This is a genomic window from Isoptericola sp. NPDC019482, from assembly GCF_040632295.1.
GTDB lineage: Bacteria > Actinomycetota > Actinomycetes > Actinomycetales > Cellulomonadaceae > Isoptericola.
In genome coordinates, this window is the sequence record NZ_JBEYBQ010000025.1 from 1 (window position 1) to 56408 (window position 56408).

The following is a 56408-nucleotide window of genomic DNA, read 5'->3' on the forward strand; positions in this document are numbered from 1 at the left end:
TTTTTTGCGTTCCGTCTTCGGTCGACTCCCCCCCATACTATTCCCCCCCCACACCCCCCACACAACATCCGGGCCGGGTCAGATCCAGGACTCCAGCCGCATGACGTTCTGCCAGTAGGAGTACGGCACCTGCATGCCCGTCCACAGCGGGTAGAAGATCGCCGATACGACGAGGATCACGGCGAGGACGGCGACGATCACCGCGACGGCGAGGGCACGCTCGCGGCGCCGCCCCTCCGTGCGCTCGAGGGCCACCATCATGGGATACACGAGCGTCAGCACCACGAACGGGGTGAAGACGATCGAGTAGAACGTGAAGATCGTCCGCTCGTGGAACCAGGGCAGCAGCGTGAACGGCGCCGCGAACGGCAGCCACGGCAGCCAGCCGGCGACGGTGCCGCTGAGGACGGCGAGGGCGCGCCAGTCGCGCAGCCGGACGCCCAGCCAGATCGTCACGACGATGGCGATCGCGCCGAGCAGCCACAGCAGCGGGTTGCCGAGGGACGTGACCGCGCGGGCGCACGCCTCCGCGGCGTCGGACGGGCAGGTGCCCTGGCCGGGGCTCTCCTTCTCCCAGAAGAACGACGTCGGCCGCCACTGCACGATCCAGCCCAGCGGGTTCGACGCGTACGGGTGCTCGGAGGCGAGGCCGGTGTGGAAGTCCCACATCTGCTGGTGGTAGTGGAGCAGGCTGCGCAGCGGCTCGGGCAGCCAGGTGACGCCCTCGCCGGGATGCTCCGCCGCCCACTGCCGCAGGTAGGCGCCCTGGTTGACGAACCACGACCACCACGACGCCACGTAGACGACGAACGCGGTGGGCACGATGGTGAGGAACGCGGGAACGGCGTCGACGACGAGGGAGTCCTCCCACCAGCGGCCGACGCCGGCGGCGCGGCGGGCCGCCAGGTCCCACAGCACGGTGAGGATGCCGAAGACGGCGACGAACCACAGCCCCGACCACTTGGTGCCGCAGGCCAGGCCGAGGCTGACGCCCGCGGCGAGGCGCCACCAGCGGAAGCCGAGCCGGGGCCCGTAGCGGGCCACCGTGCCGCCGGCGTCGAGGATCTCCGAGACCCGGCCCGCGAGCCGCCGTCGTGCCTGCTCGCGGTCCATGACCAGGCAACCGAACGCGACCAGCACCCAGAACATGAGGAACTGGTCCAGCAGGGCGGTGCGCGAGTGCACGATGGCCTCGCCGTCGACGGCGAGCAGCAGGCCCGCGACGATCCCCATCGTGGACGACGCGAACAGCCGCCGCGCGATCCGCACCAGCAGGAGCACGGCGAGGATCCCGATCACCGCGCTGGACAACCGCCACGCGAACGAGCTGGTCGCGCCGCCGCCCGCCTCCATGCCGAGCCAGATCATCCACTTGCCGATCGGCGGGTGGACCACGTACGCGGCCTTGTCGAGGTAGGTGAGGACGTCGCCGGCCTCGAACGCCGGGTTCGGCTCGTCGGGCCACTGCGCCTCGAAGCCGAGGCGTCCGAGCGTGAACGCGTCCTTGACGTAGTAGGTCTCGTCGAACACCAGCGTGTGCGGCTGGCCGAGCTGCCACAACCGGGTGGCCGCCGCCAGCAGCGTGACGACGATCGTGCCGAACCAGCCCCAGAACCGGTCGCGCCGGCGCAGGTCGAGGCGCATGCGCCGCGCGCCGAGCAGCCGGTCCAGGAGCCTTGCCTGCGTGGTGCGCCCGTCGCCGTCGGACGGCGTGGGCGACGGTGCCGGGGTGCCGGGGAACGGCGGCGGCGACCCCTCGCCCCCGTCCGTCGAGGCACCGGTCGAGGAGCCGGTCGAGGCGTCGCCCGCGCGATGGCGGGCCTGGCCGGGCGGCGTGCCCGCGGGCGCGGGATCGCCGGTGAGGGTGGCGTCGGCGTCGGGGGCGGTCACCGGGTCATCGTAGGGGCCGTGGGACGCTGGTCACCATGACCCCCGAGCCCTCCGCCGCGCCGTCCGACGCCCCCCGTCCCGCCCCGCACGCCGAGGCCGGCGCGGTCGTGCTCGCGGCGACGCCCATCGGGAACGCGGAGGACGCGTCGCCGCGGCTGCGCCGGCTGCTCGCGGAGGCCGACGTCGTCGCCGCCGAGGACACGCGCCGCCTGCACGCCCTCGCCCAGCGGCTGGGCGTCACCGTGGCCGGGCGCGTGACGTCGTACCACGAGCACAACGAGGAGGCGCGCGCCGACGAGCTGCTCGACGTCGTCGCGGACGGCGGCACCGTGCTCGTCGTGTCCGACGCCGGCATGCCCGCCGTGTCCGACCCGGGCTACCGCGTCGTGGCCCGCGCCGTGGAGCGGGAGCTGCGCGTGACGGCCGCCCCCGGGCCGTCGGCCGTGCTCACCGCGCTCGCCCTGTCGGGGCTGCCCACCGACCGGTTCACCTTCGAGGGGTTCGTGCCGCGCAAGGCGGGGGAGCGCTCGCGCTGGCTCGGCGCTCTCGCCGGGGAGGCGCGCACGATGGTCTTCTTCGAGGCGCCGCACCGGATCACCGACACCCTGCACGCCATGGCGGACGCGTTCGGCGCCGACCGGCCCGCCGCCGTCTGCCGCGAGCTGACCAAGACGTACGAGGAGGTGCTCCGCGGCCCCCTCGCCGACGTCGTCGCCGAGGCCGACGCCCGCGCCGCGGACGGCGACGGGCTGCGCGGCGAGATCTGCGTCGTCGTCGGCGGCGCGCCCGCGGGCGCGGCACCTAGCGTCGAGGACCTCGTGCCCGAGGTCCTGGCCCGCGTCGGCGCGGGGGAGCGGCTCAAGGCCGCGGTCGCCGACGTCGCCACCGCCGCCGGCGTGCCCAAGCGCGACCTCTACGCCGCGGCCCTCGCCGCCAAGTAGCCGCCGACCGTGCATCTGTGCACGTTCTGACCCGTCACAACGTGCACAGGTGCATGGTCGGCGCTCAGGCGACGGTCGAGACGGCGAGCTCCACGCCGGCGGCGGCGAGCTCGGCGCGGGCCTGCTCGCCCTGCTCGGGGCTCACCGGGATGGTGAGGTCGGTGAGCACGCGGGTCTGCAGACCCAGCCCGACGGCGTCCAGCGCGGTGCGCTTCACGCAGTGCGACTCGACCAGCCCGACGACGTCGACCGCCTCGACGCGGGCGTCGCGCAGAGCCTGCTCCAGCGTGCGCCCGTCGGCGTCGGTGCCCTCGAAGCCGGAGTAGCCGTGGGCGTACTGGCCCTTCCGCACGGACACGTCGGGGCCCAGGTCGGCGAGCGCCGGGTGCAGCTCGGCGTTCGGGGTGCCGGCGATGCCGTGCGGCGGCCAGGAGTCGACGAAGTCGGGGTGGTCGCTGAAGTGGTCGCCGGGGTCGATGTGCCAGTCCTGCGTCGTCACGACGATCTCGTACCGGTCGCGGTGCGCAGCCGCGTAGACCGCGACGTCCTCCGCGACGCGGTTGCCACCCTCGACGGCGAGCTCGCCGCCCTCGCAGAACGTGGGCTGGACGTCGACGACGATCAGGGCGCGCACGGACGGCGTGGCGCTCGCGGCATCACTCATGGTGCCAGCCTGCCACGACGGACCGTGGCTCAGGGGCCGTCGCCGCCCCCGCCGCCCCCGCCGCCGTCACCGAACATGCCGCCACCGCCGCTGTCGCCGAACATGTAGCCACCGCCGTCGGCGTAGCCCATGCCGAAGGCGTCCGCGGAACGGCGGTTGCGCATGTCCTCGCGGTCGGGCTCGAGCCGCGGGTCCGCGGCCCAGGAGGGCGGACGGCGTTCGGCCGCGGTGAGCGGCGGCGGCTTCTCCCGACGGTGGAAGGTGGACCGCAGTCTCGCGCTGATCTTCATGACGACTCCTTCGTCGGAACCGCGGCGAGAAAACTCTGCGTCAAGGGTAGGTCGGGCGCGGGCGGCTGTCGATGACGGTCACCCGGGGCATCGGGGTGGTGCGCGGTGTCAGCAGTAGCCGCCACCGGCGGAGTCGGGGCAGTAGAGCGGCTGGACGGCCATGGTGCCGGCAGCGGGTCGGCCGCGTTCCACCGGCACGGACAGCGGCGGCAGGTCCCGTGGCCGGGCGAGCGGCGCCTCGTCGTCCTGTCGGAACAGGCGCCGCAGGCGTTCGGTGATCGACATCGCAGTCCCCCTTGACCAGTTCTTGGGGGAGAGCATGCCAGCCTGGCAGCGCGGTGTCGACGGCGGCGGCGCCGCACAGCAGGATGGGGGCATGTCCCGCCGTGCGTTGGCCGCCGCCCCTGCCGTGGGCCTCCTGCTGGTGCTCGGGGCCTGCGCCGGCCCCGAGGGAGACCCCGCGCCCGAGGTCCCCGGCACGTCCGCGTCGCCCGGCACGACCGGCAGCCCCGCGATCCCGACCCCGGCGGACCCGGTCGCCGCGCCCGAGGTCTCGGTCGAGACGGTGGTCGACGGACTCGACGTGCCGTGGGGGCTCGCCCCGCTGCCGGGCGGCACGCTGCTGATCAGCCTGCGCGACGAGGCGCGGCTGGTGGTCGTGGACCCCGACGCCGGCACGACGACGGACGTCACGGGCCCCGGCGCGGACGCGCTCGCCGCGCAGACCACGCCCGACGGCGAGGGCGGGCTGCTCGGCGTCGCGCGGGACCCGGGCTCGGGCGACGTGTTCGCCTACCGCACCGGCGCCGACGACAACGCCGTGCTGCGCGGCACGCTGGACGGGGCGGTGCTCGGCGAGCTCACGACCGTCCTCGACGGCATCCCGCGCGCCGGCCACCACGACGGCGGCGGCCTGGCCTTCGGCCCCGACGGGTTCCTCTACGTCGGCACCGGCGACGCCGGCGACGGCGCGGCGTCGCAGGACCCGGCGTCGCTGGGCGGCAAGATCCTGCGCGTCACGACCGACGGTGACCCGGCGCCCGGCAACCCGGACGCCGGATCGCCGGTCTGGACCTTCGGCCACCGCAACGTGCAGGGCCTGGGCTGGGACGCGTCGGGTCGGATGTTCGCGAGCGAGTTCGGCCAGAACACGTGGGACGAGCTCAACGTCATCGAGCCGGGCGGCGACTACGGCTGGCCCGAGGTCGAGGGACCGGGTCTCGAGGGGCAGCCGCAGGCGGGCGACGGCACGGTCGCCCCGGTGGCGTGGTGGCCCACGTCCGACGCGTCGCCGTCGGGCCTGGCGGTGACCGACGACGCCGTGTACCTCGCCGGCCTGCGCGGGGAGCGGCTGTGGCGGGTGCCGTTCGGCGGCACCTCGTCCGGCGCGGTGGAGGACGACGAGGGCGACGGGTCCGGTCCGACGTCGAGCAAGGACGCCGTGGACGCGGACGGGAGCGTCCGGCCGCTGGGGGAGCCGCAAGCGCTCCTCGCGGGCGAGCTGGGCCGGCTGCGCAACGTCGCGCCCGTCGAGCCGGGCGGCGGTGACGCGGGCGGCCTGTGGGTGCTGACCAACAACACGGACGGGCGCGGCTCCCCGCGCGACGGCGACGACCGGCTGGTGCGCGTCACGTTCGGGTGACCGGCGGACCGGGCCGGGTGGCGGACGGCTCGGACGTCGCGCAGGCCGGGCCCTAGAATCGCCGGCATGACCCACATCCTCTCGGCCGTGGCGTGGCCCTACGCCAACGGCCCGCGGCACATCGGCCACGTCGCCGGCTTCGGCGTTCCCTCCGACGTCTTCAGCCGGCACATGCGGATGGCGGGTCACGACGTGCTGATGGTCTCCGGCACCGACGAGCACGGGACGCCGATCCTCGTGCAGGCGGAGCAGGAGGGCGTGACGCCGCAGCAGCTCGCGGACCGCTACAACCGCGTCATCGTCGAGGACCTCACGTCGCTCGGTCTGTCCTACGACCTGTTCACCCGCACGACGACGCGCAACCACTACGCCGTCGTGCAGGAGATGTTCCGCACGGTGCACAAGAACGGCTACATGGTCGAGAAGACCACGATGGGCGCGATCTCCCCGTCCACGGGGCGCACGCTGCCCGACCGGTTCATCGAGGGCACCTGCCCCATCTGCGGGTACGACGGCGCGCGCGGCGACCAGTGCGACAACTGCGGCAACCAGCTCGACCCGATCGACCTGATCAACCCGCGCAGCCGCATCAACGGCGAGACGCCCAAGTTCGTCGAGTCGAACCACTTCTTCCTCGACCTGCCGGCGCTCGCCGACGCGCTGGGCGACTGGCTGCGCACCCGCACCGGGTGGCGCCCCAACGTGCTGAACTTCAGCCTCAACCTGCTCGACGACATCCGGCCGCGCGCCATGACGCGCGACATCGACTGGGGCATCCCGGTGCCGCTGGAGGGCTGGGAGGAGAACCCGACCAAGCGCCTCTACGTGTGGTTCGACGCCGTCATCGGGTACCTCTCGGCGTCGATCGAGTGGGCCCGCCGCACGGGCGACCCGGAGGCGTGGCGCGCGTTCTGGAACGAGGAGACGGCCCGCTCCTTCTACTTCATGGGCAAGGACAACATCACGTTCCACTCCCAGATCTGGCCGGCCGAGCTGCTGGCCTACGACGGGAAGGGTTCGCGCGGCGGCGCGCCGGGTCCGTACGGGACGCTGCAGCTGCCCACCGAGGTGGTCAGCTCGGAGTTCCTCAACGTCGAGGGGCAGAAGTTCTCCAGCTCGCGCGGCGTCGTCATCTACGTGCGCGACATGCTGGCGCGCTACCAGCCGGACGCGTTCCGCTACTACGTGGCGGCGGCCGGCCCGGAGAGCCAGGACGTCGACTTCACGTGGGACAGCTTCCTGCGCCGCACCAACGACGAGCTCGTCGCGGGCTGGGGCAACCTCGTGAACCGCACCGCGAGCATGGTGCACAAGAACTTCGGGCAGATCCCCACGCCGGGCGAGCTGGCCGACGTCGACCGCGGCGTCCTCGAGGCGACGGGCAAGGCGTTCGCCACGGTGGGCGGGCTCATCGAGTCCAACCGGCAGCGGGCGGCCGTCGCGGAGGCCATGCGAGTCGTCGGCGACGTCAACCGGTACGTGTCGGAGACCGAGCCCTGGAAGCTCAAGACGGACCCGGACCGCCTCGCGACCGTGCTGCACACGGTCACGCAGGCCGTGAGCGACTGCAACACGCTTCTCAGCCCGTTCCTGCCGCACTCGGCGCAGCAGGTGCACGAGACCATGGGCGGCACGGGCACCTTCGCGCCCCAGCCGCGCATCGACGAGGTCACCGACCTCGACGACGACTCGCGGCAGTACCCGGTCATCACGGGCGACTACGACTTCCCGTCGTGGGAGTCGCGCCCGGTCACGCCCGGCACCGAGATCGCCAAGCCGAGCCCCGTGTTCACCAAGCTCGACGACTCGATCGTCGACGAGGAGCTCGAGCGGCTGCGCGAGAAGGCCTGAGGGTGGCGCGCAAGCGCGAGCGCGGGTTCCCGGCGGAACCCGCGCCCCTGCCCGTCCCGGTCGCCGACAACCACACGCACCTCGACGCGATCGTGGGCGTGCTGCCGGAGGACGTACCGACTCCCACCAGCGCGGAGCACCTCGTGCGCGCCGCGGCGGCGGGCGTGGACCGGGTCGTGCAGGTGGGCTGCGACCTGCCCGGCATCGACTGGACGGTCGACCTGCTGGGCGCGGGGCACCCGGGCGTGCTCGCCGCCGTCGCGATCCACCCGAACGAGGCCGTGCTGCACGCCGGCGTCCGCGAGGTGGGCCCGGACGGCCTGGAGCCGGACCCGGCGCCGCACCACGCCGTCGGGCTCGACGACGCGCTGGCCCGCGTCGCGGAGGTCGCCCGGGCGCACGACCGCGTGCGGGCGATCGGCGAGACGGGCATGGACCTGTTCCGCACCGGGCCGCAGGGTGAGGCGGTGCAGCGGGACGCGTTCCGCGCGCACGTCGCGCTGGCCAAGGAGCTCGGCCTGGCGCTGCAGATCCACGACCGGGACGCGCACGCGCAGGTGATCGACGTCCTGCTCGCCGACGGCGCCCCCGAGCGCACCGTCTTCCACTGCTACTCGGGCGACGAGGAGATGGCCGCCCTGGCGGCCGAGCACGGCTGGTTCCTCTCGTTCGCCGGCCCGGTGACCTACCCGAAGAACGACCATCTGCGCGGCGCGCTGCGCGCCGTCCCGCTCGAGCTGGTGCTGGTCGAGACCGACGCGCCGTACCTGCCGCCGCACCCGTATCGCGGCCAGCCGAACGCCCCGTACGTCGCGGCGCACACGGTGCGCGCGATGGCGGACGTCCTCGAGCGCCCGCTGGACGACGTGTGCCGGGCGCTCTCGGCGACGTCCGAGCGCGTCTACGGCGCGTGGTGACGGGTCGGTGAGCGGTCGAGGGCTTCCCCCCTGGTCACGGTTCCGTTACGGTCTGGTGCTCGTGCGGAGGTCGAGGGCGAAGCGGGCATCGGGTGGGGCGACGGTTCCGTCGTCGACTCCCGCGGACGCCCGGTCGACCGCGCCGCGGCGCGGGCCGCTGGCCGGGCCCGCGCGGCACGTCGTGCACGGCGCGGTGGTGCTCGCGCTGGTGGGCGGTACGGCCGCCGTCACGCAGGTGCACAAGACGGTGACGATCGACTACGACGGGCACGTCGCGACCGTCGACTCGTACGGCGCGTCGGTGGCCGACGTGCTGCGCTACCACCACATCCCGCTCGGCCCGGACGATCTCGTGCAGCCGGCGGCGTCGGCCGCGGCCGCGGACGGCGGCCAGGTCGTGGTCCGCTCGAGCCGCGACGTGACGGTCGAGATCGACGGCGAGGTCACGACGTTCCCGACGACGGCGCACACGGTGGGCGAGCTGCTGGCGGCGCTCGGGCCGCGCGGGGCGGACGCCGTCACGTCGGCGTCGCGCACGGCGCCGCTGGACCGCGCGCCGGTGCGCGTCTCGACCACGAAGACCGTGCAGGTGGCCGTCGACGGCCTCGTGCTGCCGATCCGCACCGCGCAGTCGACCGTGCGCGACGTGCTGGCCACGGCGGGCATCACGCTCGGCGAGCACGACCGCACGTCGGTCCCCCTCGGCGCGGCCGCCGTGGACGGGATGGTCGTGATGGTGAGCCGCGGCGAGACCGACGCGGACCGCAAGACCGAGGTGATCCCGTTCGAGACCGAGAAGGTCGAGTCCGACGAGCTCCCCAAGGGCTACGAGGTGGTGCGCACGGCCGGCGTGCCGGGGGAGCGCGTCACGACCTACGAGGTGCGCACCCTGGACGGCGCCGAGGTGGAGCGCACGGTGGTCGACCGCGAGGTCACGCGGGAGCCGGTCACCGAGGTCGTCGTGGTGGGCACCCTCGAGGTCTCGACGGCGAACCCCGACCCGGGCTCCGCGAAGGCTATCGGCAAGGCGATGGCCGCCGAGCGCGGCTGGGGCGCCGACCAGTACGCCTGCCTCGAGAAGCTGTGGGACAAGGAGTCGGGCTGGCGCTGGAACGCCGAGAACCCGTCGAGCGGGGCGTACGGCATCCCGCAGGCCCTGCCCGGCACCAAGATGGCGACCGCCGGCTCGGACTGGCGCACCAACCCCTCGACGCAGATCGAGTGGGGCCTGGGCTACATCTCCGGGCGCTACGGCACCCCGTGCGGGGCGTGGAGCCACTCCATGTCGGTGGGCTGGTACTGACCGCCGCGAGGTGTGAGTCAGGCCACTCCATCCGTCCAGACTTATCGGACGGCAGGGGACAGACGCGGGCATCCTTACCATAACCAGGCTTGGCCGATGATCACGATCCGGTTACGGTCTTCGGAGCCACCGGATCGACCTCGGACCCGACACCCAGCCGGGACCCGCCGTCGTGACCGGACCTCACGACGACTGGACCTGTGTGAACCCCTCGAACGAGACTCCCCAGCCCTCGGCCGAGTCGATGCCCGACGGGCCCGACGCAGCCGCCGCCACGACGACGACCGCCACGCGCCGTCGCCGTCGGCTCCCGCTCATCGCGGGTCTCGCCGCCGGCGCGCTCGTCGTCGCGGGTGGCGCGGCCACCGCCTACGAGAGCGCGCGCAAGAGCGTGACGCTCGACATCGACGGCGAGACGCGCACCGTTCAGACCTTCTCCGGCTCCGTCGCCGGCCTGCTGGACGCCCAGGGCGTCGAGGTGGGCGAGCGTGACGCCGTCACCCCCTCCGCGGACGCCGCCCTGCGCGACGGCTCGCAGGTCGTGGTCCGCTCCGGGCACGAGCTCACGGTGGACGTGGACGGCGAGCAGGACGACGTGTGGGTCACCGCGCTGGACGCCGAGGAGGCCCTGCGCGGCCTCGACGCGCGCGGCTCCGACGTCTCCCTCGTCGCCTCCCGGTCCGGCGACCGCGCCTCGCTGCCGCTCCAGCTCGACGCCGACCAGCCGGTCGCTGTCGTCGCGGACGGCACCACGTCGGTCGTCGACGACGGCTCCGTCGGCCTCGAGGCGATCCTCCAGGGCCTGGGCCTCACGGTGGACGCGGACGACCACGTCTTCGTCGAGCGCCAGGCCCCGAAGACGGACGGCGACCCCGCGGTGCGCATCGTCATCGAGCGCGTCGAGACCAAGAAGGTCAGCAAGAAGGTCGCGGTGGACCACAAGTCGCGCACCGAGCAGGACGCCGACCGGTACGCCGACCTGGGCAGCAAGGTCACCCAGGAGGGCAAGGACGGCGAGCGCACGCTCACCTACCGCGTGACCACGGTCGACGGCGACGTCGTCGCCAAGAAGAAGCTCTCGGACAAGGTGACGACCAAGCCGGTCACGGAGGTCGTCGTCGAGGGCACCAAGGAGCGCCCGGAGCCCGAGCCCGAGCCGGAGCCGAAGGAGACCTCGTCGTCGTCCGGTTCCAGCGGCTCGTCGTCGAGCTCCTCGTCCGGCTCGACGTCGAAGGCCACCGGCTCGGCGCCCGCCGGCGTGTGGGCCGACCTCGCCCAGTGCGAGTCGGGCGGCAACCCGGCGACGAACACCGGGAACGGCTACTACGGCCTGTACCAGTTCTCGCTGCAGACGTGGCAGGCGATGGGCGGCTCCGGCCTCCCGTCGGAGAACTCGGCCGCCGAGCAGACGCGCATCGCGCAGAAGCTGCAGGCGCAGTCCGGCTGGGGCCAGTGGCCCGGGTGCGCGGCCAAGCTCGGCCTGCTCTGACCTGACACGGAGGCCCGCCGGGCCGGTCCCGCCGCTCGACGGTGGCGGGGCCGGACCGGCGGGCCTTCGTGCGCCCGCGCGGGGTGTGGACGCCGCGTGCACGTTCCGTGGGACTCGTCACGTGAGGCCCTCAGGATTAGGTGCCAAATAACGAATCGGTTACGGTCGGGTGTCCCGCGTGCGAGGCGTACCCATCAGGTGTATGCGACGCGGGCCCTGGACCGCCGGATCGGCGGGTCGGAACTCGGCGCCCTCGGGCGCGGAGGCCGGGAGCGAGGCGCGACGCGCCGCCCCGGCGCGCGACGGGCCGCCAGGCCCGCCCCCGGCCCCCGTGCCCGGACAGCACGACGACTGGACTCTCGTGACCCGCTCCCCGCAGACCTCTCCCGTGCCCGCCGTGCCGGGTGCCGACAGCACCGCCACCGCCACGCCGCGCGCCCGCCGCCGCTGGCCGTTCGTGGCCGCCGCGACCGCAGCCGCGGTCGCCGTCGCCGGCGGGGCCGTCGCCTACGCCGACGCCCGCAAGACCGTCACGCTCGACGTGGACGGCGACGTGAAGACCGTGACCTCCTACTCCGGCTCCGTCGACGACCTGCTCACCGCCCAGGGCGTCGTCGTCGGCGACCGCGACCTCGTGACCCCGGCGGCCGACGCCACGCTCGAGGACGGCTCCGACATCGTCGTGCGCTCCGGCAAGGAGCTCACCCTGCAGGTCGACGGCAAGGACACCGACGCCTGGGTCACCGCGCTCGACGCCGACGAGGCGCTCGACACCCTCACCGCCCGCGGCGGCGACGTCCGCATCGTCGCCTCCCGCGACGGCGAGCGCGCCTCGCTGCCCGTGGACATCGACACCGACGGCCCCGTGGCCGTGATCCACGACGGCACGACCGACGTCGTCGAGGACGCGGCCGACGTCGAGGCCGTGCTGGCCGGGGCGGACGTGGAGCTCGGGAAGAAGGACCGGGTGCACGTCACCGCCGCCGCCAACGGCGCGGTGAAGAAGCGCGTCGCCGCCGCCGTCGCCGACCAGGAGAAGCAGGCCGAGAAGCAGGCTGAGAAGGACGGCGCGCAGACCGAGCAGGTCGCCGCCGAGCCCGCCGCGGCCGAGACGTCCGCGGCCGAGCCTGCCACGCCGCAGGTGGCCGTCGTCGTGCAGCGCGTCGAGACCAAGAAGGTCACCACGACCAAGGCCGTCGACCACAAGACCACGACCAAGAAGTCCGCCGACCGGTACTCCGACCTCGACGCGAAGGTCGCGAAGAAGGGCAAGGACGGCGAGCGCACGATCGTCCAGGAGGTCACGACGATCGACGGCAAGGTCGTGAAGAAGACCAAGGTCTCGGACGAGGTCACCACCAAGCCGGTGACCCGCGTGCTGGTGAAGGGCACCAAGGAGCGCCCGGAGCCCGAGCCGAAGACGCCGACCTACTCCGGTTCCACCCGGTCGATCGGCAAGCAGATGGCGGCCGCGCGCGGCTGGTCCGGCTCGCAGTGGACGTGCCTGGAGTCGCTGTGGACCAAGGAGTCGGGCTGGAACGCGTCGGCGGCGAACCCGTCGTCGGGCGCGTACGGCATCCCGCAGTCGCTGCCCGGCTCGAAGATGGCGTCCGCCGGCTCCGACTGGCAGACCAACCCCGCCACGCAGATCGAGTGGGGCCTCGGCTACATCGCCGACGTGTACGGCACGCCGTGCGGCGCGTGGGGCCACTCGCAGTCGGTGGGCTGGTACTGAGCCGCATAAACTCCCCCACATGACGAACACCCCTGGCGCCCTGCTCGGCCCTGCGGAGATCCGCGAGCTGGCAGGGCGCCTCGGCGTCCGCCCCACCAAGACGCTCGGGCAGAACTTCGTGCACGACGGCGGCACGGTGCGCAAGATCGTCCGCGCCGCCGGGCTGCGGCCGGGGGAGCGGGTCGTCGAGATCGGCCCCGGGCTGGGGTCGCTGACCCTCGGCCTGCTGGAGGCCGGGGCGTCGGTCGTCGCGGTCGAGATCGACCCGGTGCTGGCGGGCCAGATCGCCGAGACGGTGCGGGCGCACGCGCCCGAGGCCGACTTCGAGGTGGTGCCCGCCGACGCCCTCGAGGTCACGGAGCTGCCGGGCGAGCCGCCGACCGCGCTCGTCGCGAACCTGCCCTACAACGTGGCCGTCCCGGTGCTGCTCACCTTCCTGCAGCGCTTCCCCACGCTGGAGCGCGTGCTCGTCATGGTGCAGGCCGAGGTGGCCGACCGGCTGGCGGCCGGGCCCGGGTCGCGCACCTACGGCGTGCCGTCCGTCAAGGCCGCCTGGTACGCCGAGGCGCGCCGCTCGCTGAACGTCAGCCGGCACGTGTTCTGGCCGGAGCCCAACGTGGACTCGGCGCTCGTGTGGCTGGAGAAGCGCGAGCCGCCCGTCACGACCGCGACGCGCGAGCAGGTGTTCGCCGTCGTCGACGCGGCCTTCGCCCAGCGCCGCAAGACGCTGCGCGCCGCGCTGTCCGGCACGTTCGGCTCCGGCGCGGCCGCCGAGGAAGCCCTGCGGGCCGCCGGCGTCGACCCCGGGCTGCGTGGCGAGCGGCTCGACGTCACCGACTTCGCGCGGATCGCCGAGCAGCTTCCGGTCGCGGCGGGCACGGTGGACGCGTGACGCACCTCGCCGCCGCCCCCTCGCCGTCGGTCCGGGTCCGCGCGCCCGGCAAGGTCAACCTGTCGTTGCGCGTCGGGGCCCTGCAGGACGACGGCCACCACCCGCTGTCGACGATCTTCCAGGCCGTGGCGCTCTACGAGGAGGTGACCGCGACGCAGGTGCCGGAGGGCGCCGGCGTGACGATCACCGTGGACGGGCCGCAGGCCGACCTCGTCCCCCTCGACCGCACGAACCTCGCCTGGCGCGCGGCCGAGGCGCTCGCGACCCAGGTCGGCGTGGCGCCGGACGTCGCGCTGCACCTGGCCAAGGGCGTGCCCGTGGCCGGCGGCATGGCGGGCGGCTCGGCGGACGCCGCCGCCGCCCTGGTCGCCTGCGACGCGCTGTGGCAGACCGGCCTGAGCCGCGACGACCTCGCGACGCTCGCGGCGGACCTCGGCTCCGACGTCCCCTTCGCCCTGCTGGGCCACACGGCCGTCGGGACGGGCCGCGGCCACCTGCTGACCCCCGCGATGACGCGCGGCGAGTTCCACTGGGTGTTCGCGGCGCAGGCCGAGGGGCTGTCGACGCCGGTCGTGTTCGACCGCTTCGACGAGCTCACCGGCCCCGCGGGGGCCGTCGAGGAGCCTGGCCTCGAGGAGGACACCGCGCTCATGCAGGCGCTGCGTGCCGGGGACCCCACCGCCCTCGGCCAGGCCCTGCACAACGACCTCCAGGCCGCGGCGCTCTCGCTGCGCCCTGAGCTGGAGCGCACGATCGGCGTCGCGACCGAGGCCGGCGCGCTGGGTGCGTTCGTGTCGGGCTCGGGGCCGACGGTCGCCGCGCTCGCCCGGTCGCGCCAGCACGCGCTGGCCATCGCCGCGTCCTGGACCGCCGAGGGCGTCGCCGACTCCGTGTGGTGCACCTCCGGCCCCGCGCAGGGCGCCCGCCTGCTGCCCTAGTGCCTCGGCATCAGAGGTGCTTGGCCAGCCAGGCCAGCGTCGGCGCGAAGCGGTAGCCCTGGCCGCCCTCGTGGCGGTTGTAGGCGTAGACGTCGATCGCCGTGTCCGGCGTCGTCTCGCCCAGCGCGCCCCACTGGTTGTACGCCGCGTACACGGTGGACGGCGGGCAGACGTCGTCGCGCAGGGCGGTCGAGAACAGCGCGGCCGCGCGGGCGCGACGGGCGAAGGAGACGCCGTCGAGGTAGGAGAACGTGCGCCAGACGGCGTCCTCGTGCTCGCGGTGCACGGACAGGTACTGCGTGATCTCGCCGTAGGGGAACGCGTCGGAGATCTGCACGGCGCGGCGGTAGTGGCACAGGAACGGCACGTTCGGCACCGCGGCGGCGACGTCGGGCACCAGGCCGGCGACGGCGATCGCGATGCCGCCGCCCTGGCTCGTGCCGGCGACGGCGACGCGCGCGGGGTCGATCCCCTCGACCTGGCGCACGGCGTCCACGGCCCGCACGCCGTCGGTGAAGACGCGGCGGTAGTAGTGCTCACGCGGGTCGAGCACGCCGCGCGTCATGAAGCCGGGGGAGGCGGGGCCGCTGCCCACCGGGTCCGGGGTGTCGCCGCCGTGCCCCCAGCCGGAGCCCTGGCCGCGGGTGTCCATGACGAGGTGGGCGTAGCCCGCGGCGGCGAGGCCGAGGTGGTCGTGCGCCAGCCCGCGGCCGCCGCCGTAGCCGACGAACTCGACGACCGCCGGCAGCGGGCCATCGGCCGCGGCGTCGTGGCGTGCGGGCCGCGTCAGCCACGCCTTGACCGGCTGCCCGTCGAAGCCGGGGAAGGTCACGTCGTCCACGACGAGCTCCGTGAGGCCGGTGTCCGCCCGCTCCAGCGTGGGGGCGTCGTCGTGCGCGCGGGACTCGACGAGGGTCTCCTCCCAGAACGCGTCGAAGTCGCCGGGCTCGTCGATCTCGGGCACGTACGTCTCGAGCTCGGGCACGGGCAGGTCGAACTGGGCCATCGGGTTCCTCCGGGGACTTCCTGCGAGACCATCGCAGCGGTGCGGTGTCGGGCTGCACTGTAGCGGGCCGGCAGGTGGCCGTGGAGAACGTTTCCCCGCGCCGGACGTCTACGCTGCGAGCAGTCGGACGGGCGAGGTGAGGACACGGTGCGACGCGGGACCAACTTGCCGCGGGTGGGCGACTTCAACCAGATGGTCGTGCTCGACCAGGTGCGGCGCGCGCCCGACGGCACGAGTCGCAGCGAGCTCGCGGCGAGCACCGGGCTGTCCCTCCAGGCGGTGTCGAACATCGTGGCGCGGCTCATCGCGCTGGGCTACGTCGTCGAGGGGGAGCGCCGGGCCGAGGGCCGCGGCAAGCCCCGGACGATGCTCTACCTCGAGCCGCAGGGCGCCTACGCGCTGGGCGTGCACATCGACCCGGTGGTGGTGACGTCGGTGCTCGTGGACCTCGACGGCCGCACGGTGGAGAAGGTCGTCGAGCCGACGCCCGCCGGGCCCGGCGCGGTGGCCGAGGCCGTCGCCGCGGCAGCTGCCGCGATGCTCGAGCGGGCCGGCGTCGACCGCTCCGCCGTCCTCGGGCTGGGGGTGGCGGTGCCGGGACCGGTGGACCTCGCCGCCGGCACGGTGATCAGCCCGCCGCTCCTGGACGGCTGGGAGGAGGTCCCGGTGCGCGACCTGCTGGCCGCCGCGACGGGCTTCGACGTCGTGCTGGACAAGGACGTGTCGGCGGCGATGGTGGCGGAGCTGTGGCGCGGTAACCGGATGCTGCGCGGCACGTCGCTCTTCTTCTACACGGGCTTCGGCGTCGCCGTGGCGGTGGCGCACGACGGCGAGCTGCTCGCGGGGTCGTCGCGCAACGCCGGCGAGGTCGGGCACCTGATGGTCGACGACGCCGGCCCGCTGTGCGGCTGCGGCCAGCGGGGGTGCATCGGCATCTCCGCCGCGCCCGCGACGCTGGTGGCCGAGGCTGTCGCGGGCGGCGTGCTCCCCGGGGATACCCCCGCGACGACGCCTGCGCAGCTCGACGCGGCCCTCACGACGCTGTGTCGGGCGGCCGCGGACGGCGACGCGGTCTCCACAGCGATCCTCGCGACGTCCGCGCGGCGGGTCGCGCGCGGGATCACCGTGGTGGCCGACCTCGTGGACGCGGGGGTCGTGGTCTTCGGTGGCCCGGCCTGGGCGCGGCTGGCACCCCACTACCTGCCGGTCGTGCGACGTGAGCTCACGGCCCAGGCGACGCTGCGCGAGGTGCACGCGGTCGAGGTGCTCGGCTCCGCCGTGGGCGACCACGTCGGCGCAGTCGGGGCCGCGAGCCTCGTGCTCGACGGCCTCTTCACGCCGCGCCCCTCCGGCCTCGTGAACGCTTGACAGCAATAACTCAATTCGCTTGAGTTATTCACGTCAGCCGGCCCGGCGTCGTCGGGCCACTCATGTGGGCAAAGGAGCACCATGCGACTGGCACGACCCCTCGCCGCAGGCACCGCGGTCACGGCGCTCGTCCTCACCCTCGGAGCCTGCGGCTCGGGGAACGGCGAGGGCGCCGACGGAGACGCGACGATCAAGATCGCGTACCAGAAGTTCGGGAACTTCACGCAGGCCGACGAGCTGTTCAAGGACGTCAAGGCCGAGTACGAGAAGGAGAACCCGGACGTCACCATCGAGCTCGTGCCGATCGAGGCCAGCCAGAACGACTACTTCACCAAGCTCGCGCTCATGAACCGGGCGCCCGCGACGGCGCCCGACCTCATGTACGAGGACACGTTCATGATCAAGTCGGACGTCGAGGCGGGGTACCTGCTGCCGATGGACGACTACCTCGCCGAGTGGGAGGACTGGGGTCAGTTCGTCGACCAGGCCAAGCAGGCCGGGCTGGGCGACGACGGCAAGACCTACGGCGTCCCGATGGGCACGGACACCCGCGGGCTGTGGTTCAACAAGGAGGTGCTCGCCAAGGCGGGGCTGCCCGAGGACTGGGCCCCGACGACCTGGGACGAGCTGCTCGAGGCCGCCCGGGCGATCAAGAAGGCGGACCCCGACGTCATCCCGCTCAACGTCTACTCGGGCAAGCCGATGGGCGAGGGCGCCACGATGCAGGGCTTCGAGATGCTGCTGTACGGCACGGGCGGCACGCTCTACGACACCGACTCCTCGAAGTGGATCGTCGGGTCGCAGGAGTTCGTCGACTCGCTCGACTTCATCCGGACCATCTACACCGAGGGCCTCGCCCCGACGCCGCAGCAGGCGCTCGACCCGAACGTCGGCAACACGGTCTCGGCCGAGTGGCTGCCAAAGGGCAAGCTCGGCATCTCGCTGGACGGCTCGTGGATGCCCGGCACCTGGCTCGAGGAGGGCACCGCGCCCTGGCCGGAGTGGACCGACGTCATGGGCACCGCCGCGATGCCCACCCAGGACGGCCAGGCGCCCGGCGCGGTGAGCATGTCGGGCGGCTGGACGATGGCGATCGGCTCCGGGTCGAAGAACCCCGACGTCGCGTTCGACGTGCTGACCCACGCGCTCGACAAGGAGCACTCGCTGCGGTTCGCGATCGACAACAGCCAGATCGCGGTGCGCACCGACGTCGCCGAGGAGCCGTCGTACTCCGAGGCGAACCCGACGGTGCCGTTCTTCTCCGACCTCGTCGAGGTGACGAACTTCCGCCCCGCCACCTCCGACTACGCGCAGATCTCCAACGCGATCCAGGTCGCCATGGAGTCGGTGATGACCGGGCAGCAGACGCCCGAGGAGGCCGCCGCCGTGTACGACGAGGCCGTGATCGCCCAGGTCGGCGAAGAGAACACGACGAACGGCTGACGACGTGACCACCACCCTCGCCCCCGCCCCCGTCGGCGGGCCGGGGGCGGGGCCGTCGCCGGTGCGGCGCGCGCACGCGCGCCGTACCGCCGGCCGCCTCGTCCCGATGCTGCCCGCCGTCGCCCTGCTCGCGCTGTTCATGCTCGGCCCGGTCGTGTGGTCGTTCTACGGCTCGTTCACCAACGCGGCCCTCACCGGCCCGAACGCGGCGAACCCCGAGTGGGTCGGCCTGGACAACTACGGCGCGCTGCTCGGCGACCCCGACTTCCCGAAGGCCCTGTGGCTCACGGTGCTGTTCGTCATCGCGTCCGCCGTGATCGGGCAGAACGTCGCCGGCCTCGGGCTGGCGATGCTCATGCGCTCCGCGCTGAGGCCCGTGCGCGCCGTCGTCTCGACGCTCGTCGTCACGGCCTGGGTGCTGCCCGAGATCGTGGCCGCCTTCGCCGCCTACGCGTTCTTCCACGCCGACGGCACGCTCAACTCGCTGCTCGCGGGCGTGGGGATCACCGGCCCGGACTGGCTCTTCCAGTACCCGATGCTCGCCGTCATCCTCGCCAACGTCTGGCGCGGCACGGCGTTCTCGATGATGGTCTACTCCGCCGCCATCGCGGAGGTGCCGCCCGAGATCACGGAGGCCGCGACGGTCGACGGGGCCAACGGGGTGCAGCGCCTGGTGTGGGTCACGCTCCCGACCATCCGCCGCAGCATCTCGACCAACCTCATGCTCACCACGCTGCAGACGCTGTCCGTCTTCACGCTCATCTACGTGATGACCGGCGGCGGCCCCGGCACCGACAGCTCCACGCTGCCGATCCTCGCCTACCAGGAGGCGTTCAAGTTCGCCCAGGTCGGCTACGGCACGGCGATCGCCACCGTGATGCTCGTGATCGGCGCCGTGTTCTCCGTCGTGTACATCCGCAGCCTCAAGCCGGAGGTCGACTGATGGCCCAGACCGCCGCCCCGGCGTCCGTCCCCTCGCCCGTGCCCGACGTCGCCGGCGCGCCCCCCGCGCGACGGCGGTCGACGCCGTCGGTCGCCGCCCCCGGGCCGCGCACGGCGCGCATCCTGTCGAACGTCGTGCTCGTCGTCGTCGGGCTGTGCTTCCTGCTGCCCCTCGGCTGGATCGTGCTGGCGTCGCTGGACCCGAGCGCCACCCTCGCCGTCGGGCTGCCGGAGGCGTTCACGCTCGAGAACTTCACGGCCGTCATGACGCCCGAGCAGACGTGGGTGCCGCTGGCGAACGCCTTCCTGCTGTCCGCGGGCACCGGCCTCATCACCGTGGTCGCGTCGGTGCTCGCGGCATACCCGCTGTCGCGCTACCGGATGCGCTTCAACAAGCCGTTCCTGTACGCCGTGCTGTTCGGCACCTGCCTGCCGATCACGGCCATGATGGTGCCGGTCTACTCGCTGTTCGTGCGGCTCAACCTGCTCGACTCCCTGGCCGGCACCACGTTCTTCATGGCCGCGACGTCGCTGCCCATGGCGATCTGGATGACCAAGAACTTCATGGACTCCGTGCCGATCTCCCTCGAGGAGGCGGCCTGGACCGACGGCGCGTCGGCCATGACCACGCTGCGCACCATCGTGCTGCCGCTCATGCGGCCCGGCATCGCCGTCGTCTTCATCTTCGTGTTCATCCAGGCGTGGGGGAACTTCTTCGTCCCCTTCGTGCTGCTGCTGACGCCGGAGAAGCAGCCGGCGGCCGTGAGCATCTTCGCGTTCTTCGGCCAGTACGGCTCGGTCGCCTACGGCCAGCTCGCGGCCTACTCGATGCTCTACGCCCTGCCGGCCGTCGGCCTGTACGTGCTCGTCTCACGGCTGTCCGGCGGCTCGTTCGCGCTCGCCGGCGCCGTCAAGGGCTGACCGCGCCCGTCCCACCGCCCGCCCCGTCACCAGGAGCCTGATCCATGCACGACACCACCGCCCGCACCACCGCGCGCCTCGAGCGGTTCACCCGCGACTGGCTGGAGCCCGCCGTCCTGCGCGAGACCCGGCCGCTCGACGTCGAGGCGTGGACCGTCGGCGGGGAGCCGGTGCCCTTCGCCGAGGCGGCACGCGCCGCGTACGCCCCGTTCGCGATCGGCTCTCCCTGGGGGCGGCCGTGGGACACGACGTGGTTCCACGTGACGGGCGACGTCCCGGCCGGCTGGTCGGGCGCCGCGGCGCCCGCGGGCACGCGCGTGGAGCTCGTCGTCGACCTCGGGTTCACCGGCGCCGGCCCGGGCTTCCAGGCCGAGGGGACGGCGTGGACCCCCGACGGCCGCATCGTCAAGGCCGTCGAGCCGCGCAACCAGCACGTGCCGCTGGTCGCGGGCCAGGCGCTCGGCTCCGACGGCCGCGTCGACGTCTACGTCGAGGCCGCCGCCAACCCCGACGTGCCGGGCGGCGCGTGGACACGGCCCACGCCGATGGGCGCCTGGGAGACCTCCGGGCCGGACCCGATCTACGCGCTGCGCACCATGCACGTGGCCCTCGTGGACGAGACCGTGTGGGAGCTGCTCCAGGACGTGCGCGCCCTGCACGGCCTGGTGCGCGTGCTGCCCGCCACGAGCCCGCGCGCGGCCGAGGTGCTGCGCGCGCTGGAGGACATGCTCGACGCCGTCGACCCGGACGACGTGGCCGGCACCGCGGCCGCGGGTCGAGCGGCGCTCGCGCCGGCCCTGGCCGCCCCGGCCACGGCGTCGGCGCACCGGGTGCACGCCGTCGGGCACGCGCACATCGACTCCGCGTGGCTGTGGCCCACGCGCGAGACCGTGCGCAAGTGCGCGCGCACGTTCTCCAACGTGCTCGCCCTCATGGACGAGGACCCTGACGTGACGTTCGCCTGCTCGTCCGCGCAGCAGTACTCGTGGGTGCAGGAGCACTACCCGGAGCTGTTCGAGCGGATCCGTGAGCGCGTGCGCGAGGGCCGGTTCGTGCCGGTGGGCGGCATGTGGGTCGAGTCGGACACGAACATGCCCGGCGGCGAGGCGCTGGCCCGCCAGCTCGTGGCCGGCAAGCGGTACTTCATCGAGGAGCTGGGCGTGGAGCCGAAGGAGGTGTGGCTGCCCGACTCCTTCGGGTACTCCGCCGCGCTGCCGCAGCTCGCCCGCCTGGCCGGCAGCGACAACTTCCTCACGCAGAAGATCTCGTGGAACGACACCAACACCATGCCGCACCACACGTTCTGGTGGGAGGGCATCGACGGGTCGCGGGTGTTCACGCACTTCCCGCCCGTGGACACGTACAACTCGGAGCTGACCGCCGAGGAGCTCGCGCGGGCCGAGCGGCAGTACGCCGAGAAGGGCCGCGCCAACACGTCGCTGGTCCCGTTCGGCTTCGGCGACGGCGGCGGCGGCCCCACCCGCGAGATGGTGGCCGCGGCCCGGCGCACGCGCGACCTCGAGGGGTCGCCGAAGGTGGAGCTGTCCGACTCGCAGTCCTTCTTCGACGCCGCCCGGGCCGAGTACGCGGACCCGGCCACGTGGACGGGGGAGATGTACCTCGAGTACCACCGCGGCACCTACACGTCGCAGGCCCGCACCAAGCGCGGCAACCGCCGCAGCGAGCACCTGCTGCGCGAGGCCGAGCTGTGGGCGGCGACGGCGGCCGTGCGCGTCGGCGCGGACTACCCGGCCGAGCGGCTGCAGCGGCTGTGGCGCACCGTGCTGCTGCAGCAGTTCCACGACATCCTGCCGGGGTCGTCCATCGCCTGGGTGCACCGCGAGGCCGAGCGCAACTACGCCGAGGTGGCCCGCGAGCTCGAGGAGATCGTCGACGACGCGCTGCGGGCGCTGGTCGGGGAGGGCGAGCGGCCGGTCGCCGTGAACGCCGGGCCGTTCGCGCGCGACGGCGTCGCGGCGCTCGGCGCCACGGCCCTCGACGCGGCGCGCGGCGCGGGCACCGTGACGCCCGTGGCCGAGGGCGACGGCTGGGTGCTGGAGAACGACCTCGTGCGCGTCGTCGTCGACGGCAACGGGCACGTCGTGTCCGCCGTCGACCGCGCGAGCGGGCGCGAGGCCGTGCTGCCCGGCGCGAGGGCGAACCTGCTCCAGCTGCACCGCGACGTGCCCAACGAGTGGGAGGCGTGGGACATCGACGAGCACTACCGCCGCAGCACGACCGACCTCGTCGACGCGGCGAAGATCGAGGTCGCCGACGGCGCCTCCGGGCCGGTGGTGCGCGTGCTGCGCGAGCTCGGGTCGTCGCGCGTCGAGCAGGACCTCGCGCTCCCCGTCGCCGGGCGCGGCCTGCGCATCACGACCCGCGTCGACTGGCACGAGCGGCAGAAGCTGCTCAAGCTCGCGTTCCCGCTCGACGTGCGCGCCGAGCGCGCGACGTCGGAGATCCAGTTCGGGCACGTGCACCGGCCCACGCACGTCAACACGTCGTGGGACCACGCGCGGTTCGAGACCGTCGCCCATCGGTGGGTGCACGTGGGGGAGCCGGGCTTCGGCGTGGCCGTCGCGAACGACTCGACGTACGGGCACGACATCACGCGGACCCGCCCGGACGGTGCTGGCGACGCCGAGGGCGGCACCGGCACCACCGTGCGACTGTCGCTGCTGCGCGCGCCGAAGTTCCCCGACCCGGACGCGGACCAGGGCGAGCACGAGCTGACCTGCGAGCTCGTCGTCGGCGCCGGCATCGACGACGCCGTCCGCCACGGCTACGCGCTCAACCTGCCCGAGCGCGTCGTCGCGGGGGACCACGGCGTCGAGCCGCTGCTCGCCGTCGACGACGACGCGGTCGTCGTCGAGGCCGTCAAGCTCGCCGAGGACGGCAGCGGTGACGTCGTCGTACGGCTCTACGAGAGCCGCGGCGGCCGCGCCCGGGCCCGTGTCACGCCGGCGTTCGAGCACACCGGCGTGGTCGTGACGGACCTGCTGGAGCGGCCGCTGGACGCCGCGCACCGCGACGGCGACGACGTGCTCCTCGAGCTGACGCCGTTCCAGGTGGTCACCCTGCGCATCCGTCGCTGAAGGTCGCTGGACCGAGCACCACCCGAGCACTACCGAGCGAAGGAGAGAACGATGAGGTTCACCAGAGCAGTCGGGGCGAGATCGGTCGGGACGGTCGCCGCGCTGGCGTGCGTCCTGGTGGCGGCGGTGCCCGCGTCCGCGTCGGAGGACGGGAACGGCACGTCGCCGCGCACGCAGCAGGCCCGAGCCGTGGCCAGCTACGAGGCGATGCAGGAGCACCTGTACGTGCACGACGGGTCGGGGCTCTACCGGGAGCGCTACCCGTCCGGCGCCGAGGACCGCCCGTACTCGTACGAGTGGCCGTTCTCCCAGGCGCACGTCGCGACGCTCGACCTCACGGGGATGCCCGGGCAGGCGGGCCGGTCGTTCGCCGACGACCTCGCGGACCTGTCGGTGGGCCAGGAGCGGTTCTGGAACGCGGACGGCGGCACGACCGGGCTGCCGGCGTACGACTCCTACGCCCGCGCCCCGTACGGCGACGGCGGCGACATCTTCTACGACGACAACGAGTGGGTCGCGCTGGCCAAGGTGCAGCAGCACCTGGCCACGGGCGACCGGGCGGCGCTCGAGCGGGCCGAGGAGATCTTCGAGCTGGTCGTCTCCGGCTGGGACACCGACCCGGACCACCCGGCGCCGGGCGGCGTCTTCTGGACGCAGGCGCCGTGGAGCACCGACCGCAACACCGTGTCCACCATGCCGGGCGCGCAGCTCGCCACCCGCCTCTACATGCTTACCGGCGAGGAGCGTTATCTCGACTGGGCCGAGCGGATGGTCGGCTGGACGGACGAGCACCTGCTCGCGCCGAACGGCCTGTACTGGGACAACGTCAAGCTCGACGGGTCGATCGACCGGACGCAGTGGTCGTACAACCAGGGCGTCCCGGTGGGCACGTACACGCTGCTGTACGAGGCGACGGGCGAGGAGCGCTACCTGGAGAAGGCAGAGGCGATCGCGGCGGCCTCGTACCGGTTCTACGTGACCGAGGGTCGTCTGGCCGGACAGCCGATGTTCTTCAACTCCATCTGGTTCAAGAACCTGCTGCTCCTGGAGTCGGTGACGGGCGGGCACACCTACCGCGACGCGATGGCGGGCTACGCGGACACGCAGTGGCGCGAGGCGCGGGACTCCGGGACCGGGCTGTTCGATGCCGGTGACGAGCACACCGAGCTGCTCGAGCAGGCGGCCATGGTGCAGATCTACGCCACCCTCGCGTGGCCGCGCGGCAAGGCGTCGATCCTGTACTGAGCAACCCGCCCCTTCGAGCAGGCGACGGATCGCGTGCTCGAGGGGGCGACTACCCTCGTCGGGTGGCACATCTCCTCGGCGCGGACGGCATCGCGCTGACCATCGGCACCCGCACCCTCCTCCGTGACGTCTCGCTCGGGCTCGACGACGGCGACCGCATCGGCGTCGTCGGCCCCAACGGGGCGGGCAAGTCGACCCTGCTGCGCCTGCTGGCCGGCACGCAGGCGCCCGACGCCGGGCGCGTGACCCGGGTGGGCGGCTCGCGGCTCGGCATGCTCGTGCAGCGCGACGTGGACGACGACGCGGCGACGATCCGCGACCTGGTGCACGGCGACGACGCGACGCACGAGTGGGCGTCCGACGCCCGGATCCGGTCCGTGCACGCCGGTCTGCTGGCCGACCTCGACCTGGACCAGCCGGCGTCGACCCTGTCGGGCGGGCAGCGGCGCCGCGTGGCGCTCGCGGCGCTGCTCGTCGAGGACCCGGACGTGCTGCTCCTCGACGAGCCCACGAACCACCTCGACGTCGAGGGCGTCGCCTGGCTGGCCGAGCACCTGTCCGCCCGCTACGGCCGCCCGGGCGCCACGGGCGCCCTGGTCGTCGTCACGCACGACCGCTGGTTCCTCGACGCGGTCTGCTCCCGCACGTGGGAGGTGCGCGGCGACGGGTCCGGCGGCGTCGACGGGTACGACGGCGGCTACGCGGCGTACATCCTGGCCCGCGCCGAGCGCGCCCGTCAGGCGGCCACGGCCGCCGAGAAGCGCAACAACCTGCTGCGCAAGGAGCTGGCGTGGCTCAAGCGCGGCGCGCCCGCCCGCACGTCCAAGCCCAAGTTCCGGCTCGACGCCGCGGCCGCGCTCATCGACGACGAGCCGCCGCCGCGCGACACCCTCGAGCTCACGCAGATGGCCACCCGCCGCCTCGGCAAGGACGTGCTGGACCTCGAGGACGTCACGGTCACCGTCCCCGCGCGCGACGGGCACGAGGCCGGGCCGCGCGACGCGGCCGGCCGGCGCGTGCTGCTCGACGACGTCACCTGGCGCCTCGGCCCCGGCGACCGGTACGGCGTGGTCGGCGTCAACGGCGCGGGCAAGACGACGCTGCTGTCGCTGCTGGCCGGCCGCCGCGAGCCGGACTCCGGCCGGGTGCGTCGCGGCAAGACGGTGCACGTCGCGGAGCTCACCCAGGACGTCGGAGAGCTCGACGACGTCGGCCACCTCACCGCCGTGCAGGTCGTCGACCGCGAGAAGCGCACCGTCGTCGTCGACGGCAAGGAGCTCACCGCCGGTCAGCTCACGGAGCGGCTGGGCTTCACCCGGGAGCGGGCGCACACGATCGTGCGCGACCTGTCCGGCGGCGAGCGGCGCCGTCTGCAGCTCCTGCGGCTGCTCGTCTCGGAGCCGAACGTCCTGCTGCTCGACGAGCCCACCAACGACCTGGACACCGACACCCTCGCCGCCGTCGAGGACCTGCTGGACGGCTGGCCGGGCACGCTGATCGTCGTCTCGCACGACCGGTACCTGCTGGAGCGGGTGTGCGACCGCCAGTGGGCGCTGCTCGGCGACGGCGCGCTGCGCGACCTGCCGGGCGGGGTGGAGCAGTACCTGGAGCTGCGGCGGGCGGGTGCCTCGGGCACGTCCGTGGCGACCGGGCCCGCGGCACCCGCCTCGGTCGTGGCCGCCGGTTCCGGGGCGCGACCTGCGGCGACGCCGTCGGGGGCGTCCGCGGCGGAGGTGCGGGCCGCCAAGAAGGAAATCTCACGGATTGAGCGGAGGTTGGCTCGGATCGCGGACGAGGAGAACACTCTGCACGAGCAGATCGCCGCCGACCCGACGGACTACACCGCTGTGGCGGCGCTCGACGAGCGCCTCCGGGAGCTCGGCGCCGAGAAGGAGGAGCTCGAGATGGCCTGGTTGGAGTCCGCCGAGGTGGCGGGATGAGCGACGGCACGCTGGACGACGTCGACCGGGCGCTCGTGCGCGCGCTGCGCGAGGACGGCCGCGCGACGCTGGCGGCGCTCGCCGGCGTGACGGGGCTGTCGCAGTCCGCGGTGCAGGCGCGCGTGCGCAAGCTGGAGGCGCGCCGCGTGATCACCGGCTACCGCGCCGTCGTCGACCCCGACGCCGTGGGGCTGCCCATCGCGGCATACGTGGAGATCACGCCGCTGGACCAGTCGCAGGCCGACGACGCCCCCGACCGGCTGCGCGACGTGCCCGGCATCGAGGCGTGCTGGTCGGTGGCCGGCAACGCGAACTACCTGCTGCTGGTGCGGGTGCCGTCGCCGTCGGCGCTGGAGGACCTGCTCGGCGCCATCCGGCGGGAGGCGAGCGTCTCCACGCGGTCCACCGTGGTGCTGCGGACGTACTTCGAAGGGCGCCCGCTGGCGCATTGACAAGAATTCTTGCGGCATAACCCTGGTTCGGCAGGAGGTTCTCCTCTACCGTCGGGGTATGACCGAGACAATCTCTCAGCGCACAGCCACCAGCGTCGGCGGCTCGATCGAGGCCACCGCCGTCCTCGAGTCGCTGCGCGAGCACCTGCTCGTCGACGGCTTCGACCTCGTGCTCGACCTCGACCGCTCGCACGGCTCGACCCTCGTCGACGCCCGCGACGGCCGCGAGTGGACCGACCTGTTCACGTTCTTCGCGTCCAACCCCCTGGGCATGAACCACCCTGCCCTGTTCCGCGACCCGCTGTTCCGCGAGGAGCTCACCCGCGCCGCGATCAACAAGCCGTCCAACTCCGACGTCTACACCGTCGAGCTCGCCCGCTTCGTCGACGCCTTCGCCCGGGTGCTCGGCGACCCCGCCCTGCCGCACCTCTTCTTCGTCGACGGCGGCGCCCTCGCCGTCGAGAACGCGCTCAAGGTCGCGTTCGACTGGAAGTCGCGGCACAACGAGGCGCACGGTCGCTCGCCCGAGCTGGGCACGAAGGTGCTGCACCTGCAGCACGCGTTCCACGGCCGATCCGGCTACACCATGTCCCTCACCAACACCGAGCCGGGCAAGGTCGCCCGGTTCCCCAAATTCGACTGGCCGCGCATCAGCTCGCCCTACCCCGGGCACGACGCCGACGGCGCGCCCCGCGACGTCGAGGCGCTCGAGGCCCGGGCGCTCGCCGAGGCGCGCGCCGCGTTCGAGGCGCACCCGCACGACATCGCCTGCTTCGTCGCCGAGCCCATCCAGGGGGAGGGTGGCGACCACCACCTGCGCGCCGAGTTCCTCCAGGCCATGCAGGCCCTGTGCCACGAGCACGACGCCCTGTTCGTCCTGGACGAGGTGCAGACCGGCGTCGGCATGACCGGGACGGCATGGGCGTACCAGCAGCTCGGCGTCCAGCCCGACGTCGTGGCCTTCGGCAAGAAGGCCCAGGTGTGCGGCGTCATGGCCGGCGGGCGCGTCGACGAGATCGACGACAACGTCTTCCACGTCTCGTCCCGCATCAACTCCACCTGGGGCGGCAACCTCGCCGACATGGTCCGCTCGCGCCGCATCCTCGAGGTGATCGAGGCCGAGGGGCTGATCGAGCGCGCCGCGCGCGTCGGGGCCGGCCTGCTGGCGCGGCTCGAAGGGTTGGCGGCAGCGCACCCTGGCGTCGTCACCGACCCCCGCGGCCGCGGGCTCATGTGCGCGGTGTCGCTGCCGTCACGCGACGTGCGCGACGCCGTGCTGGCGGGGCTGCACGACGAAGGGTTCCTCATCCTCGGGTGCGGGGAGCGGTCCGTGCGGTTCCGGCCGGCCCTCACCGTAGACGAGTCCGTGCTGGATGGCGCGGTCGCGGCGCTCGACCGGGTTCTCGGTCGCGTCGCCGTCTGACGGTTGACGGCAGGTCAGGGAATCGCGCGCACGGTAGCGTTCACGGGCGCCAGGGCGCCCTCCACTTCGGGTTTGACTACCGTGCGCGCGATTCCCTGACCTGCCTTCTTTCGTCTCCCCGTGGTGGCGGGTCGGGCGTGACAGGCTCGGGCGGTGACGAGTCATCGCGTGGTGGTGGACGACGGCGAGCCGGGGCTGGTGCTGACCGTGCTGCCTGGCGTCGGGTACACGGCGGAGGGGCCGGTGCTGGCGCGGCCTTCCGCTGCGTTGCGTTCCGGCGGCTGGACGGTGCGGACCGTCGTGTGGGACGGGCGGCCGGACTTCGACGTCGCGCGGCGGGTGTATGCCGACGTGGTGCGCGACGGGGTCGCCTCTGCGCCCGCGGCGGTGCACCTGGTGCTGGCGAAGTCGCTCGGCACGCTGGCGCTGCCCGTCGCCGTCGAGCTGGGGCTGGCCGGCGCGTGGCTGACGCCGCTGCTCACCACCGACCGGGCGCCCGAGGTGCGCGCCGCCGCCGTAGGCCTGGGGGCGTCCGGGGTGCCGGCGCTGCTGGTGGGCGGCACGGCCGACGGGCTGTGGGACGGCGGGCTGGCCGCGGCGTCCGGGGCGCGGGTGCTCGAGGTGGAGGGCGGCGACCACTCGCTCGAGGTCGACGGCGACCCGGCACGCACCGCGGCGGCGCTCGACGCCGTCACCGCCGCCGTCGTCGACCTGGCTGCGGCGGTGGCCGCCGCTCGAGCCTGACCCGGCGCGGCAGTTCGCGCTCGCGGCGGCAGTTCGAACTGCCGCGCCGAACGCAGACTGCCGCGCCGACGGCTGGGACCTGCGGGAGTCAGCTCGCCAGGCGGCGGGTGAGGACCAGGCGCGACCGGGTGACCAGCCACGCCGCGGCCACCGCGAGCAGGGGGAGGACGACGAGCGTCGCGCCCAGCACCGGCCACGGGATCTCGACCGTCCACCGGGGGTCCGGCTCGGCGTACCGGAACCGTTCGAACAGGACGAACGCCGCCCCCAGCACGACGCCCGACGCGCCGCCGAGCACGCTGCCGAGCACCGCCACCGTGCCCGCCTGGGCGGCCACGATCCGCTTGCGGGTGGTCGGCGCTGCGCCCACCGCCGCCAGGGTCGCGAGGTCCGGGCGGGACTCCGCCGCCGCCAGTGCCGCCACGATCCACGCCGCCGCCAGGGCCAGGAGGCCCGCGCTGCCCACGATCAGCAGCGTGCTGAGCCACTGCGGGGACCCGTAGTCGCGCGGCCCGGCGCCGACGGTCACGCACACCTCGCACGCTGACGCGTCCGCGGTGGAGAACTCCTCGTCCAGGGCGGCCTGGAGGGTCTGGCGCTCGGCCTCCCCGAGCGGCGTTCCGGGCATCGCGACGAACCCGCCGAGCGCGGGCGACGTGCCCGTGGCCTCGACGGCGGACGGCGGCACGACGGGAAAGTTGGCGTTGGAGGGCCCGAGCGGGTCGCCCACGCCGGTCGCGGGGACGTGCACGGTGCGTCGCCCCGTCTGCTCCTGCGCCTCGGTGTCCCAGGTGACGACGTCGAGCGCGACGGTGCCGTCGCCGCCCACCGTCCCGGCCTGGACGACCGCGCGACCGGCGGCGAGGGCCGCCGCGGCGACATCGGGCGAGGGCAGGCCCAGCAACGGGACGAGCGTGCCGTCGTCGACGACGGGCCCGCTGATCCCCACCCCTCCGACGACGAGGGCCTCCTCGCCGTGCGGCGTGAGGTGGACGCTCGTCGACCCCGGGTCGTCGCCCGGGCCGCGCAGGACGGTCACGGGATAGAGGCGGCCGAGGTCGGGGAGGGCGCGCTGTACGACTGCCTCGACCCGGTCACCCTCCGCCGGGGTGAGCTGCATGTGGGTCTCGTGGTACGCCGGGGCGATGACCAGGACATCGGGGGCGGCGACCAACGCCTGGGAGCGGTCGTTGTGCGCCGTCTGGGAGTACGAGTACACGAGCCCACCGCTGGCGCCGGCGACGGCGACCAGCACGGCGGCCAGCGCGGGCGCGGTGCGGCCGCGGTGCCGGGCGGCGTCGCGCAGCGCGAAGCGCCAGGCCAGCGGCAGATGGCGAGCCAGGCGCCCCAGCGCGGCGACGATCCCGCCGCACGCGAGCACCAGGCCGAGCTCCCCGGCCACGACGCCCGCCGCGACGCCGAGGGCCTGGCCCGCGAGGCCCGCCGCGAGCGCGCCGGCGAACCCGACGGCGCCCAGCGCGGCCCCGACGACGACCGGCCAGCGCCGGTACGACGTCTCACCCCGCCGCCCGGCCAGCACCGCGACGACGTCCGCCTTCGACGCCCGGCGCGCCGGCAGCCAGGCGGCGCCCGCGGCGAGGGTCACACCGACGGCGAAGATCGCGGCGACCGGCGCCCACGGGACGGCGAGGACGGCGTCCGTGAGGAGGGCGACGACGAGCGCGGCGGCACCGACCCCCACGACAGTTCCCGTCACGGAGGCGCCGACGCCGATGACGACGCCGGTGCCCAGCACGACGGCCCGCAGGGTGCGGCGGGTGCCGCCGCTCGCCGCGATCAACGCCAGCGACCGGGCGGACCGGCGGGCGCCCACCGCGAACGCCGGGCCGATGAGCAGCACCACCTCGAGCAGCGCGACCGCGACGACCGCCGCGAGCGGCACCCACTGCTGCAGCCGGTCGGACGTGCTCTCCGGCGGCCGGCCGTCGTAGAACTCCACGGCCTCGACGGGTGGCGGGGAGAACAGCACGTCGCGGCTCACGACGACAGCGCCGAGCTCGTTGAGGGCGAGGACGTCGTCCCACGTCACGGGCGCGTCGCCGGCGACGAACCAGACCAGGCCCTCGGGGTCGTCGAAGCCGTGGGGTCCCGGTGCGGTGGCGGGCATGGCGAGCGGCCCGGACGCCGGGAGGAGGACGTCGGTCTGCCGCGGCGCGGGGTCGTCGAGCAGCCCGGACACCGTGGCCGGCACCTCGTCCTCCCCGGCCCGCGCGAGGGTGACGCGGTCGCCCACGGCGACGCCGAGCTCGCGCGTGGTCCGCGCCGACAGCGCGACCTCGCCGTCGGCTGGGAGCTCGCCGCCCTCGACACGGAACGCGTCCCGGACGTCGGGGTCGGTGAGGTCGCCCTGCAGGACGGACGGGGTCGAGAGCTGCAGGCCGTCCGCGCGGATGACGAGCTCGCCCTGCGCCTGCACGAGACGCACGAGGCGGTCGCCGTCCGGCAGCGCCGCGCGCAGGTCCGCCTCGAGGGCGTCCGCCGGCCGTGGCCCGATCAGGGGGTCGCCCCCGCCGTGGCCGGTCGCGTCCGGCGTCTGCGTCACGGGCATCCCGATCGCGGTCAGCGACGCCTGGAAGCCCGGACCCAGCTCGCGCTGCGCGACGGTCTCCGGCGTGTCCCGCGCCGACCACGTCGCCGTCGTCGCGAACGACCCCGCCGCGACGGGCAGCGCCACCATCACCGCGACGAGCGCCGTCCTGCCCTTGTTCCGGCGCGCGTCACGCCACCCGTACCGCAGCGCGACTCGCCACCGCCCGCGCCAGCGTGCGAGCGGGCCGCTCACGCGTCGGCCCTCTTGCGTGCCCGCTGCGGTGCCTCGCTCCGGTGCACCTCGTGCCTCGGCGCCCCTGCGCGGGGGCTCCTCGCGCTCACGCGTTCACCGCGCGGTGCAGCAGGGAGTCGGGCCCGGCGGCGGCGCCGGTGGAGTCGACGACGACGCCGTCGCGCAGGAAGACGATGCGGTCCGCCCAGGCGGCGTGGCGGGCGTCGTGCGTGACGAGCAGGCCGGCGGCCCCGGCGTCGACGCGCTGGCGCAGCACCCGCATCACCGCCTCGCCGGTGACGGAGTCGAGCGCGCCGGTCGGCTCGTCGGCGAGCACCAGGCGGCGGGGGCCGACGAGCGCACGGGCGATGGCGACCCGCTGCGCCTGCCCGCCGGACATGTCGTCGGGGAAGCGGTCGGCGAGGTCGTCGAGCCCGACCGTGCCGAGGGCCGCGGTGGCCTGCGCGCGGGCCCGGCGGGCGGACAGGCCGTCGAGCTCGAGGGGGAGCGCGACGTTCTCGAGGGCCGTCAGCGCGGGCACCAGGTTGAGGTCCTGGAAGACGTAGCCCACGTGCTTGCGGCGCAGGCGGGCACGGGCCTGGGCGTCGAGCGCGCCGACGTCGTCACGGCCCACGGTGACGGTGCCCGACGTCGGGGTGTCGAGCCCGCCGGCGAGGTTCAGCAGCGTCGACTTGCCGGAGCCCGACGGCCCCATGACCGCCACGAGCTCGCCCATGCGGACCTCGAGGTCGACGCCGCGCAGCGCGCGCACCTCGGCGGCGCCGTGCCCGTGCACCCGGGTCACCTCCGTCATCCGGAGCATCACCGGCGCGCTCACCGCTGCTCGCCCCGGGAGGCGGTGGCGCGCGGCGCGGCCGAGACCTCGGCGGCCGCGGGGGCGGGGGCCGGCCGCGTGCCCGCCGCCCGGGCGACGGTCGACTCGACGTGGTCCAGCCACCGCACCTCCGCCTCCGCCGCGAAGACCAGGGAGTCGAGCACCAGGGACCAGGCGAGGCCGTCGGGATCGTCGGCGGCGTCCCGCTTGAGCAGCGTGTAGTCCCGCAGCGCGCGGAGCGACTCGGTGCGCTGCCGCTGGATGACGGCGGCGACGTCGACGCCGTGGCCGTCGGGCTGCACCGTGACCGCGAGCGCCAGCTTGATCGCGAGCTCGTCGCGGGCTGGGGCCTTGCGCTCCACCGGGCGCAGCCACCATGCGTCCGCCTCGGCGCGCCCCGCGTCGGTGAGGCGGAAGCGCTCCGGGCCCTCGTCGTCGTCGGCGACGGGCTCGACCAGGCCGTCACGCTGCAGGCGCTGCAGCGTGGTGTACGCCTGGCCGATGTTGAGCGGCCACGTGCCGCCCGTGCGCGCCTCGAACTCCTGGCGGAGCTGGTAGCCGTGCATCGGCTGCTCGGACAGCAGCGCGAGGAATCCCTGTCGGACGGACACTCTGACCTCCGTGGTTACCGGGTAAGCATTAAGGAATGACGGTGATACTTGCCGAGTAACTACGGGACGTCAAGGCCGCGGCGCGGCGTCGTGTCCAAGTCGTGACTCAACCTGTGGGCGTGCCCGCTCGTGTACAACACATGACCGTGACGATGACGGCCCGGGCCGAGGCCGACCCCCCTGACGACGCGGGGTTCCGGCTCCTGCGCACCGGGGTGACGACCGAGGAGGAGTTCACCTCGTTCATGCGTGACGCCGCGCCGGCGCTCGCGCGGACCGCGTGGCTCCTGTGCGGCGACACGCACCTCGCCGACGAGCTGGTGCAGCAGGCGCTGACCCGGACGTACCTCAAGTGGTCGACGGCCCGGCAGGGCGACCCCCTCGCGTACGCTCGCCGCGTCCTCGCCAACCTGCGCATCGACCTGTGGCGCAAGCGCCGGCGCGAGGTGCTCACCGCGCCTGCCGAGCTGCCCGACGGGGCGGGCTCCCGGTCGGACGCCGATCACCACGCCGATCGTGACCGGCTCGTCCGAGCGCTGGCCACGCTCAGCACGAGGCAGCGGCGGATCGTCGTGCTGCGGCACCTGGTCGGCCTCACCGAGCGCGAGGTGGCGGACGACCTCGGCGTCTCCGTCGGCACGGTGAAGTCCACCGCGTCGCGCGGGCTGGCACAGCTGCGCTCCGTCCTCGAGGCCGCCGACGGCGGTACCCGGTCCGAGCAGGGAGGCTCCCGATGACGCACGACGACGAGCAGTTCGCGCGCGCTCTGCGCGCCCAGGTGGACGAGGTGGCACCGCGCATCGACGTCCGCACCGACGGCGTCGTCCCGGCGGCTCGTCGCCGGCGGGCGCGCCGGGCGATCGTCGCCGGCGTCGCGTCGCTCGCCGTCGTGGGGCTGGCCGGGGCCTGGGCGATCGACGCCGGTCGCTGGGTGGTCGAGGTGGCCCCCGCGGGCCCGGCGCTCGACACTCGCCCGAGTGCGTCGACGACGTCCGCCGACACGGACACGGAGCCGCGGGCGACCCTCGACCCCGCAACGGGGACGATCACGACGCCGATGGACGCATGGAGCTGGGACAGTCGCGAGTACGCGATCTCGCGGACCGCGGCGGACCACTACGTCGTCGGCTGCCTCCAGGACGCGGGCTACGAGGCGACGTTCGACGGCCCGTACCCGGTGGAGCCCGGTCGCGACGCGGAGTACGGGCTGTGGCGGATGCAGGACGCCGAGGCGGACGGCTACGCGAGCCTGATGGCGCCCGACCTGGACGACGTGGGGGCGGAGTGGGATACCGAGACGGTCCCGGCGAAGGCGTCGCGGGACTGTTACCGCGCGGCCCAGGAGGCGGGGCTCACCTACGACGCCGCCGACTTCGGCGATGGCCCGACGGGCATCACGTCGGTGATGTACACGAAGGACGGGCAGCGCATCCGTGACGAGTGGCGCGAGTGCCTGCTCGATCACGGCGCGTCGGCGCCCAGCAGTCACGAGGCGGGGATGGTCCCGGACGGGGTCTACGGGGTGTCGCAGGAGGAACAGCTCCGCATCGCGACGATCGACCTGGGCTGTAAGGACGAGCTCGGGACGGTCCAGCGGCTCGCGGACGTCGGTGCTCGGGAGGAGGCCGCGTACATCGCGCGAGCGGGGGACTATCTCGAGGACCGCCACGCCGTCGAGCAGGAGACGCTGGCCGCCGCCGAGGCGTACCTCGACGACGCGGGGGTGTCGATGCCGTGGGAGAGCCGCTGAGGCCTGGGTGATCCGGCGCGGCAGTTCGCGTTCACCGCGGCAGTTCGAACTGCCGCCGTGAACCCGAACTGCCGCCATGAGTGCGTGCGGGCGGCGGCGGGGGTGGCAGCAGCGGATGGCGCCGCGCCGCGCGGCGGACCTCCTCCGGGAACCTGGCCAGCAGGCGTCGCGCGACCTGGTCAGGGTTCCGGGCGTCGCGGGCGACGAACCGCAGCGGCCGCACGCCGAGGTGCTCGGTGATGGCGTCCTCGCGCACCTTCTCCTCGAACAGCGCGCGTTCGGCGTCGTACCCGGCGCCGAACGCCCCGTCGCGATACTTGATCCGTCCGTCGAACTCGGCGAGCACGCGATGCTCGAGCCACACGACGTCGATCTCGTACCGCCCGGCGTGCGTGTCGACCCGGAACTGTGTCACCGGTCGTGGCAGGCCGGCCCGCACCGCCACGTACCGCAGCCAGGTCTCCCAGGGCGGGTCGACCCGCTCCTCGGCCAGCTCGAGCACGAGGCGTGCCCGGCGGACGCCGCGCCGTCGCTCGGCGAGCTGACGGATCGCCTCGTCGCGGTCGAGACCCTGCCCGAGAGCCCAGTCGGCGACGACCAGGCCGCCCAGCGGGTGCATGGTCGTGACGCAGTCGACGACGGTCCGGGTCAGGTCGGTGATCGGGAGCCCGCCGCGCTCCACCCACCGCTCCGGCAGCCCGCGTCGCCGCACGATGTCGCGCGCGGACCGCGTGCTGGCGCCCGACCGCTGCAGCACGTGCGTCGTCGTCGGCGTCTGCCACAGCGGGACGCCCCAGACCAGGGCCGCGGACTCGTGGCTGAGCACGTGCTCGGCGTCGAGCTGCCGGTGGACGGCGGCCAGGTGGTCGCGGGCGTGGGCGTGCGGGTCGAGCGCGGCGGCCCGTGGCGCGCGGTAGGCGCCGCGGCGCACGCGCTCCATCTCGCGCGCGGCGGTCGCGCGCCGCAGCTCGGCGGGGTCGTGATGGCGTGCGATCAGCAAGGTGCGGTCGTCGTCGGTCATGCCGGTCAGCGTGCTGGCGCGCCGTCGCCGGCGGCGTCGCACGGGAGCCGGCGGGGGACGACGGCGGCCCGGCGGGGCCTGGGGGCAGTGTCGGCGCGGCAGTTTCGCCCCACCGCGGCAGTTCGAACTGCCGCCGCGAACCTGAACTGCCGCCGCGAGGACGCGAGGTCGCGCCGGCGGCGAGCGGGGGCCGCCGTCGGGCGCGACACGCGGTCGATCGTTACTGATCCTTAACAGTGATTTTCACCATGGCAGGCCATGATGGCGATATGTTCCACGGCAACGTCGTCGTGCCCGCGGGAGCGGGACGCGGCGACGTGCACGACGACGTGAACACACGCATGGCAACGGTGCCTTGGGCGACCACGAGGTGGGGAGAAGCCGGTGACGATGGGGCGAAGGGCTGCGGTGGCGGCCACGGCGACAGCGGTGGCGCTGGTGCTGGCGAGCTGTTCGGGCGGCGGGGGCGGTAACGACGACGAGGGCGACGGCGGCGGGGGAGGCGGCGGCAGCGACCCGGACGCGACGCTGAACCTTGCCCTCTCGCAGGACGTCGAGACGCTGCTGCCGATGGACTCGAACGTCGGGGACAACATCTCGGTGCTCGACGTCGTCTACGACGGGCTGGTGCGGTACGACCCCGAGACCACGGAGCCGTACAACTACGTGGCCGAGAGCGTCGAGACCGAGGACAACACGGTCTGGACGATCAAGATCAAGCCGGACCTGACGTTCCAGAACGGCGAGCCGGTCGACGCCGACGCGTTCGCCCGTGCGTGGAACTACGCGGCCTACGGCCCGAACGCCATGGCGAACAACTACTTCTTCGAGCGCATCACCGGCTACGAGGAGATGCAGGGCGAGACCGACGACGACGGGAACGTCACCAAGGAGCCCGAGGCCGACACGCTGTCGGGGCTGAAGGTCGTCGACCCGCAGACGCTCGAGGTCACGCTCACGGGCCCGTTCGCCGGGTTCGGGACCATGCTCGGCTACACCGGCTTCTTCCCGATCGCGCAGGAGTGCCTCGACGACATCGAGGCGTGCGCCGTGCAGCCGATCGGCAACGGCCCGTTCCAGGTCGAGAAGTGGGACCAGGGCGTGGGCCTCACCGCCACGCGCTGGGAGGACTACACGCTCGAGGAGACGCCGGAGTACGGCGCCATCGAGTGGACCGAGTACACGGGCGAGGACAACTGGCCGGACTTCGAGGCCGGCAACCTCGACTTCGCGGTGCCGCCGCCCGCCGAGCAGCAGGCCGCCGCGGGCGACCCCGACCTGCAGGAGCGGTACGTCGAGGGCCCGGGCGCCGCGCTGACCTACATGGCCTTCCCGCTGTACAAGGACGGCCCGTGGAAGGACGTCGAGTTCCGCAAGGCGATCTCGCTCGCCGTCGACCGGCAGGGCATCATCGACGCCCTCCTGCCCAGCCAGCGCGTCCCCGCCGACAGCTGGGTGGTGCCCGACGTCGTGCCCGGCGGCACCGGCGGCACGTGCGAGTGGTGCGCCTTCGACCCGGACGCCGCCAAGGCGGCGCTCGAGAAGGCCGGCGGCTGGCCCGACGGCGAGAAGCTCACCATCCACCTCGGCCAGGACGCCACGGAGCAGGAGCTGTTCAAGGCGGTCGGCGACTCGATCCAGGAGACGCTCGGCATCCCCTACGAGCTGGACGCGACGCCGGACTACTTCGCCCGGCGCGGGGCCCGCGACTTCTCGGGCCCGTTCCGCGCCAACTGGTTCCCGGACTACCCGCTCAACGAGAACTACCTCGCCCCCGTGTACGCCAGCGGCGACGCGAAGAACGGCAACGTGGAATTCGGGTACTACAGCGCGGACTTCGAGGCGGCGGTCAAGGCCGGCGACGAGGCCGCGACCCTCGACGAGGCGGTCGCGCAGTACCAGGAGGCGGAGAAGATCCTCGCGACCGACTTCCCGACCATCCCGCTGTTCGTCGCGCAGAACACCTACTACTACAGCGAGAACGTGTCGAACGTGGTGCTCGACCCGTTCAGCGGCGAGCCCAAGCTGCGCCTCCTCGAGGTGACGAACGGCTGACCGACCGAGCAAGAGCGCGGCGGGGGCGGCCCACCCGGGGAGCCCTCGCCGCGCGAACCACGAGCACGGAAAGACTGTGAATGGGCCGCTACATCCTGCGCCGCTCCCTCCTGGGGGTGGGCACCCTGCTGCTCGTGATGTTCGTGCTGCACCTGCTCACGACGTTCGCGATCCAGCTCAACGGCAACCCCGCCCTGGCGTTCTTCGGCGAGAAGGTGCCGACGAAGTCGCAGCTCGCGGCCGTGGAGGCGCGCTTCGGCCTGGACGACCCCTGCTACGACCAGACCGGCAACCCCTGCCTGGGCCCCTTCGTGGAACGGCTCGGGCAGTACGCGCAGGGTGACTTCGGCACCAACCTGCGCGGGCGCGAGGTGACGGACATCGTCGCGACCGCCGCCCCGAACACGCTGAAGCTGTTCCTCGTCGTGACGATCGTGTGGTTCGTGCTCGGCATGGGCCTCGGCACGGCGGCCGCCCGCCGGCGCGACCGGTCCGCCGACCACGGCATCCGGCTGACGTCGGTGCTCATCGACGCGTTCCCGATCTTCGTGCTGCTGCTCGTGTACCGGTACGTCTTCGCGGTGCCGCTCAGCGGCTGGGCCGAGGACACGTTCGGCGAGGGCAGCCTGCCCGCCCTGTGGTTCAGACCGTCGTTCGACGACGACCACCCGTGGGCCACGCTGCTCGTGCCCGGCATCCTGCTGGGCCTGGCAGGGTCGGCGGCGTTCATCCGCCTGGTGCGCGCGAGCCAGCTCGAGTCGTACGCGGGCGACCACGTGCGCACGGCGCGCTCGCGGGGCCTGAACGAGCGGCACGTCGTGACGCACCACGTCATCCGCAACTCCGCGGTGCCCGTGGTGACCGCCGTCGGACTGACCTTCACCGAGGCGCTCGCGGGCGCCGTCGTCACCGAGGGGATGATGAACATCTACGGCATGGGCGGGGTGCTCTGGGAGGCGGTCCGCGCCGCCGACGTCGCGCTCATCCTCGGCATCGTGACCATCCTCGCCGCGGTGACGGTGGTCGTGATGCTGGTCGTCGACATCGCCTACGCCGCGCTGGACCCGAGGATCCGCTATGCCTGACCGCACCGCACCCGAACCCACGGCGGCCACCGCCACGCCGGACGCGCCCGCGGTCGACGCGTCGACGTCGCTCGGCGGGGACGCCTGGCGCCGCCTGCGCCGCCGCCCCGACGTCATCGCCGCCGCCGTCGTCGTGGTCTTCTTCGCCGTGATGGCCGCCTTCCCGCGGCTGTTCACCAGCACGAACCCGCAGAGCTGCGTGATCGGGGACTCGAAGATCCGGCCGCAGGGCCTGGGGGGCGAGCACCCGCTCGGCACGGACGTGCACGGGTGCGACCTGCTCGCCCAGCTCGTGCACGGCGCCCGGCCGTCGCTGACCCTGGCGTTCGTGGTGGTCGGCGCGTCCCTGCTCATCGGGGTCACGCTGGGGCTGCTCGCGGGGTACTACCTCGGCTGGGTGGACACGGTCGTGTCCCGCACCATCGAGGTGTTCCTCGTCATCCCGCTGCTGCTCGCCGCGCTGCTGCTGCTCACCCTGTTCCGTGAGGTCAGCGTGGGCGGCGGCACGTTCGACGTCATCCTGCTCCCGGCGCTGGTGCTCACGATGTTCGGCTGGATGGCGTACGCCCGCTACGTCCGCGCGGCCACGCTCGAGGCCAAGAACCTCGACTACGTGACGGCGGCCCGCGCCCTGGGCGCCTCCGACCTGCGCGTCATGGTGCGGCACGTGCTGCCCAACGCGATCGGCCCGGTCACGGCCCTCGTGCCGACGGCGATCGCGGGCGTGATCAGCACGGAGGCGGTGCTCGCGTTCCTCGGCATCGGCGTCCGGCCGCCCGCCATCAGCTGGGGCATCATGATCACGAACGGTGCGGACTGGGTGACCGGCGGGTACGCGTACCTGCTCCTGTACCCGCTCGGGTGCCTGGTCCTCACGGTCCTGGCGCTCGTCGCCCTCGGCGACGCCCTGCGCGACGCCCTCGACCCGAGGCTCCGGTGACCGACATGACGGAAACCCTGATCACCCCGGCCGACGCCGCGCGCACGGCCGGCGACGTCCTCCTGGAGGTCGAGGACCTGGCGGTCGAGTTCCGGTCCGACGGCGGCGCCGTGCGCGCCGTCGACGGCCTGAGCTACCGCGTGGAGGCGGGCCGCACGCTGGCCCTGGTGGGCGAGTCCGGGTGCGGCAAGTCGGTGAGCTCGCTGGCGGTGATGGGGCTGCTCCCGCCGACGGCGCGCGTCGTGGGGGGCACCGCGCGCTACCGGGGCACCGACCTGCTGGCGCTGTCGCCGACCAAGCACCGCGCGCACTGCGGCACGCACGTCGCGATGGTCTTCCAGGACGCGCTCGCCGCGCTCAACCCCGTGCACACCGTGGGCTACCAGCTCACCGAGTCGCTGCGGGCGCGCACCGGCGCGTCGCGGCGCGAGGCCCGACGGCGGGCGGTCGAGCTGCTCGACCTGGTCAAGGTGCCGAACGCGGCGCAACGGGTGGACGAGTACCCGCACCAGTTCTCCGGCGGGATGCGGCAACGCGTGATGATCGCGTCCGCGCTGGCCCTCGACCCGGACGTGCTCATCGCGGACGAGCCGACGACGGCCCTCGACGTCACCGTGCAGGCCCAGGTGCTGCGGCTGCTCGCGGAGATCCAGGCGGAGCGGCAGATGGGGCTCGTGCTCATCACCCACGACCTCGGCGTCGTCGCGGGCGTCGCCGACGACGTCACCGTGATGTACGCCGGGCGCGCCGTCGAGCACGCCCCCGTGCGCGACCTGTACGCCGCGCCCGCGCACCCCTACACCCGCGCCCTGCTGCGCTCGGTGCCGCGGATCGACGTCGTCGACGAGCACGCCGGGGGCCGGCTCCCCGTCGTGCCCGGCCGCCCTCCCGCGCCCGGGAGCGCGCCGTCGGGCTGCTCGTTCCACCCGCGCTGTGATGTCGCACGAACCGGCGCCTCTGGCGCAGTGCCCGCGGGCGAAGGTGCCGTCCGGGACGTGTGCCGCACCGTCGAGCCGCCGCTCGACGACGTCGCCCCCGGCCGGTCGTCGGCCTGCCACTTCGCCGCCGAGCTCCTGGGAGGCGCCCGTGCCTGAGACCGCTGCCCCCGACACGACGCCCGGCAACCCGCCCGGCACCGTGCCCGACGACGTCGTCCTCGAGGTGCGCGACCTGGCCAAGTCGTACCCGGTACGCCGGGGCGTCGTCCTCAAGCGCACGGTGGGCCAGGTGCAGGCCGTGGACGGCGTCTCGCTGGCGCTGCGGCGCGGGCGCACCCTCGGGCTCGTGGGGGAGTCCGGCTCCGGGAAGTCCACGCTCGCGCGCGTGCTGGTGGGGATCGAGAAGCCCACCCGCGGCCAGGTGCTCGTCGACGGCGAGGACGTGTCGACGATGTCGCGCGCGGCCCGCCGCGAGCTGCGCCGCAACGTGCAGATGGTCTTCCAGGACCCGTACACGTCGCTCAACCCGCGCATGTCGGTGGGGGAGATCGTCGCGGAGCCGTTCCGCATCCACCGCGACGCCGTCCCCGCGGGCGGGCGTCGCCGGGCCGTGGCCGAGCTGCTCGAGCTGGTCGGCCTCGACCCCGACCACGCGCACCGGTACCCGCACCAGTTCTCGGGTGGGCAGCGGCAGCGCGTCGGCATCGCGCGGGCGCTCGCGGTCAAGCCGCGTGTGCTCGTGTGCGACGAGCCCGTCTCCGCCCTCGACGTGTCCGTGCAGGGCCAGGTCATCAACCTGCTGGAGGACCTGCAGGACGAGCTCGGGCTGTCGTACCTGTTCATCGCGCACGACCTGGCCGTGGTGCAGCACATCGCCGACGAGGTCGCCGTGATGTACCTGGGCCGCGTCGTCGAGGAGGGCGACCGGCCGGCGGCGTACGGCGCCGCGCACCACCCGTACACGGGGGCCCTGCTGTCCGCGGTGCCGGTGCCCGACCCGGGCGCCCCTCCCGCGGACGCCGACCTGCTGCTCGAGGGCGACCCGCCGTCGCCCGCCGACCCGCCGTCCGGCTGCCGCTTCCACACGCGCTGCTGGCTCGCGCGCCGCCTCGCCGCCGAGGAGGGCGTCGCGGGCGACGGGCCGGACGACGTGCCCGCGCGCTGCCGCACCGAGGACCCGGTGCTCGTGCCGCTCGGCCGCCACGACGACGGTGCCGGCGACGGTGGCGCGGGCGCCCTTCCCCACGCCGCCGCGTGCCACTTCGCACGGCTGGCGGCTGAGCTCGGCGGCCGCCCGACCGCGCCCGTCGCGACCGGCCCCGTCCTGACGGACGGCGGCCCGGGCCACGACATCGACCACGACATCGACCACGACGCAGCCGCCGCGCGCGGCCGCGACGTCGGGCAGGGCCGTGCGGTCGAGCCGGGCGAGCCGGCGCCGCGGGCCGGCGTCCGACCGGTGCCCGAGACCGTCCCCGACAGCCCCGTCCTCGAGAGCAGGGAGCGCTGACCGTGCCCGACCGCCGACCGACCGTCGTCCTGGTCCAGAACTCCCCGCGCAGCGGCCCGGGCCGCCTTCCTGCCTGGCTGGAGGCGGACGGTGCGGATGCCGTCGTCGTGCAGGGCGCGGACCTCGCGGGGCAGGTCGTCTCGCTCGCCGACGGGGGACCCGCGGCGCCCGACGGCGTGCACGGCCTGGTGCTGCTGGGCGGCGGCCTGCTGCCCGACGAGGACGACCGCGCGCCCTGGCTGCCGCACGAGCGCGCGCTCGTCGCCGAGGCCCTGGACGCGGGCGTCCCGGTGCTGGGGATCTGCCTGGGCGGGCAGGTGCTCGCGCACGTCACGGGCGGCACGGTGACGGGTCGGTCGGGCGAGACGGAGAAGGGGCTGTGCCCCGTGCGCCTGCTCGACGACGCGGCCGACGACGCCCTGCTCGGCCCGCTCGGGAAGCTCGCCGAGAACGGCGAGGTCCGCATGGTCGAGAGCCACGTCGACTCGATCACCGCGCTCCCGCCGCAGGCCGTGCACCTCGCGACGAGCGACGCGTGCGGCGTCCAGGCGTTCCGCGTGGGCGACGTCGCGTGGGGGCTGCAGTTCCACCCCGAGGCGGCGCCGGAGCGCATCGGCACCTGGGACGCGGACGAGCTCGCCGCGCTCGGCTTCGACCGCGACGCGCTGCTCGCCTCCGCCCTGGAGCGCGCACCCGAGAACGAGAAGCAGGCCCGCGCCCTCGCGGCCGCGTTCGCCGCCGTCGTCCACGACCGCTGTGGGCGCGATTCCGGGGACTATTCACCGGACGAAAGCCCCCGAAATCGCGCTCACAACGTCCCGGGGGTGCGCTGATGGTGAGCACGGGAACGCACTCGGACGGCGTCCCGGTCGTCGCGTACCAGGTGCGGCGTGCGGGCGGCGAGGTGCTCGCCGAGCGCGACGCGGACGCGCCGTTCTACGCGGCGTCGACCGTCAAGCTGGCGGTGCTGGTCGCGGCCGCCCGGGCGCTCGACGCCGGTGAGCTCACGCTCGACGAGGAGGTGGCCAGCGCCGACACGTTCGCCTCCCAGGTGCCTGGCGAGCCCGACTACCGCATCGAGCCCGACGACCTCGACCCGGGCATGCCCCCGGCGGGCACGTTCATGCCCGTGGGGCTGGTGATCGAGCGGATGATCGTCGTCTCGTCCAACGAGGCCACCAACATGGTGATCGACCTCGTCGGCCTCGACGCGTGCAACCGCGCCCTGTCCGACGTCGGCGCCGCCGGGAGCGTCGTCGGGCGCAAGTACAGCGACCTGGCCGCCGAGGCGCGCGGCGACTCGCACCGCACGACGCCGGCCGACCTCGCGGCGCTGATGTCCGCCGTCGTCACGGGGCAGGTCGCCGGGCCGGAGCGCACGCTCTGGATGATCGACCTGCTCGCGCGGCAGACGGACCGGCAGCTCACGGCCGCCGTGCCCGCGGGCGTGCCGTACGGCTCCAAGTCCGGCTGGGTGGACGGCATCCGGCACGACGTCGCGTTCGTCGGCACGCCCGGGCCGGGCGCGCTGGTCGTCGCGGTGTGCACCCGCGGCTACGACGAGGCGCACGCGGAGGAGGCGCTGCGGGCGCTCGGCTCCCTCGCGATCACCCTGGCGGAGGACCGCTAAGCAGGGTCCGCCGCGGGCCGGGCCGACGCGACCCACATCGCCGCGGCCATCGTGGCGAGCACGCCCGCGACGAGCGCGAGAGGCGCCGTCCACCCGTGGGTCGCCTCGTGCACGGCGCCCATCACGGTCGGCGCGAGCACCGCACACCCGTAGCCCGCGGTCTGCACCACCGCCGACGACCGCCGCGCCACCGCGACGCCGGGGCTGCGCTGCGCGACGAGCGTGAAGATCACGGTGAAGTTGCCGCCCTGGGCGGCGCCGGACAGGCCCACCCACAGCCACCAGAGCCCGGGCGCGAGGAGCAGCCCCAGCGGCAGGGAGATCCACATCGCCGCCATGAGCATCGCGACCGCGCGCGCCGACAGGCGGCGGGAGAACGCGGCCGGCACGAGGAACGACCCGAGCACCGCGCACAGCTGGAACGGGGCGGCCGCGCTGCCGGCGCCCGCCGCGGTCATGCCGAGCCGGTCGTGCAGGATCTCGGGCAGCCACGCCGTCACGGCGTAGTAGCCGAAGGCCTGCCCGGCGAACGCCACCGACAGCAGCACGACCAGGCGGCGCACGGCGGACCGCCCGTGCGCGTCGAGCGCGTCGAGCTCCGCCCGGGCGGACGGCGGCCGGACGCGCGCCGCGCCGGGCGGGGCCGCGGCGCGCCCCCGGGCGGCGAGCCGCCGTCCCGCCGGCACCCAGGCCGCGAGCGCGACCACCGCGAGCACGCCCCACCCCGCGAGCGCCCACTGCCAGCCGAACGCCGTCGCGAGGGGCACGGTGAGCATCGTGGTGAACGTCGACCCGAGGTTCATCGTCGCGCTGTACGCGCCCGTCACCGCGGCGGCCCGGCGACGGAAGTCGCGGGTGATGACCACCGGCACGGCGACGTTGCCGATCGTGATCGCGACGCCCAGCAGCGCGCTGCCGGCGAGGGCCGTCGGGACCGAGCCCGTCGAGCGCAGCAGCGTCCCGGCGAAGATCCCCGCCATCGACGCGCCGAGCGCGAGCTCCGGGCCGACGCGTGCGACCAGCACGGACGCCAGCGGGGTGCAGAGCGCGAAGCACAGCACGGGGACCGACGTGAGCAGGCCTGCGCCCGCCGGCGTGAGGCCGAGGGACGCGGCGACGTCGTCGACCACGGGCGGCAGGGACGTGATGGGGGCGCGCAGGTTGAGCGCGACGAGCAGCAGCGCCGCCAGCAGCAGGCCGGCACGGGCGCCGTCGTCGCGGGCGGAGGGGGAGGGGTAGGACGTCACGCGGCGGGCATCTCCGAGCTCACTCGTCGAACTGCGCGACGACGGTGCGCAACAGCGCGGCGAGCTGCGGGCGCACCGCGGCGGGCAGCGCGTCGAGCACGCGGGCCTCGACGTCGAGCAGGTCGCTCATCGCCGCGTCGACCCGCTGCCGGCCCGCGGCGGTGAGCTGCACGAGCACCCCGCGGCGGTCGGACGGCGCGCGGTGCCGCTCCACGAGCCCGCGCTCCTCGAGCCGGTCGATACGGTTGGTCATGGTGCCGCTCGTCACGAGCGTCTGCGCGACGAGGACGCCGGGGGACAGGCGGTACGGCTCGCCGGCGCGGCGCAGCGCGGACAGCACGTCGAACTCCCACGTCTCCAGGTCGTGCCGGGCGAACGCGCCGCGCCGCGCGCGGTCCAGGTGTCGCGCGAGGCGGCTGACGCGCGAGAACACCGTCAGCGGCTCCACGTCGAGGTCCGGGCGCTCGCGGCGCCACGCGTCGACGATCCGGTCGACCTCGTCGGACCGTGCCTCCACATCCATGCGCCGAGACTACTCCCGGTCTCTCGACGTCAAGAATCTTGACGGCTGTGATCTCGTGCCGAGGTAGTCCACATCTCGCCGAGATAGTGGACCAGACCACTACCTCGGCGAGGGTGGGACTACCTCGGCTGGGGCTTCGGGCGCAGGGTGAGGGCCGCGACGACGGCGACGACGACGGCGACGACCGCGGCGACCAGGAACGCGACGTGCACGCCCGAGACGTAGGCGCCCTCGGCGGCGCGCGCGGCGACGGCGTCGAGCCCGGCGGGCACGGAGCCCTGCGCGAGGCCCTGGAGCTCGCCGTCGCCGAGGCCGAGCCCGGCGGTGCCGGCGTGGACGTTCGCGGCGACGACGGCGGACATCACGGCGGTGCCGAGGGCGCCGCCGATCTGGATGCAGGTGGACTGGAACCCGCCGGCGACCCCCGCCAGGTGCACGGGGGCGGAGCCGACGATCGCCTCTGCTCCCGCGGTGATGGTCATCCCGGTGCCCATCGCCAGGATCACGAACGCCACGGCCATGACCGCGTAGGGCGAGGTGGCCGACGAGGTCAGCAGCACCAGCAGGCCGACGGCGGTGAGGCCCAGGCTCAGGGTGCCGGTGGCGCGCGTGCCGATGCGCGCGACGAGCAGGGCGCCGACCGGGGCGGCGACGACCGAGACGGCGGACATCGGCAGCAGCATGAGACCGGCGTCGAGCGCCGTGACGCCCCGCAGGTTGATGAAGAACATCGGCAGGATGAACGTCGAGCCCATCAGCACGAAGAAGTTGGCGGCGATCATCAGCCCGCCGGTGCCGACCGTCGTGCCGCGGAAGAGCGACAGCGGCAGCAGGGCGTCGCCGGTGCGCGCCTCGGTGCGCCCCTCCAGGGCGACGAACCCGACGATGACGAGGACGCCGAGCGCGAGCAGGCCGAGGGTGCGCACGTCGCCCCACCCCCAGGTCTCGGACTGCACGATGGCGAAGACGGTCGCGACCAGCCCGAGCGCGAGCACGACGACGCCGCGCAGGTCGAAGCGGCCCGAGGCCGGGAAGCTGGTGCGGGGGAGCAGGCACAGCCCGTAGGCGAGGCCGGCAGCGGCGACCGGGACGTTGACGAAGAACACCGACTGCCAGCCGAAGGACGCCTCGAGCGCGCCGGCGAGCGTGGGGCCCACGGCGATCGCGATCGAGGAGACGCCGCCCCAGATCCCCACGGCCATGCCGAACCTCTCGCGCGGGAACGTGGCGCGCAGCATCGCGAGGGTCTGCGGCATGAGGACGCCGGCCGCGACGCCCTGCACGACGCGGAACGCGATGAGGCCCGAGGCCGTGGTCGACAGGCCGATGGCGACCGAGGCCAGCGTGAACAGCACGAGGCCCGTCAGGTAGAGGGTGCGGTGGCCGTACCGGTCGCCGAGCTTGCCGGCCAGGATCAGGGTGACGGCGAGGCCGAGCAGGTAGCTGTGCGTGACCCACTGCAGTTGCACGAACGTGGTGCCGACGTCGGCGGCGATCGCGGGGTTGACGATCGAGACAACCGTCGCGTCCAGGCCTACGAGGAACAGCCCGAACGCGACGCCGACGAGCGTCAGCGCGGGGCGCCCGCGCAGCGGTCGGCGCGCGGGTGGGGGCGAGGTCGGCGACGCGGTGGCGTCGGGGGCGAGGGCGGGGGCGCTGCTCACGAAGGCTCCTGGGTGGGGCGGTGCGGGTGGGGGGGCGTGCGCCGTCGTCGGCGCGCAGGGGGACGCCCGGGGCACGGGCCCGGGCGTGAATGATTATGAAACTATAACTACTGTGACCGCCTAGGATCGGGCCATGCCCGACGAGACGATCGTCACGCCCGGCCTCGCCGACCTTGCTGACCTTGCCGACGTCGTCGTCGAGCTGGCCCGCCACCTGGACGTCCGTGCCCCGGAGCTGCGCGACATCGTGCCGCTCACCGGGACGGAGGTGGCCGTGATCCGCGAGATCCACCGCACGCCGCGTCCGACGCCGTCGCGCATCGCCGTCGCGACCGGGCTCGCCCGCAGCAACGTCAGCACCGCCCTGCGCACCCTCGAGGCGCGCGGGCTCGTGCTGCGCGAGCACACCGACGGCGACCGGCGCACCGTCCGGCTGGTCGCGACGCCGCTGGCCGACGAGCACCTGGCCCGCATCAACGCGTACTGGGTCCGCCGGCTCGGCGCCGTGCCGGACGACGTGCGCGACGCCGCCCTCGCGGCGCTGCCGGCCCTCGGCGCGCTCGCGGACGCCCTCGTCGAGCCTCGCGCGCAGGAAGGCTGAACTACCTCGGCGCGGCTCGCACTACCTCGGCGTCAGGCGGGCTCGAGCCGGACGACGACGGCCTTGGACACGGGGGTGCGGCTCGTCTCGGCGGTGGCGCCGAGGGGGACGAGGACGTTCGCCTCGGGGAAGTAGGCCGCCGCGCAGCCGCGCGCGGTGGGGTACGCGACGACGCGCTGCCCGCGCAGCACGCGGTCGACGCCGTCGTGGTGCTCGCCGTGCACGTCGACGGTCGCGCCGTCGGCGATGCCGAGCTCGGCGAGGTCGTCGGGGTTGACCAGCACGACGGCGCGCCCGCCCTTGATGCCGCGGTAGCGGTCGTCGCGGCGGTAGATCGTGGTGTTGAACTGGTCGTGCGAGCGGATGGTCTGCAGCAGCAGGCGGCCGGGCGGGCACTCGACGGGCGCGAGCTCGTTGACGGTGAGGTGGGCGCGGCCGTCGTCGGTGGGGAAGGTGCGCGAGTCGCGCGGGCCGTGCGGCAGGCGGAAGCCGTTCGGCCGCCGCAGCTGGGCGTTGTAGTCCTCGCAGCCCGGCACGACGCGGGCGATGTGGTCGCGGATCACGTCGTAGTCGCGCTCCATGGCGGCCCAGTCGACCGGCCCGGGACCTCCCGGTCGAGCGCCGAGCACGGCGCGCGCCAGCCGGGTGACGATCGAGACCTCCGACAGCATCCCCGGCGCGACGGGCTCGACCTTGCCGCGCGACGCGTGCACCGCGCAGACGGTGTCCTCCACCGACACGAACTGTTCGCCCGACGCCTGCCGGTCGACGTCGGTGCGGCCCAGCGTGGGCAGGATGAGCGCCTCCCGGCCGACGACGGCGTGCGACCGGTTGAGCTTCGTCGAGATCTGGACGGTGAGGTCGGCGCGGCGCACGGCCTCCTCCGCGGCCCCCGTGTCGGAGATCGCCCCGACGAGGTTGCCGCCGAGGGCGACCAGCGCCTTCACGCGCCCGTCCGCCATCGCCTCCACCGTGCCGACGGCGTCGAGGCCGTGCTCGCGGGGCACGGCGAGGCCGAACTCGGCGTCGAGCGCGTCGAGGAAGCTGTCCGGCATCTGCTCCCAGATGCCCATCGTGCGGTCGCCCTGCACGTTCGAGTGGCCGCGGATGGGCGAGGCGCCCGCGCCGGGGCGGCCGATGTTCCCGCGCAGGAGCAGCAGGTTGACGATCTCCTTGATGGTGGGGACCGCCTTGGTGTGCTGGGTCAGCCCCATCGCCCACGTGACGATGACGCGCTCGGCGCGCACGTAGCGGTCCGCGAGCTCGTCGATCTCCGCGCTCGTGAGGCCGGTGGCCGCCAGCACGGCGTCCTCGTCGAGGTCGGCCAGGTGCGCGGTCAGTGCCTCGAGGCCGGACGTGTGCGCGGCGAGGAACTCGTGGTCCAGCACCGTGCCGGGGGCCGCGGCCTCGGCGTCGAGCACCCGCTTCGACACCGCCTGCAGCAGGGCCATGTCGCCGCCGAGCCGGATCTGCAGGAACTGGTCGGCCAGCCCCGTGCCCCGGCCCGCCAGCCCGCGGACGGTCTGCGGGTTCTTGTACCGCTTGAGCCCTGCCTCGGGCAACGGGTTCACGGCGACGATGCTCGCCCCGTTCTCCTTGGCCTCCTCCAGCGCGGTGAGCATCCGGGGGTGGTTGGTGCCCGGGTTCTGGCCCATGATGACGATGAGGTCGGCCAGCGCGAAGTCGTCGTAGGTGATCGTCGCCTTCCCGACGCCGATCGTCTCGCCCAGCGCGGCGCCCGTGGACTCGTGGCACATGTTGGAGCAGTCGGGCAGGTTGTTGGTGCCGAAGGCGCGCACGAAGAGCTGGTAGACGAACGCGGCCTCGTTGGACGTGCGCCCGCTGGTGTAGAACGACGCCTGGTCGGGGGAGTCGAGGGCGTTCAGCCGGTCCGCGACGATCGCGAACGCCTCGTCCCAGGGGACGGGCACGTAGTGGTCGGATCCCGCGGCCTTGTGCACCGGCTCGACCAGTCGCCCCTGCTGGCCCAGCCAGTGCTCGGTCCGGCCGGCGAGGTCCGAGACGGGGTGCTCGGCCCAGAACGACGGCTCGACGACGAGCGGCGTCGCCTCCCACGTGACCGCCTTCGCGCCGTTCTCGCAGAACTCGGCGGGCTTGCGCCGGTCCGGGTCCGGCCAGGCGCAGCTCATGCAGTCGAAGCCCTCGCGGTGGTTCATCGACAGCAGCAGGCGCGCGGTCCGCGTAGGGCCCATGTCGCGCAGCGCCGGGACCAGCGCGTGCACGATGCCGGGCACGCCGGCCGCCCAGTCCTTCGGCGGGCGGACCTCCTCGGGTCGCGCGTCCGTCGGCTCGCCGGGCACGGCACCCTCCGGCTGCTGCGTGGTCATGCGGCGTCCCCTCTCCGGTCCCCGTGCGCCTCGGCCTGCCCCTGTTGCCCGACGTCGTGCCGGACGTCGTGCCCGACGTCGTTCTCGGCGTTCGTCCCGGCCGGCTCGACGACGCGGTGGTCGCCGGCGTAGACGACGAGCGTCGGGTCGCGCACGAAGCCGACGAGCGTCAGCCCCGCGGAGTCGGCGAGCTCGGCGGCGAGCGACGACGGCGCGGAGACGGCCGCGAGCACCGGCACCCCGGCCATGACGGCCTTCTGCGTGAGCTCGAAGCTCGCCCGTCCGGACACCACGAGCACCGTGCCGCGCAGCGGCAGCATCCCGGCCGCGGCGGCCCAGCCGACCACCTTGTCGACGGCGTTGTGCCGGCCGACGTCCTCGCGCACCACGATCGCCTCGCCCGTCGCGGCGTCGAACAGGCCGGCGGCGTGCAGGCCGCCCGTACGGGCGAAGACGTCCTGGCCCGCGCGCAGGCGGTCGGGGAGCGAGGCCAGCAGCGCGGCGTCCACCCGGACCGGGTCGCCCGCGACGTCGAAGGCGCTGCGCGTGAAGACGGCGTCGATCGACGACTTGCCGCACAGGCCGCAGGCGCTGGAGGTGAAGAACTCCCGGGCGAGCGCCGGGTCGGGCGGGGCGACGCCCGCGGCCAGCGCGACGTCGAGCACGTTGTAGGCGTTCTCGCCCGGAGCCGCCGGGCCGGGCGCGCAGTAGCGCGCGCCGGCGACCTGCGCGCCGTCGGTCACGACGCCCTCCGAGACGAGGAAGCCGGTCGCGAGCTCGACGTCGTGCCCGGGGGTGCGCATCGTCACCGCGTACGAGCGTCCTCCGACACGGATCTCCAGCGGCTCCTCGCCGGCGAGCAGGTCCTCGCGGCGCGCGGTGCGGCCGCCGATGGTGACGCGCCTGACGCGGCGTCGGACGGTGACGCGGGTCATACCCGCAGGCCTAGCAGACCCCCGCCCCGGACACAACGGCAGCTCGTCCACGGCGGCACGTGCTCGACCTGCCGGTGAGGCGCGACGCGCCTACGGTCGGGGGACCGGCCCAGACCGGGCCGGACGTGTTCAAGGAGGAGCACCATGGCAGACACGAATCGCGCGGTCGCGTACAAGGGGCCGGGCGAGGTCGACGTCATCGACATCGACTACCCGACGTTCGAGCTCAAGGACGGTCCCGGGGTGAACCCGGCGAACGTCGGCCGGCAGGTGCCGCACGGCGTGATCCTGAAGACCGTCGCGACGAACATCTGCGGGTCGGACCAGCACATGGTCCGCGGGCGCACGACGGCGCCGAAGGACCTCGTGCTGGGCCACGAGATCACCGGCGAGGTCGTCGAGGTGGGCCGGGACGTCGAGTTCGTCAAGGTGGGCGACCTGGTCTCCGTGCCGTTCAACATCGCGTGCGGACGCTGCAAGAACTGCAAGGAGCGCAAGACCGGCATCTGCCTCAACGTGAACCCGGACCGCCCGGGCAGCGCGTACGGGTACGTCGACATGGGCGGCTGGGTCGGCGGGCAGGCCAACTACGTGCTGGTGCCGTACGCCGACTGGAACGTCCTGCGGTTCCCGGACAAGGACCAGGCGCTCGAGAAGATCATGGACCTGACGATGCTGTCGGACATCTTCCCGACGGGCTTCCACGGGGCGGTCACCGCCGGCGTGGAGGTCGGCTCCACGGTGTACGTCGCGGGGGCCGGGCCGGTGGGGCTCGCCGCCGCCACGGGCGCGCTGCTGCTGGGCGCCGCCGTCGTCATCGTCGGCGACATGAACGCCGACCGGCTGGCGCAGGCGCGGTCGTTCGGCTGCGAGACCGTCGACCTGACGAAGGGCGGGCCGGTCGAGCAGATCGAGCAGCTCCTCGGCGTGCCCGAGGTGGACTGCGGCATCGACGCCGTCGGCTTCGAGGCCAAGGGGCACGGGTCGGACTCGGACCACGAGGCCCCGGCCACCGTGCTCAACTCGCTGATGGACGTGACGGCCGCGGGCGGCGCGCTGGGCATCCCCGGGCTGTACGTGACGGGCGACCCGGGCGGCATCGACGAGGCGGCCAAGAAGGGGTCGCTGTCGCTCAGCCTGGGCACGGGATGGGCCAAGTCGCTCGCGTTCACCACCGGCCAGTGCCCGGTGATGAAGTACCACCGCGGGCTGATGCAGGCGATCCTGCACGACCGCGTGCAGATCGCGAAGAACGTCAACGCGAAGGCGATCACCCTCGACCAGGCCCCGCAGGGGTACGCCGAGTTCGACGCCGGCGCCGCGACGAAGTACGTCATCAACGCGAACGGGTACCTCGACGGCAAGTGACCGACCCGCTCGATGCGACGGCGGCAGCGTCAGACGCCGTCGTGCTCCCGGAGGAAGCCGTCGACCAGCGGGAGCACCCGGTCGGGGAGCTGCCACAGGACGCCGTGCCCGCCGCCGGGCACCAGCTCGACGCGGGAGTCGCGCACGTTCTCGGCGACGCGGCGGCCCGCGGCGACCGGGTCGCCGAGCCTGGTGTCCGCGCCGAAGAACGCCAGGGTGGGGGCGGCGATCGCGCGCAGGCGGTCGTCGGGCAGGGGGCTGGGCCACGGCGTCCGACGGCGGTAGCGCATCGCGGCGCGGGCGAGCGCGCGGTCCTCGTCGGCGAGGGCGACGCCGGGGTTCAGCCACTCGTCGAGGCGGGCGAGGCTGCGCGCCGTCGGGACGGCGGCGGCGCGGACCATCCGGGAGACGACTTTCCGGTCGGGCTTGACGAGCGCGGTGATGCCCTCGCCGAGGACGAGCGCGCCCACGCGGCCGGTGGCACCGGACGCCAGCAGCGCGGCGAACCACGCGCCCTCGGAGTAGCCGAGCACGTGCGCGCGCTCCAGGCCGAGTCCCTCGAGGAGCTGGGCGCCCCAGGCGGCGTAGTCGTCGGCCGAGGTCAGCGGGGCGGTCTGCTCGCTGCGCCCTGCCGTGCCGACGACGTCGGGTGCGTAGACGACGCGGTCGGCGGCCAGGGCGGGCACGACGCCGTGCCAGCTGAGGCCCGTGCCGTTCAGCCCGTGCAGCAGCACGAGGGGAGTGCGGGGCCCGGTGCCGGACCGGCGCACGTGGGTGGGGCCGTAGGCGGTCTCGACCCGGACGTCGTCGGACGGGAGCGGCCAGCGGGCCTCGAGGTCGCGGTACGCCGCCTCGTACGCGGTGCGTGCGGCCTCGCTGGTGAACCGGCCTGTCGACGGCATCGGACCTCCTGGTGCGCGGTTGATGGTACGACCGTACCATCAACGTGGTACGGACATATCATCACCACCGGCAGTCATCGCCAGCACCGACGAGGGGAGGGCCCGTGCCGCGACGGGTGGATCACGAGGAACGCCGCCGCCAGATCACCGACGCGTGTCGCCGCGTCGTCGCGCGCGACGGGCTCGAGGCGGCCACGTTCCAGGCCGTCGCCGCCGAGTCGGGCGTCTCCGTGCGGCTCGTCCAGTACTACTTCGGGAACAAGCACGGGCTGCTCGTCGCGACCCACCGCGCGGTGATCGAGGGGTCGGCGGCGAGGTTCGGCGGCGGGACGTCCCCCGGGGAGAGCGCCGAGCCGCCCCCACCCCGCGCCGTCCTGCGCGCCTTGCTCGTTGCGCAGCTGCCGCTCGACGACGCGCGCCGCGCGGACGCCGTCGTCCTCGCCGCGTTCCATGCCGCCGCCCTGACGAACGAGGCGGTCACGCCCCAGGAGCTGCGCGGCGCACCGCGGGCGCTCGTCGACCTCGTCGCGGCGCAGCTGTTGCGCGAACGGGGCGACGGCGCGCTTCCGGGGGACCGATCAGGGCCGGGCGACCGGGCCCGCCTCGACGCCGAGCTGGTGCTCGCGTCGGCCGCCGGGCTGACCCAGGGGATCCTCGCCGGGCACGTCTCCGGCGAGACGGCGCTCGCCGTCGTGGACCGGCTGCTCGACCACCTCGTCGACCCCGCCTGACACGATGCTGGGCCGGGGGTCAGCGGGACTTCGTCAGCTCCGGCTTCTTGACCATCCCGGACAGGCCGTTCCAGGCCAGGTTGGTCAGGTGCGCGGCCACCTCGGCCTTGTCGGGGCTGCGGGCGTCGAGCCAGTACTGCCCGGTGAGGGCGACCATGCCCACGAGCATCTGCGCGTAGAGCGGCGCGGCCTTGCGGTCCAGGCCGTTCGCCTTGAACTGGTCGCCGAGGATGTGCTCCACCAGGGTGGCGACGTCGCCGATGAGGCTGGAGAACGTGCCGGTGGCCTGGGCGACGGGGGAGTCGCGCACCAGGATGCGGAAGCCGTCCTCCGACGCCTCGATGTAGCCGAGCAGCGCCAGCGCCGTGCGCTCCACCAGCACCTTGGGGTGGCCGCCCTCCTCGAGCGCGCCGGTCAGCGCGGACGTCAGCGCGCGCACCTCGCGGTCGACGACGACGGCGTAGACGCCCTCCTTGCCGCCGAAGTGCTCGTAGACCACCGGCTTGGACACCTCGGCGCGCGCCGCGATCTCCTCGACGCTGGTGCCGTCGAAGCCCTTCTCGGCGAACAGGCCCCGGCCGACCTCGAGCAGCTGCTCGCGCCGCTGGCTCGCCGTCATCCGGGCGCGCGGCGGACGCTTGGGCGCACGAGAGTCGGTGGGCATGGGGTCATTGTGCCTGCGTGCGCCGCCGGGACGCGAGGACGGTGCGCGGCGACGGCACTGCCGACGACAACGACCAGGCGCGTGCCGCCGCCGGGAACGTCAGCACGACGGCCGACAGCAGCACCATCACCGGGTACTGCCAGACCAGCAGGTCGGCGAGCCAGTACGACGCCAGCGCGACGACGGACGCGGCCGCCGCGGGCACGGTGAGCACGCCGGCGACGAGCGCGACGCCGAGCGCCGTCTCGAGCAACGGCATCAGCGCGCCGAACAGGCCCGGCGCCGCCCCGAGGACCGTCTCCGTGAACGCCTGGAAGAAGCCGGGCACCCGGGGGTTGCTCGCCGCGCCGTCGACGACGAACCCGATGTCGGCGGCGCCGAAGCCGGCCCGGTACTTGACGATCCCTTCGTGCAGCCACAGCGCGCCGAGGGCCACGCGGGCCGCCCCGGCGAGGGCCGGGGCGGCGTGCGTGCGCCACGTCGTGGCGCGCGGGCGGCGGTCGCTCATGTCCGGCCTCACATGAGCGTGGCCGCGCCGAACACGGCCTTGGCCTTGTCGCAGTGCACGACGACGTCCGTGTAGCCCCCGTCGGCCATGCTCTCGGCGGCCATCTCGTCGAGCGTGAACGTCTGCGACGCCTCGTCGAACGCAACCTCGCCGAGCTCCGTGCCGGCCTCGACCGCCGCCTCGTCGGTGCCCTTCGCGAGGTAGAGGTGCAGGTCCGGGCCCTCGTCGGAGGAGAAGCCCTCCAGGGTCACCGTGTCGCCCTCGACGGTGACCGTGCCCTCGACGCTCTTGTCGTTCATGCCCGCGAACGAGCCGTGCTGCGCCATGGGCTCCGCGCTCATGTCGTCGGAGGCCATGTCGTCCGACTCCATGTCCTCGGTCGCCATGTCGTCGCTCGCCATGTCGTCGGACTGCATGGACTCCTCGGCGGCCGGGGTGCTCATGTCGTCGGCACCGGCGCCGTCGTCGGCCCCGCAGGCGGTGAGGGTGAGGGCGAGGGCGACGAGGCCGGTGGTCGCGAGGGCCTGGGCGCGCGTCTTGATACGCATGGGTCTTGTCCTGTCGTCTCGGGTCGGTACGCGGATCGGTACGGGGACGACGCAACCAGCGCGGCGCCCGGGGCGGGG

49 protein-coding genes are annotated in these 56408 nt (G+C 74.1%); 31 read left to right on the forward strand and 18 right to left on the reverse strand.

Going from position 1 to position 56408, the window contains the following annotated elements:
* Positions 1 to 78: 78 nt before the first annotated feature.
* Positions 79 to 1890 (reverse strand): phospholipid carrier-dependent glycosyltransferase, encoded by a 1812-nt coding sequence (locus tag ABZ493_RS15350; RefSeq protein WP_430583011.1) that lies wholly within the window; start codon positions 1888 to 1890, stop codon positions 79 to 81.
* 35 nt (positions 1891 to 1925) lie between these two features.
* On the opposite strand from ABZ493_RS15350, the gene rsmI reads away from it, so the two are divergent.
* Positions 1926 to 2831 carry a 16S rRNA (cytidine(1402)-2'-O)-methyltransferase gene (gene rsmI / locus ABZ493_RS15355; protein ID WP_430583012.1) on the forward strand — a complete coding sequence of 302 codons (906 nt, stop codon included), beginning with the start codon at positions 1926 to 1928 and terminating at the stop codon, positions 2829 to 2831.
* A 64-nt stretch (positions 2832 to 2895) separates the two neighbouring features.
* Here the strand turns inward: rsmI and ABZ493_RS15360 are convergent, their stop codons facing one another.
* From ABZ493_RS15360 to ABZ493_RS15370, 3 genes are all read right to left on the reverse strand, one after another.
* A complete protein-coding gene (locus tag ABZ493_RS15360; RefSeq protein WP_430583013.1) occupies positions 2896 to 3495 on the reverse strand; it encodes an isochorismatase family protein in 600 nt (199 codons plus the stop codon).
* A 29-nt stretch (positions 3496 to 3524) separates the two neighbouring features.
* Positions 3525 to 3785, reverse strand: coding sequence for a hypothetical protein (locus ABZ493_RS15365; protein WP_430583014.1), 261 nt, complete (start codon positions 3783 to 3785; stop codon positions 3525 to 3527).
* A gap of 108 nt (positions 3786 to 3893) precedes the next feature.
* Positions 3894 to 4070 carry a hypothetical protein gene (locus tag ABZ493_RS15370; RefSeq protein ID WP_430583015.1) on the reverse strand — a complete coding sequence of 59 codons (177 nt, stop codon included), beginning with the start codon at positions 4068 to 4070 and terminating at the stop codon, positions 3894 to 3896.
* A 91-nt stretch (positions 4071 to 4161) separates the two neighbouring features.
* On the opposite strand from ABZ493_RS15370, the gene ABZ493_RS15375 reads away from it, so the two are divergent.
* The 8 genes from ABZ493_RS15375 to ABZ493_RS15410 all read left to right on the forward strand — a co-directional run bounded on the left by ABZ493_RS15375 (position 4162) and on the right by ABZ493_RS15410 (position 14552).
* Positions 4162 to 5427: a PQQ-dependent sugar dehydrogenase gene (locus ABZ493_RS15375; protein WP_430583016.1), complete on the forward strand. Its 1266-nt coding sequence runs from the start codon at positions 4162 to 4164 to the stop codon at positions 5425 to 5427.
* 66 nt (positions 5428 to 5493) lie between these two features.
* Positions 5494 to 7278: a methionine--tRNA ligase gene (metG, locus tag ABZ493_RS15380; protein ID WP_430583017.1), complete on the forward strand. Its 1785-nt coding sequence runs from the start codon at positions 5494 to 5496 to the stop codon at positions 7276 to 7278.
* Between the two features lie 2 nt (positions 7279 to 7280).
* The gene (locus tag ABZ493_RS15385) at positions 7281 to 8195 is read left to right on the forward strand and encodes a TatD family hydrolase (RefSeq protein WP_430583018.1); all 915 of its coding nucleotides are present in this window, start codon (positions 7281 to 7283) and stop codon (positions 8193 to 8195) included.
* Positions 8196 to 8256: 61 nt separating this feature from the next.
* Positions 8257 to 9498, forward strand: a complete 1242-nt coding sequence (locus tag ABZ493_RS15390; protein WP_430583019.1) for a ubiquitin-like domain-containing protein — start codon at positions 8257 to 8259, stop codon at positions 9496 to 9498.
* A 172-nt stretch (positions 9499 to 9670) separates the two neighbouring features.
* Positions 9671 to 10987, forward strand: a complete 1317-nt coding sequence (locus ABZ493_RS15395) for a transglycosylase family protein (RefSeq protein WP_430583020.1) — start codon at positions 9671 to 9673, stop codon at positions 10985 to 10987.
* A gap of 361 nt (positions 10988 to 11348) precedes the next feature.
* Positions 11349 to 12722, forward strand: a complete 1374-nt coding sequence (locus ABZ493_RS15400; protein ID WP_430583021.1) for a G5 domain-containing protein — start codon at positions 11349 to 11351, stop codon at positions 12720 to 12722.
* A gap of 19 nt (positions 12723 to 12741) precedes the next feature.
* Positions 12742 to 13614 carry a 16S rRNA (adenine(1518)-N(6)/adenine(1519)-N(6))-dimethyltransferase RsmA gene (rsmA, locus tag ABZ493_RS15405; RefSeq protein WP_430583022.1) on the forward strand — a complete coding sequence of 291 codons (873 nt, stop codon included), beginning with the start codon at positions 12742 to 12744 and terminating at the stop codon, positions 13612 to 13614.
* On the forward strand, positions 13611 to 14552 hold the full coding sequence (locus tag ABZ493_RS15410; protein ID WP_430583023.1) for a 4-(cytidine 5'-diphospho)-2-C-methyl-D-erythritol kinase: 942 nt from the start codon (positions 13611 to 13613) through the stop codon (positions 14550 to 14552). Before rsmA ends, ABZ493_RS15410 begins: the two co-directional genes overlap by 4 nt.
* A 10-nt stretch (positions 14553 to 14562) precedes the next feature.
* On the opposite strand, the gene ABZ493_RS15415 is transcribed toward ABZ493_RS15410, so the two are convergent.
* Entirely contained in the window at positions 14563 to 15558 is a 996-nt protein-coding gene (locus ABZ493_RS15415) for an acetylxylan esterase (RefSeq protein WP_430583024.1), read from the reverse strand.
* 147 nt (positions 15559 to 15705) lie between these two features.
* Here ABZ493_RS15415 and ABZ493_RS15420 point away from each other — a divergent pair, with 147 nt between their 5' ends.
* The 10 genes from ABZ493_RS15420 to ABZ493_RS15465 all read left to right on the forward strand — a co-directional run bounded on the left by ABZ493_RS15420 (position 15706) and on the right by ABZ493_RS15465 (position 29134).
* Positions 15706 to 16926: an ROK family transcriptional regulator gene (locus ABZ493_RS15420; RefSeq protein WP_430583025.1), complete on the forward strand. Its 1221-nt coding sequence runs from the start codon at positions 15706 to 15708 to the stop codon at positions 16924 to 16926.
* Positions 16927 to 17007: 81 nt separating this feature from the next.
* Positions 17008 to 18369, forward strand: a complete 1362-nt coding sequence (locus tag ABZ493_RS15425; RefSeq protein ID WP_430583026.1) for an ABC transporter substrate-binding protein — start codon at positions 17008 to 17010, stop codon at positions 18367 to 18369.
* Between the two features lie 106 nt (positions 18370 to 18475).
* Complete coding sequence (locus ABZ493_RS15430; RefSeq protein WP_430583061.1) at positions 18476 to 19312, forward strand: sugar ABC transporter permease; 837 nt, start codon at positions 18476 to 18478, stop codon at positions 19310 to 19312.
* Positions 19312 to 20232 (forward strand): carbohydrate ABC transporter permease, encoded by a 921-nt coding sequence (locus ABZ493_RS15435; protein ID WP_430583027.1) that lies wholly within the window; start codon positions 19312 to 19314, stop codon positions 20230 to 20232. The genes ABZ493_RS15430 and ABZ493_RS15435 overlap by 1 nt, the downstream gene beginning before the upstream one ends.
* A 44-nt stretch (positions 20233 to 20276) precedes the next feature.
* On the forward strand, positions 20277 to 23330 hold the full coding sequence (locus ABZ493_RS15440) for a glycoside hydrolase family 38 C-terminal domain-containing protein (protein ID WP_430583028.1): 3054 nt from the start codon (positions 20277 to 20279) through the stop codon (positions 23328 to 23330).
* A 51-nt stretch (positions 23331 to 23381) separates the two neighbouring features.
* Positions 23382 to 24575, forward strand: coding sequence for a glycoside hydrolase family 76 protein (locus tag ABZ493_RS15445; RefSeq protein ID WP_430583029.1), 1194 nt, complete (start codon positions 23382 to 23384; stop codon positions 24573 to 24575).
* 62 nt (positions 24576 to 24637) lie between these two features.
* Positions 24638 to 26515 carry an ABC-F family ATP-binding cassette domain-containing protein gene (locus ABZ493_RS15450; protein ID WP_430583030.1) on the forward strand — a complete coding sequence of 626 codons (1878 nt, stop codon included), beginning with the start codon at positions 24638 to 24640 and terminating at the stop codon, positions 26513 to 26515.
* Positions 26512 to 26967 carry an Lrp/AsnC family transcriptional regulator gene (locus tag ABZ493_RS15455; RefSeq protein WP_430583031.1) on the forward strand — a complete coding sequence of 152 codons (456 nt, stop codon included), beginning with the start codon at positions 26512 to 26514 and terminating at the stop codon, positions 26965 to 26967. The genes ABZ493_RS15450 and ABZ493_RS15455 overlap by 4 nt, the downstream gene beginning before the upstream one ends.
* A 58-nt stretch (positions 26968 to 27025) precedes the next feature.
* Entirely contained in the window at positions 27026 to 28390 is a 1365-nt protein-coding gene (gene lat / locus ABZ493_RS15460) for an L-lysine 6-transaminase (protein WP_430583032.1), read from the forward strand.
* 153 nt (positions 28391 to 28543) lie between these two features.
* Positions 28544 to 29134 (forward strand): hypothetical protein, encoded by a 591-nt coding sequence (locus ABZ493_RS15465; protein WP_430583033.1) that lies wholly within the window; start codon positions 28544 to 28546, stop codon positions 29132 to 29134.
* Positions 29135 to 29222: 88 nt separating this feature from the next.
* On the opposite strand, the gene ABZ493_RS15470 is transcribed toward ABZ493_RS15465, so the two are convergent.
* The 3 genes from ABZ493_RS15470 to ABZ493_RS15480 all read right to left on the reverse strand — a co-directional run bounded on the left by ABZ493_RS15470 (position 29223) and on the right by ABZ493_RS15480 (position 33362).
* A complete protein-coding gene (locus ABZ493_RS15470) occupies positions 29223 to 31937 on the reverse strand; it encodes an ABC transporter permease (RefSeq protein WP_430583034.1) in 2715 nt (904 codons plus the stop codon).
* Between the two features lie 85 nt (positions 31938 to 32022).
* Positions 32023 to 32739 carry an ABC transporter ATP-binding protein gene (locus ABZ493_RS15475; protein ID WP_430583062.1) on the reverse strand — a complete coding sequence of 239 codons (717 nt, stop codon included), beginning with the start codon at positions 32737 to 32739 and terminating at the stop codon, positions 32023 to 32025.
* 11 nt (positions 32740 to 32750) lie between these two features.
* Complete coding sequence (locus ABZ493_RS15480) at positions 32751 to 33362, reverse strand: PadR family transcriptional regulator (protein ID WP_430583035.1); 612 nt, start codon at positions 33360 to 33362, stop codon at positions 32751 to 32753.
* Positions 33363 to 33502: 140 nt separating this feature from the next.
* Here ABZ493_RS15480 and ABZ493_RS15485 point away from each other — a divergent pair, with 140 nt between their 5' ends.
* Positions 33503 to 34099 (forward strand): SigE family RNA polymerase sigma factor, encoded by a 597-nt coding sequence (locus ABZ493_RS15485; RefSeq protein WP_430583036.1) that lies wholly within the window; start codon positions 33503 to 33505, stop codon positions 34097 to 34099.
* On the forward strand, positions 34096 to 35112 hold the full coding sequence (locus ABZ493_RS15490) for a hypothetical protein (protein WP_430583037.1): 1017 nt from the start codon (positions 34096 to 34098) through the stop codon (positions 35110 to 35112). Before ABZ493_RS15485 ends, ABZ493_RS15490 begins: the two co-directional genes overlap by 4 nt.
* 31 nt (positions 35113 to 35143) lie before the next feature.
* On the opposite strand, the gene ABZ493_RS15495 is transcribed toward ABZ493_RS15490, so the two are convergent.
* Positions 35144 to 36133 carry a hypothetical protein gene (locus tag ABZ493_RS15495; RefSeq protein ID WP_430583038.1) on the reverse strand — a complete coding sequence of 330 codons (990 nt, stop codon included), beginning with the start codon at positions 36131 to 36133 and terminating at the stop codon, positions 35144 to 35146.
* Between the two features lie 390 nt (positions 36134 to 36523).
* Between ABZ493_RS15495 and ABZ493_RS15500 the strand changes: the two genes are divergently transcribed.
* The 7 genes from ABZ493_RS15500 to ABZ493_RS15530 all read left to right on the forward strand — a co-directional run bounded on the left by ABZ493_RS15500 (position 36524) and on the right by ABZ493_RS15530 (position 44291).
* Positions 36524 to 38188, forward strand: a complete 1665-nt coding sequence (locus tag ABZ493_RS15500) for an ABC transporter substrate-binding protein (protein WP_430583039.1) — start codon at positions 36524 to 36526, stop codon at positions 38186 to 38188.
* Positions 38189 to 38268: 80 nt separating this feature from the next.
* Positions 38269 to 39273, forward strand: a complete 1005-nt coding sequence (locus tag ABZ493_RS15505; protein ID WP_430583040.1) for an ABC transporter permease — start codon at positions 38269 to 38271, stop codon at positions 39271 to 39273.
* Positions 39266 to 40213: an ABC transporter permease gene (locus ABZ493_RS15510; RefSeq protein ID WP_430583041.1), complete on the forward strand. Its 948-nt coding sequence runs from the start codon at positions 39266 to 39268 to the stop codon at positions 40211 to 40213. The genes ABZ493_RS15505 and ABZ493_RS15510 overlap by 8 nt, the downstream gene beginning before the upstream one ends.
* A 5-nt stretch (positions 40214 to 40218) precedes the next feature.
* Positions 40219 to 41307, forward strand: coding sequence for an ABC transporter ATP-binding protein (locus ABZ493_RS15515; protein ID WP_430583042.1), 1089 nt, complete (start codon positions 40219 to 40221; stop codon positions 41305 to 41307).
* Positions 41300 to 42661: an oligopeptide/dipeptide ABC transporter ATP-binding protein gene (locus ABZ493_RS15520; protein ID WP_430583043.1), complete on the forward strand. Its 1362-nt coding sequence runs from the start codon at positions 41300 to 41302 to the stop codon at positions 42659 to 42661. The genes ABZ493_RS15515 and ABZ493_RS15520 overlap by 8 nt, the downstream gene beginning before the upstream one ends.
* Before the next feature lie 2 nt (positions 42662 to 42663).
* The gene (locus tag ABZ493_RS15525) at positions 42664 to 43494 is read left to right on the forward strand and encodes a type 1 glutamine amidotransferase (RefSeq protein ID WP_430583044.1); all 831 of its coding nucleotides are present in this window, start codon (positions 42664 to 42666) and stop codon (positions 43492 to 43494) included.
* Positions 43494 to 44291, forward strand: a complete 798-nt coding sequence (locus ABZ493_RS15530) for a serine hydrolase (RefSeq protein ID WP_430583045.1) — start codon at positions 43494 to 43496, stop codon at positions 44289 to 44291. Before ABZ493_RS15525 ends, ABZ493_RS15530 begins: the two co-directional genes overlap by 1 nt.
* On the opposite strand, the gene ABZ493_RS15535 is transcribed toward ABZ493_RS15530, so the two are convergent.
* From ABZ493_RS15535 to ABZ493_RS15545, 3 genes are all read right to left on the reverse strand, one after another.
* The gene (locus tag ABZ493_RS15535) at positions 44288 to 45538 is read right to left on the reverse strand and encodes an MFS transporter (RefSeq protein WP_430583046.1); all 1251 of its coding nucleotides are present in this window, start codon (positions 45536 to 45538) and stop codon (positions 44288 to 44290) included. The genes ABZ493_RS15530 and ABZ493_RS15535 overlap by 4 nt on opposite strands.
* 19 nt (positions 45539 to 45557) lie before the next feature.
* Positions 45558 to 46061, reverse strand: coding sequence for a MarR family winged helix-turn-helix transcriptional regulator (locus ABZ493_RS15540; protein WP_429764450.1), 504 nt, complete (start codon positions 46059 to 46061; stop codon positions 45558 to 45560).
* Between the two features lie 119 nt (positions 46062 to 46180).
* On the reverse strand, positions 46181 to 47725 hold the full coding sequence (locus ABZ493_RS15545) for an MFS transporter (RefSeq protein WP_430583047.1): 1545 nt from the start codon (positions 47723 to 47725) through the stop codon (positions 46181 to 46183).
* Positions 47726 to 47858: 133 nt separating this feature from the next.
* Between ABZ493_RS15545 and ABZ493_RS15550 the strand changes: the two genes are divergently transcribed.
* The gene (locus ABZ493_RS15550; RefSeq protein WP_430583048.1) at positions 47859 to 48326 is read left to right on the forward strand and encodes a MarR family transcriptional regulator; all 468 of its coding nucleotides are present in this window, start codon (positions 47859 to 47861) and stop codon (positions 48324 to 48326) included.
* 32 nt (positions 48327 to 48358) lie between these two features.
* Here the strand turns inward: ABZ493_RS15550 and ABZ493_RS15555 are convergent, their stop codons facing one another.
* Both ABZ493_RS15555 and fdhD read right to left on the reverse strand, forming a co-directional pair.
* Positions 48359 to 50674: an FdhF/YdeP family oxidoreductase gene (locus tag ABZ493_RS15555; protein ID WP_430583049.1), complete on the reverse strand. Its 2316-nt coding sequence runs from the start codon at positions 50672 to 50674 to the stop codon at positions 48359 to 48361.
* Positions 50671 to 51609, reverse strand: a complete 939-nt coding sequence (gene fdhD, locus ABZ493_RS15560) for a formate dehydrogenase accessory sulfurtransferase FdhD (RefSeq protein WP_430583050.1) — start codon at positions 51607 to 51609, stop codon at positions 50671 to 50673. The genes ABZ493_RS15555 and fdhD overlap by 4 nt, the downstream gene beginning before the upstream one ends.
* A 144-nt stretch (positions 51610 to 51753) precedes the next feature.
* Here fdhD and fdhA point away from each other — a divergent pair, with 144 nt between their 5' ends.
* Positions 51754 to 52977, forward strand: a complete 1224-nt coding sequence (gene fdhA, locus ABZ493_RS15565) for a formaldehyde dehydrogenase, glutathione-independent (protein WP_430583051.1) — start codon at positions 51754 to 51756, stop codon at positions 52975 to 52977.
* Between the two features lie 29 nt (positions 52978 to 53006).
* Here the strand turns inward: fdhA and ABZ493_RS15570 are convergent, their stop codons facing one another.
* Positions 53007 to 53879 carry an alpha/beta fold hydrolase gene (locus ABZ493_RS15570; RefSeq protein WP_430583052.1) on the reverse strand — a complete coding sequence of 291 codons (873 nt, stop codon included), beginning with the start codon at positions 53877 to 53879 and terminating at the stop codon, positions 53007 to 53009.
* 104 nt (positions 53880 to 53983) lie between these two features.
* On the opposite strand from ABZ493_RS15570, the gene ABZ493_RS15575 reads away from it, so the two are divergent.
* The gene (locus ABZ493_RS15575; RefSeq protein WP_430583053.1) at positions 53984 to 54610 is read left to right on the forward strand and encodes a TetR family transcriptional regulator; all 627 of its coding nucleotides are present in this window, start codon (positions 53984 to 53986) and stop codon (positions 54608 to 54610) included.
* A 19-nt stretch (positions 54611 to 54629) separates the two neighbouring features.
* Here the strand turns inward: ABZ493_RS15575 and ABZ493_RS15580 are convergent, their stop codons facing one another.
* From ABZ493_RS15580 to ABZ493_RS15590, 3 genes are read right to left on the reverse strand one after another with little or no spacing between them, the layout of a single operon-like run.
* Positions 54630 to 55229 carry a TetR/AcrR family transcriptional regulator gene (locus ABZ493_RS15580; RefSeq protein ID WP_430547317.1) on the reverse strand — a complete coding sequence of 200 codons (600 nt, stop codon included), beginning with the start codon at positions 55227 to 55229 and terminating at the stop codon, positions 54630 to 54632.
* Between the two features lie 49 nt (positions 55230 to 55278).
* Positions 55279 to 55782, reverse strand: coding sequence for a hypothetical protein (locus ABZ493_RS15585; protein WP_430583054.1), 504 nt, complete (start codon positions 55780 to 55782; stop codon positions 55279 to 55281).
* Between the two features lie 8 nt (positions 55783 to 55790).
* The gene (locus ABZ493_RS15590) at positions 55791 to 56330 is read right to left on the reverse strand and encodes a DM13 domain-containing protein (protein ID WP_430583055.1); all 540 of its coding nucleotides are present in this window, start codon (positions 56328 to 56330) and stop codon (positions 55791 to 55793) included.
* Between the last annotated feature and the right edge of the window lie 78 nt (positions 56331 to 56408).

What these genes read in the sequence shown, in the direction of transcription:
- rsmI (WP_430583012.1), top strand. Translation starts at nt 1,926, where the DNA reads ATGACCCCCGAGCCCTCCGCCGCGCCGTCCGACGCCCCCCGTCCCGCC.
- ABZ493_RS15360 (WP_430583013.1), bottom strand. Translation starts at nt 3,495, where the DNA reads ATGAGTGATGCCGCGAGCGCCACGCCGTCCGTGCGCGCCCTGATCGTC.
- ABZ493_RS15365 (WP_430583014.1), bottom strand. Translation starts at nt 3,785, where the DNA reads ATGAAGATCAGCGCGAGACTGCGGTCCACCTTCCACCGTCGGGAGAAG.
- ABZ493_RS15370 (WP_430583015.1), bottom strand. Translation starts at nt 4,070, where the DNA reads ATGTCGATCACCGAACGCCTGCGGCGCCTGTTCCGACAGGACGACGAG.
- ABZ493_RS15375 (WP_430583016.1), top strand. Translation starts at nt 4,162, where the DNA reads ATGTCCCGCCGTGCGTTGGCCGCCGCCCCTGCCGTGGGCCTCCTGCTG.
- metG (WP_430583017.1), top strand. Translation starts at nt 5,494, where the DNA reads ATGACCCACATCCTCTCGGCCGTGGCGTGGCCCTACGCCAACGGCCCG.
- rsmA (WP_430583022.1), top strand. Translation starts at nt 12,742, where the DNA reads ATGACGAACACCCCTGGCGCCCTGCTCGGCCCTGCGGAGATCCGCGAG.
- ABZ493_RS15415 (WP_430583024.1), bottom strand. Translation starts at nt 15,558, where the DNA reads ATGGCCCAGTTCGACCTGCCCGTGCCCGAGCTCGAGACGTACGTGCCC.
- ABZ493_RS15425 (WP_430583026.1), top strand. Translation starts at nt 17,008, where the DNA reads ATGCGACTGGCACGACCCCTCGCCGCAGGCACCGCGGTCACGGCGCTC.
- ABZ493_RS15430 (WP_430583061.1), top strand. Translation starts at nt 18,476, where the DNA reads ATGCTGCCCGCCGTCGCCCTGCTCGCGCTGTTCATGCTCGGCCCGGTC.
- ABZ493_RS15435 (WP_430583027.1), top strand. Translation starts at nt 19,312, where the DNA reads ATGGCCCAGACCGCCGCCCCGGCGTCCGTCCCCTCGCCCGTGCCCGAC.
- ABZ493_RS15440 (WP_430583028.1), top strand. Translation starts at nt 20,277, where the DNA reads ATGCACGACACCACCGCCCGCACCACCGCGCGCCTCGAGCGGTTCACC.
- ABZ493_RS15445 (WP_430583029.1), top strand. Translation starts at nt 23,382, where the DNA reads ATGAGGTTCACCAGAGCAGTCGGGGCGAGATCGGTCGGGACGGTCGCC.
- ABZ493_RS15455 (WP_430583031.1), top strand. Translation starts at nt 26,512, where the DNA reads ATGAGCGACGGCACGCTGGACGACGTCGACCGGGCGCTCGTGCGCGCG.
- lat (WP_430583032.1), top strand. Translation starts at nt 27,026, where the DNA reads ATGACCGAGACAATCTCTCAGCGCACAGCCACCAGCGTCGGCGGCTCG.
- ABZ493_RS15475 (WP_430583062.1), bottom strand. Translation starts at nt 32,739, where the DNA reads ATGCTCCGGATGACGGAGGTGACCCGGGTGCACGGGCACGGCGCCGCC.
- ABZ493_RS15485 (WP_430583036.1), top strand. Translation starts at nt 33,503, where the DNA reads ATGACCGTGACGATGACGGCCCGGGCCGAGGCCGACCCCCCTGACGAC.
- ABZ493_RS15490 (WP_430583037.1), top strand. Translation starts at nt 34,096, where the DNA reads ATGACGCACGACGACGAGCAGTTCGCGCGCGCTCTGCGCGCCCAGGTG.
- ABZ493_RS15495 (WP_430583038.1), bottom strand. Translation starts at nt 36,133, where the DNA reads ATGACCGACGACGACCGCACCTTGCTGATCGCACGCCATCACGACCCC.
- ABZ493_RS15500 (WP_430583039.1), top strand. Translation starts at nt 36,524, where the DNA reads ATGGGGCGAAGGGCTGCGGTGGCGGCCACGGCGACAGCGGTGGCGCTG.
- ABZ493_RS15505 (WP_430583040.1), top strand. Translation starts at nt 38,269, where the DNA reads ATGGGCCGCTACATCCTGCGCCGCTCCCTCCTGGGGGTGGGCACCCTG.
- ABZ493_RS15510 (WP_430583041.1), top strand. Translation starts at nt 39,266, where the DNA reads ATGCCTGACCGCACCGCACCCGAACCCACGGCGGCCACCGCCACGCCG.
- ABZ493_RS15515 (WP_430583042.1), top strand. Translation starts at nt 40,219, where the DNA reads ATGACGGAAACCCTGATCACCCCGGCCGACGCCGCGCGCACGGCCGGC.
- ABZ493_RS15530 (WP_430583045.1), top strand. Translation starts at nt 43,494, where the DNA reads ATGGTGAGCACGGGAACGCACTCGGACGGCGTCCCGGTCGTCGCGTAC.
- ABZ493_RS15540 (WP_429764450.1), bottom strand. Translation starts at nt 46,061, where the DNA reads ATGGATGTGGAGGCACGGTCCGACGAGGTCGACCGGATCGTCGACGCG.
- ABZ493_RS15550 (WP_430583048.1), top strand. Translation starts at nt 47,859, where the DNA reads ATGCCCGACGAGACGATCGTCACGCCCGGCCTCGCCGACCTTGCTGAC.
- ABZ493_RS15555 (WP_430583049.1), bottom strand. Translation starts at nt 50,674, where the DNA reads ATGACCACGCAGCAGCCGGAGGGTGCCGTGCCCGGCGAGCCGACGGAC.
- fdhD (WP_430583050.1), bottom strand. Translation starts at nt 51,609, where the DNA reads ATGACCCGCGTCACCGTCCGACGCCGCGTCAGGCGCGTCACCATCGGC.
- fdhA (WP_430583051.1), top strand. Translation starts at nt 51,754, where the DNA reads ATGGCAGACACGAATCGCGCGGTCGCGTACAAGGGGCCGGGCGAGGTC.
- ABZ493_RS15570 (WP_430583052.1), bottom strand. Translation starts at nt 53,879, where the DNA reads ATGCCGTCGACAGGCCGGTTCACCAGCGAGGCCGCACGCACCGCGTAC.
- ABZ493_RS15580 (WP_430547317.1), bottom strand. Translation starts at nt 55,229, where the DNA reads ATGACGGCGAGCCAGCGGCGCGAGCAGCTGCTCGAGGTCGGCCGGGGC.
- ABZ493_RS15585 (WP_430583054.1), bottom strand. Translation starts at nt 55,782, where the DNA reads ATGAGCGACCGCCGCCCGCGCGCCACGACGTGGCGCACGCACGCCGCC.
- ABZ493_RS15590 (WP_430583055.1), bottom strand. Translation starts at nt 56,330, where the DNA reads ATGCGTATCAAGACGCGCGCCCAGGCCCTCGCGACCACCGGCCTCGTC.